Consider the following 56,445-nt stretch of genomic DNA (forward strand, 5'->3'; position numbering starts at 1 on the left):
GCCAACCTGGCCGGCATCGAGGTGGCCCGCGCCGCGCTGCCGGACGTCCCGCAGGTCGCCGTCTTCGACACCGCGTTCCACCACACCCTGCCGGAGGCCGCCGCGACGTACGCGATCGACCGGGACATCGCCGAGCGGTACGACATCCGCAGGTACGGCTTCCACGGCACCTCACACGCGTACGTGTCCCGGCGCACCGCCGAACTGCTCGGCCGCCCGTACGACCAGGTCAACACGATCACCCTGCACCTGGGCAACGGGGCCAGCGTCTGTGCGGTGGCCAACGGTCGCAGTGTCGCCACCTCGATGGGCATGTCCCCGTTGCAGGGGCTGGTGATGGGCACCCGCAGCGGCGACCTCGACCCCACCGTGATCTTCCACCTGCGCCGGGAGGCCGGGCTGTCGGTGGACGAGATCGACGACCTGCTCAACCACCGCAGCGGCCTGCTCGGGTTGACCGGCGTCAACGACATGCGCGAGGTGCTCGCGCGCCGGGCGACCGGGGACCGGGCGGCGGCGCTGGCCTTCGACGTCTACTGCCGGCGGATCACCGAGTACGTCGGGGCGTACTACGCGCTACTCGGCCGCGTCGACGCGATCGCCTTCACCGCCGGGGTGGGCGAGCACGCCGCGCCCGTCCGGGCAGCCGCCCTGGCCCGCCTGGAGCGACTCGGCATCGCCGTCGACGACGCCCGCAACGACGGCACGGGCGACCGGGTGATCTCACCCGACGACGCCGAGGTGAGCGTGTGTGTCATCCGGACCGACGAGGAACGGGAGATCGCCCGGCAGACCCGGGACGTGGTCGCCCGCCAGTGACGACCGGTCCGAGACGGCGGATCAGCGACGGGTGTTGCGCCGACGCCGGGCACTCACGGTACGGCGGACCCGGTCCCGGCCGGGGCCACGTCCGGCCCGCGTCGGGCCGGAAGCCCGGCCCGGCAGGGTGGCCGCCCAGACCGTAATCCCACCGATCACGGCGAAGGCCAGACCGAAGGGGACGCCGCCCCAGGCGTTGAGGACGAACACCGAATCATCGGTGTTGCCGTTCTCGGCGAGGAACTCCTCGGGGTGCACAGGATCGACCCACACCCGCAGCACCGTCGGCGATTCCTCGGTGCAGCCGCCGGCCGAGCCGCAGAGGATCCGCTCGGAATACCGGACACCCTCGTAGTCGTATCCGACCTGGATGGTGTCGGTGCCGCCGCCACGTCCGACGGTGTCCCCGCGGTCGCCCACGTCAGCCAGAACCGGCACGCCCTCGGCTCGTAACCGCTCAGCCTTGGTGTGCAGGTGCCACTTGTAACCGGCGATGCTTGTCGCGTACGCGAGGCTGGTGAGCAGGAGCAGGGCACCCACGACGGCCGGACCGCGGCGGATGCTCCGGAGCCTGGTCAGTAGGGACGCAGACGGGTCGTCGTCCGCCGTCCGCGAGCTGGGCGCGTCGGCCCGGCCCGGCACGCTCAGCTCGCGAGCCAGACGACGAGGGCGACGAGCACGACCACCACGACCGCCGCGCCGATGATCAGCGGCAGGCGGGACGGCGACTCCGCCGGCGCGGCGGCCTCCGGGGTCTGGTTGAACGCGCGGAACGCCTCGGTGTTGCCACTGGGGTCGGTGTAGTTCTCAGGCATGCCGGTGACCCTAGCGAAGCCGGTCGCGACGCACCGCCCCGGTAGGGTGCCCTGGTGGACGACCTCGCGCGCCGCCAGTTGGCGAGCATCGCCGAGGTGGTCGAGGTGGCCGCATCGGCCGCTGTTCCGGTGTGGTTGCGGGGCGGCTGGGCGATGGACTTCCAGCTCGGCGAGGTGTCCCGTTCCCACGTCGACGTCGACTGGTACTGCTGGCGTGCGGACGCGGACCGGCTGGCCGCCCTGCTGCTGGCCCGGGGCTGGCAGCCCGACCCCCGGATGCCGGTGTGGAACCAGCTCGACCTGTTCGCCGCCGAGGTGGAGGTGAGCTTCGCGTACCTGGGTCGGGACGACAGCGGTCGACCGACGGTGGGTGCCGGGCCCTGGGCCGGCACGCCACTGCCGGCCGGGATACTCGACGCACCGCCCGGCCGGATCGGCCCGCTCGTCGTTCCGACGATCTCGGTGCCGGCCCAGATCGAGTTCAAGCAGATGTACCCGGTGTGGATGCCGGAGCGACCCCGCCGTCCGAAGGACGCGGACGACCTGGCTCGACTGCGGGCCTGGCCTCGTCGAGCAGATCCTCGTACACCCCGACCTTGAAGGTGATCAGGTCCAGGCTCTGGGTGAGCCGGCCGATCTGGTCCGTGACGCGCACGTGGTGCTCACGCATGAGCGCGAGCCGTTCCTCCTCGTTGCCCGCGCCTTCGCGGACGAGTTCGGTGTAGCGACGAAGCGCCGGCAGCGGCATGCCGGAGGCGCGGAGGATGATGCAGACGGTCAGCCAGTCCACGTCGTCCTGGCTGTAGACGCGACGTCCGGTGGACCCCCGGCGTACGGGGCTGACGAAGACGCCCTGCTGCTCGTAGAAGCGGAGCGCGTGCACGCTCAAGCCGGTGCGCTCGGCGACCTGTCCGATGCTCAGACCCGCGGTGACCTCACCCATGCCGAGCAGGGTAACGGGGGTTGACCTAGAGCCGACTCAAGCTCCTACCGTGCCAGGTGATCACCAATCAACCACCTGGGAGAGCATCGGCATGCGCTATCGCACCCTCGGCGGCACCGGCATCGAGGTCAGCACCCACTGCCTCGGGACCATGATGTTCGGTGCCGTCGGCAACCCCGACCACGACGACTGCGCCCGCATCGTCCACACCGCCCTCGACCAGGGCATCAACGTCATCGACACCGCCGACATGTACGGCCGGGGCGAGTCCGAACAGATCGTGGGCAAGGCGCTGCGCGGGCGCCGCGACGACGTCGTGCTCGCCACCAAGGCGCACTTCCCGATGGGCGAGGGCCCCAACCAGGGTGGCAACTCGCGGCGGTGGATCCTCAAGGCGGTCGAGGGGAGCCTCCGGCGGTTGGACACCGACTGGATCGACCTCTACCAGATCCACCGTCCCGACCCCTCGACCGACATCGAGGAGACGCTCTCGGTGCTCACCGACCTCGTCCGCGAGGGCAAGATCCGCGCGTTCGGCTGCTCGACGTTCCCCGCCGAGGAGATCGTCGAGGCGCACCAGGTCTCCGAACGTCGCGGCCTCGGCCGCCTGCGCACCGAGCAGCCGCCGTACTCGATCCTGGCCCGCGGCGTCGAGGCCTCGACCCTGCCGGTCTGCCAGCGCTACGGCATGGGGGTGCTGGTCTGGAGCCCGCTGGCGTTCGGGTTTCTCAGCGGGAAGTACCGCAGGGACCAGCCCGTCGACCTGTCGACCGGGCGAGCCGCCCTGCGGCCGGCACAGTTCGATCCCACCATCGCCGAGAACGCCGCCAAGCTCGACGCCGTCGAACAGCTCGTCGACCTCGCGGCGAGCATCGGCTGCACGCTTCCGCAACTCGCCATCGCCTTCACCGTGGCCCATCCGGCCGTCACCTCGGCGATCATCGGACCGCGCACCAGGCCGCAACTGGACGATCTGCTCAAGGGCGCCACGCTCACCCTGGACGACGCGACCCTCGACCGGATCGACGAGATCGTGCCGCCCGGCACGAACCGGTACAACCCCAATGCCGCCTTCCCGGTGCGCGCACTCACGGACATCGCACGCCGACGCCGCCCGCTCGCCGACCGTGCCGCGGCCTGAGCCGGCAGCACACCCAATGACCGGAAGGACACAACGCGTCAATGCCCCCCGAGCACCCCTGCCGGTCGGGGCACAATCGGAAACATGTCGCGTCGCGTCACTCCCGCACTGCTGGCCAGCGCCGTGCTCATGGCCGGTCTGGTCGGCTGCTCCACGCAAACCCGCCCGAGCCAGCACGCGCCGGCACCACCCGTCGAGCCGAAGGCCGCCGCCACGCCGACACCGCAGGTCGCCGCCAGCAGGGCCCCGCAGCACACCTTCGCGGTCGGCGTACGCCAACTGAAGCTGAACCGGAACGGCCGTGCGCTGCCGACGACGCTCTGGTACCCGGCGGCCGGGCAGTCCGGCGGCGCGGCCAGGCGGTCGGCGGCGGCGGCCGAGGGCCGGTTTCCGGTGGTGATGTTCAGTCACGGCCTGGGCGGTCGGCCGGACGACTACGCCACGCTGCTGACCCGGTGGGCGGCGGCGGGATTCGTGGTCGCCGCGCCGGCCTTCCCGCACACCTCGGCGGGCGCGGACAACAACGTCCTCGACGTGCTCAACCAACCGGCCGACGTGTCGTACGCGTTGGACCGGGTGCTCGCGCTGGGCACCACGGCCGACGACCCGTTGCGGGGCCGGTTGGACGGCGAGCGGGTGGCCGCGGCCGGGCACTCGGCGGGCGGGGTGACCACCATCGGGCTGTTCACCATCGCCCGGGACGAGCGGCTGGACGCGGGCGTGGTGTTCGCGGGCACGGCGCTCGGCGTGGGCACCGCGTTCGCCGGCGCGGCCGCCCCGCAACTGTTCGTGCACGGTGAGCTGGACGAGGTGGTCGAGTACGCGGCGGGCAAGGCCGCGTACGACAAGGTGCCCTGGCCCAAGGCGATGCTGAGCCTGCCGAACGGCGACCACGGACGGACGATGCTCAAGGACAAGGCCGCGCTGCGGGTCGTGTCGGACACGTCGGTCGAGTTCCTGCGCTGGTCGCTCTACGGCGACGCGGCGGCCAAGAAGCGCATCCCCACCGACGCGACCCGCGGCGACATCGCCACCTTCGACGACCACCTCTGAAGCCCGGACGGCTCGCCGGCCCGCCCGGCCCCGCCCGGCCGCACCGCCCCGCCCGCTCCGCACCGCCCGCGCCGCCCGCGCCGCCCGCACCGCCCGCGTCGCCGCAAGATCGCGCAACAACGTGGAAATAGTGGCCTCCGCGGCGTGGGAGACCACTATTTCCTGGTTATAGCGTGATCTTGCGGCTGCGCGAGGCGCGGCCGGGCCGGGCCGGGCCGGGCCGGGCGGTAAAACGCGGTGACGCGTCAGGCGGTGTGGTCGATGACGACCTTGCCGAAGGCATCGCCGGAGTGCAGGCGGGCGAAGGCGTCCTCGACCCGGCTGAACGGGACGACGCTGTCCACCACCGGGCGCACCTCGTTGTCGGAGCAGAACGCCAGCAGTTCGTACAGCTCACCCGGCGTGCCCATCGAGGTGCCCAGGATCTCCAACTGCATCGCGAAGACCCGACGCAGGTTGACCGACGGCTCGTGCCCCGCGGTCGCGCCGGAGACCACGATCCGGGCCATCGGGGCGGCCGACTTCAGCGAGTGGTCGAAGGTGGCCGCGCCCACCGTCTCGATCACCACGTCGACGCGTTCCGGCAGCCGGGCACCGGGTTCCACGGCGGTGGCGCCGAGAGCCGAGATCCGGTCCCGCTTGCCGGCGTCGCGGCTCGTCGCGTACACCCGCTTGCCCATCGCGACGGCGAGCGCGACGGCCGCGGTGGCGACGCCGCCGCCCGCGCCCTGGACCAGCACGCTGTCGGCGTCCGCGACGCGGCCCTTGGTGGTCAGCATCCGCCACGCGGTCAGCCAGGCCGTGGGCAGGCACGCCGCGTCGGTCGCCGCCATGCCGTCCGGCAGCGGGATCAGGTTCGATCGGGGTACGGCGACCCGCTCGGCGAGGGTTCCCGCGAAGTGCTCGGAGAGGATGGAGACCCCGCGTGGGTCACCGGGAGTGACGACCACCGGGTACACGACCACCGGGCGGCCCTCCGGGTCCAGCCCCACCGCGTCGCAGCCGAGGATCATCGGCAGTTGGGCCTCGGTGAGCCCTACTCCGCGCAGCGACCAGAGGTCGTGGTGGTTGAGCGAGGTGGCCCGCAACCGCACGGTCACCCAGTCGTCGGCCGGGGGCGTCGGCTCGGGCCGCTCACCGACGGTGAGGGCGGCGAGCGGATCGGCGTCATTGAAGCGGGAGGCAAAGGCGGCACGCATGATCGGCACGGTAACAAGCTGAGCGCCCGTTAAGAAGGCGCGCGACGCACGCCGCGCCCGTGCGCCCCGGCCGGCACACAGGCCTGCGGCACATGCCGCGCCGGAACGCCCCGGCCCGGGTCGGCACACAGGCCTGCGGCGCATGCCGCGCCGAAACGCCCCGGCCCGGGCCGGCGCACAGGCGGGCTAGCGGCGGGCGACGCCGTCGCGGCGGGCGGCTTCGGCGACCGCCTCGGCGACGGCCGGCGCGACGCGCGGGTCGAGCGGCGAGGGGACGATCGCGTCGACGGTCAGCGACTCGGCCACCACGCCGGCGATGGCGTCCGCGGCGGCGACCTTCATCGCCTCGGTGATCCGGGTCGCGCCGGCATCGAGCGCCCCGCGGAACACCCCGGGGAAGGCCAGCACGTTGTTGATCTGGTTGGGGTAGTCACTGCGCCCGGTGGCGACCACCGCGACGTGCCGGGCGGCGACCTCGGGGTGCACCTCGGGGGTCGGGTTGGCCAGCGCGAACACGATGCCGCCGGGTGCCATTCCCGCCACCGCCGCTTCGGGGATCTGCCCGCCGGAGACCCCGATCAGCACGTCCGCGTCGCGCAGGGCCTCGGTGATGTCGCCGTGGCGGCCGTCGGCGTTCGTGGTCGCCGCCAACTCGGCCTTGGTGCCGGTCAGTTCGGTGCGGTGCCGGCCGATGATGCCCTTGGAGTCACAGACCACCACCTGGTCGGGGTTGACGCCCCCGGCGATCAGCATCTTCGTCACGGCCACGCCGGCCGCGCCCGCACCGCTCACCGCGACCCGCAGGTCGCCGAGCTTGCGGTCGAGCAGGGTGGCGGCGTTGCGCAGCGCGGCGAGCACCACGATCGCGGTGCCGTGCTGGTCGTCGTGGAAGACCGGGATGTCCAGCGCCTCGTCGAGCCGGCGCTCGATCTCGAAGCAGCGCGGCGCGCTGATGTCCTCCAGGTTGATCCCGCCGAACGAGGGGGCCAGCGCCCGGACCACGGCGACGATCTCGTCGGCGTCCTGCGTGTCCAGGCAGACCGGCACGGCGTCCACCCCGCCGAACTGCTTGAACAACACCGCCTTGCCCTCCATCACCGGCAGCGCGGCACGTGGGCCGATGTTGCCGAGCCCGAGCACCGCCGAGCCGTCGGTGACCACCGCGACGGTGTGCGACACCCAGGTGTAGTCGTCCACCAGGGCGGGGTCGGTCGCGATCGCCTCGCACACCCGGGCCACCCCCGGGGTGTACGCCAGGGAGAGGTCCTCCCGGCTGGTCAGCGGCACTGTCGACGTGACGGCCATCTTGCCGCCCCGGTGCAGCAGGAAGACGGGATCGGCGGGGTCCACGGTGGACGAAGACATGGTGGTGACTCCAGGATCTGTCGAGCAGATGTGAGGCGGCCGGGCCTGGCCGCGAGGTGGGCGGCGAGCGGTGGCACGCGGTACGGGGGGTCACCCGAGCACTTCCGAGCATAGTGTCGACACCCCCACCCTGATGTGAGCGGGGTCATAACCGGTGACGACGTACCCGACCGAGGCGCGGCCAGTAGCGGATCACCACCCGACCCCGTACGTCGGCGACCCCGTACGCCCGGGAGTCGTCGGTGACCAGCTCGTTGTCGCCGCGCAGCCACCAGCCCCCATCCTGCTGCCGGACCGCCCGCTTCACCACCAGCAGGTCGGGACGGGTCCGGAAGACCGCGACCACCACGTCTCCGGGCCGGATCCGGCGGCCGCCGGGGCGGACCAGCACCGAATCGCCGTGCCGCAACGTCGGCGCCATGGACGGGCCGACCACCAGGACAGCGGTCAACGGTCCGCGCAACGGCGACACCTCAGGCGGGTGATCGGCGCCCACGGGTTTCACCTCCGTCCGTTCGGAAAGCATCCCCAGGAGTAATGTCGCCTTTGATCATCGCAAACTTCCCATGGAGGATCCTGATGCGATTTCCGCGCATCCTCGCGCCCCGCGTAACCGCGAGCGCACACTGCGACCTGCCGTGTGGTGTCTACGACCCGGCTCAGGCTCGGATCGAGGCCGAATCGGTCAAAATGATCTGCGAGAAGTACCAGGCGAACACCGACCCGGAGTTCCGTACCCGCGCCATCATCATCAAGGAGCAGCGCGCCGAGCTGGTCAAGCACCACCTCTGGGTGCTCTGGACCGACTACTTCAAGCCGCCGCACTTCGAGAAGTACCCGAACCTGCACAGCCTGTTCAACGAGGCCACCAAGCTCGCCGGCGCCGGTGGCGTCAAGGGCAGCCTCGACCCGGCCACCGCCGACAAGCTGCTCTCGAAGATCGACGAGATCTCGAAGATCTTCTGGGAGACCAAGAAGGCGTGACCTCTCCGGTCATCCCGACGATCCGGCCGGCACGTCCCGAGGACGTGCCGGCCGTCGTCGCCATGGTGCACGAGTTGGCGGAGTACGAACGGGCCCCCGACCAGTGCCACCTCACCGTCGAGCAGCTGATCTCGGCCCTGTTCCCGACGGCTCCGGATCCCGGCGTGACGTCGGACCCGCCGAGCCGGAGTGGCCGGTCGCCCGCACCGGCGCTCTTCGGTCACGTCGCGGTCGACGAGCGGGACGAGCCGATCGGCTTCGCGCTGTGGTTCCTCAACTTCTCCACCTGGGCCGGCGTGCACGGCATCTACCTGGAGGACCTCTACGTCCGGCCGATCGCCCGGGGCTCCGGGGCGGGTCGGCTGCTGCTCGCCACCCTGGCCGAGATCTGCGTACGACGCGGCTACCGGCGGCTGGAGTGGTGGATGATCGACTGGAACCCGGCCGCCGGGTTCTACGCCTCGATCGGCGCGGAGCAGATGAGCGAGTGGGTCCCCTATCGGCTCAGTGGTGACGCGTTGCGGACGCTTGCCGGCCATGCCGCCCCCGCTGGCACGCGTGCGGACGACCGACCGGGTAGAGTCCCCGACCGGGGGGATGAGGCGTGACTCAACTGACTGGCCAGCCAGCGATCGACGACGACGTGGTGCACCTCACGGTGCCCGCCGACGGCGGTTATCTTGGCGTGCTCCGCACCGCCACCGCAGGTCTCGCGGCCCGGTTGCAGTTCGCGCTCGACGAGATCGAGGATCTGCGGATCGCGGTCGACGAGGCGTGCGCCATGTTGCTCGCCATCGCCACCCGCGATGCCGAGTTGGAGTGCCGCTTCGCGGTCACCGAGGACGCGCTGACCGTCGAGGTGACCGTGCCGACCGTGCGTGGTGCCACGCTGCCGGCCGAGTCGTCCTTCGCCTGGAAGGTGCTCACCGCGTTGACGACGTCGGCATCCGCCACGGCCGCCGACGGTCGGGCCACGATCGCGCTGCTCACCCGCCGCTCCGGCGGCTACTGACCGGCTCCGCGCGCCGGGTCGGTCACTGCAGGCCGAGTGCCCGGGTCGTCGGAGGGCTGACCAGCAGCCAGCCCACGCCCAGGCCGAGCGCCATCAACGGCACGCCCAGCCAGCCCAACCCGCCCTGGATCATGAACCATCCGATCGGCAGCAGCATCAGCTGAAGCACGATCGCGGGCGCGCGGGCGCCCGCCCTGCGGCGCGACAGGGCCCGGCCCAGCGCCCACAGCACGACCGCGGCCCCGATGGCGAACGCGGTCACCAGCAACGCCGACGCCAGATCGGTGGTGGTGGCCGTGAGGTCGGCCCAGACCAGCCATGCCGCGATCAGCCCGACGACGGCCGCCTCCGCCCACAGCAGCCGGACCGCCCAGCGGAGCGTGACGGGGAACGGGGCCGAGTCGATGGTCACGCGCGCCACGATACCCGGGCTACCGGGAGGTACAGTGCCGCCCATGCACGCCGTCCTGGTGGTCAATCCAAAGGCCACCACCACCAGCGAACGCAGCCGGGACGTGCTTGTCCGGGCGCTGCGCAGCGAAGTCGACCTCAGCGTGCGTTACACCCGGCGGCGCGGACACGCGATGGCGCTGGCTCGGGAGGCCGCGGCCGAGGGCGTCGACCTGGTCGTCACCCTGGGTGGGGACGGCACCGTCAACGAGGTGGTGAACGGCCTGATGACGGCCGACCCGCCACCCCGCGCCGGCGACGCGCCGATGGCCGAGCGGTTGCCCGCGCTGGCGACCGTGCCGGGCGGCTCGACGAACGTGTTCGCCCGTGCCTTGGGTCTGCCCCGGGAGTGGCCGGAGGCGACCAGCATGATTCTCGAAGGGCTGCGGCTGGGCCGGAGCCGGACGGTGGGGCTGGGCCGCGCGGACGACCGCTACTTCACCTTCTGCGCGGGGTTCGGCCTGGACGCCGCGGTCATCCACCGGGTGGAGCAGGCCCGCCGCAAGGGCCGGGTGTCCACGCCGACGCTCTATCTGCGCTCGATCATGAACCAGTATTTCTTCGCCTCGGACCGGCGGCATCCGGCGATCGTGCTGGAGCGCCCGGGCGAGCCGGCCGAGGAGGAGCTGGCCACCGTCATCATCCAGAACACGGCACCGTGGACGTACCTGGGCGACCGGGAGGTCAACCCGAACCCGGCGGCGTCGTTCGATCTCGGGCTGGATGTGCTGGCGTTGCGTCAGCTCCGAGTGGCTAGCACAACACGGACAGTGACTCAGTTCCTGGCTCGGCAACCGGATCCGCGCGGTCGACAGGTGTTACGACTCCATGACACGGCGGAGTTCACCCTGCTCTCCAGCCGTCCGCAGGCCTTCCAGCTGGACGGCGACTATCTCGGCGAGCGGGAGAAAGTCAGATTCACCTCCGTTCCCGCCGCACTGAGAGTAATCTGCTAGGTCTCGGGTACTGCCCTAGGTCGACACGGTGGCCGCAACCGATCGACGTGGTCACCGCCACACCGAGGGGCAGGTGCCGGAAATGTCAGCAATGTCACGCGGACTGTACTATATTGATCCTCGACTGTGGCACACCGGGTAATCGGGAAAGCTTCGAAAACCGGACAAAGGGGCTGTGGGCTTGCTCACCGCCCGGAGTTTTTCCGAGCGTCACCCTTGACATCACGACTGTTCGTGAAAGTATTCACAAGCGAACTTGAGTTACCGGGACATTGCCTGGATATGCTCGACAGGTTGAGCTGTTCCAGCAGGTCCCCGGCGCTGAACGCCTGCTCACGCACTGCCGAATGGACGGACGCTAACCGTCACCATCGGCACTGCGGATGCATATAGAAAAAGCACGACCAAGCAATTGTTCGCCACCCATCCAGAATGAGGAGTGTTGCCGCCATGGACTGGCGTCACCATAGTGTCTGCCGCGACGAGGACCCGGAGCTGTTCTTCCCGATCGGGACGTCTGGACCGGCTCTGCTGCAGGTCGAGCAGGCAAAGGCCGTCTGCAGGCGCTGCTCCGTGACCGACCAGTGCCTGCAGTGGGCGCTCGAGTCGGGTCAGGACGCCGGCGTCTGGGGCGGGATGAGCGAAGAGGAACGGCGGGCCGTCAAGCGGCGCGGCGGCCTCCGCGTGCTGCGCGCTCACTCCGCCTGAACCCAACGACACCGCTGTACGCCCCGGTGGGTCCACCCACCGGGGCGTTCCGCTTTCTGCCCCCGCCTCAGCCGGCCGCTGCCACGACGTGGCCGGACGACTCGTCATCGACCCGGCGCAGCACCACCTCGACCAGCTCCGGCGCGTCGGTCAACGGGGCGGACACCGCCACCGCGCCGGCCGCCCGAGCCGCCTCGGTCACCGCGTCATGGAACAGGCCCGGCGCCAGGAAGTACGCGGACACCGCGACCCGCCGTGCGCCGGCCGCCCGCAGCCGGGAGACCGCCACACCTGCCGCCGGCGGAGCCGCCGAGGCGTACGCCACCCGACAGGGCACCCCGAACTCCGCGCCGAGCGCGTCCGCGGCCTGACCCACCGATCGGCGGGCCCGCGCGTCCCGGGTGCCCGCCGCGGCCAACACCAGCGCGTCGAAGCGGCCCGGTCGCACCTCGGCGAGCCGTCGCCGCAGCCCGGCCAGCAGCCCCGGATCGACAGTGCCGTCCGCCGGGCCGAGCACGTCGGTCACCCGTACCGTCAGTGGTGACTCGGCCCGCACCGCGGCGCTGACGGCCGCCGGAATGTCCACCCGATGGTGGTACGCGGCGGTCAACAGCAGCGGCACCAGCACCGCCCGACGGTGACCGGCCACCGCCAGACCGCGCAGCACCTCGGTCGGCCCCGGCTCGGTGTGGTCCAGCCAACTCGCCCAGACCTGTGTGCCGGGCCGGGCCGCCGACACGGCCCGGGCGAGTGCCCGGGTGGCGTCGGCCGCTCGTGGATCCCGGCTGCCGTGTGCGACAAGCACCACCGGGGCCGCCCCGCCGGCCGCACCTGGGCCGGTCGGGGTGGTCGCCGGCGAGGTCAGACGTGCAGTCCGCACTCGGTCTTCTCGAACATGGCCCAGCGGCCGGCCCGCGCGTCCTCGCCGGCCTTGGTCCGTCGGGTGCACGGCCAGCAGCCGATCGACCCGTACCCCTGCTTGAACAGCTCGTTCACCGGCACGTTGAAGCGGGCGATGTAGGCGTCCACGTCGGCCTGCTTCCACGCCGCGATCGGGTTGACCTTCACCTTGCCGCGCCGCGCGTCGAAGGTCACCACGGGCGTGTTGGCCCGGGTCGGCGACTCGTCCCGGCGCAGGCCCGCGGCCCAGGCGTCGTACCCGGACAGCGCCCGCTCCAACGGCTCCACCTTGCGCAACTGGCAGCAGTCGTCCGGCGACTTGTTGAACAACCGGGGCCCGTACTGGCCGTCCTGCTGGCCGACGGTGAGCCGGGGCCGGATCGACCGGACGTTCACCGGGAGCGTGCGGGCCACCTCGTCGCGGACCCGTAGCGTCTCCGGGAAGTGCAGGCCGGTGTCGAGGAAGACCACGTCCACCCCGGGCGCCACCCGGGACACCAGGTGCGCCAGCACCGCGTCGGCCATCGAGCTGGTGACGCAGAACCGGTCACCGAAGGTCTGCGCCGCCCAGCGGGCGATCTCCAGCGCCGGAGCGCCCTCCAGATCCAGGGCCGCCTGCTCGGCAAGCGTCCGCAGCTCGTCGGGGCTGCGTCCGGACGGGTCGGCCGAGGTCGAGGCACCGGGCCCGACCAGGCGCAGGCTCGCGGCGGAGACGAGACTCATCGGGTCACCGCCCGCGAGAGCAGCCCGGTGAACTTCACCGAGAAGACCCGGGTGCAGGCGTGGCACTCCCAGGCGCCGTGCCCCGCCTCGTGCGGACGCAGGTCCTCCTCGCCGCAGTACGGGCAGTACAGAGGTGCCGCTCGGTTCTCGCTGCTCACCGCAGTGCCTCCTCGTCGACTCTGATCACCCAGTTGGCGAACGTCTCGCCCTCGCTCCGACCGGCCAGGTAGCGACGGGCCAGCCGTTCCACGTACTCCGGAAGCTCTTCGGCGGTGGTCTTCAGGCCGCGTAGCTTGCGGCCGAAACCGGCGGTCTGCCCCTGGGCCATGCCCAGCCCGCCGCCCAGGTGCACCTGGAAACCCTCGACCTGCCGGCCGTCCGGGCCGACCACCAGTTGGCCCTTGAGCCCGATGTCGGCCACCTGGGTGCGGGCGCAGGCGTTGGGGCAGCCGTTGATGTGGATCGAGATGTCCGCGTCGAAGTCACGCAGCCGCTGCTCCAGCCGGGCCACCAACTCCTCGCCGCGGGCCTTCGTCTCGACGATGGCCAGCTTGCAGTATTCGATGCCGGTGCACGCCATGGTGCCGCGTCGCCAGGCCGACGGCCGGGCCTCCAGGCCGATGCCCCGCAGCGCGTCGACAAGCGACTCCGTCCGCTCCGACGGCACGTCGAGCACCAGCAGCTTCTGGTACGGGGTGAGCCGCACCCGGTCGCTGCCGTGCGCCTCGACCACGTCCGCGAGCTGGGCGAGCTGCCCGCCGGAGACCCGCCCGACCACCGGGGCGGCGCCCACGTAGTGCCGCCCGTCGGCCTGCTCGTGCACGCCCACGTGGTCGACCGGCTTCGCCGGCAGGACCGGCGCCGGCCCGTCGAGCAGGGTGCGACCGAGGTAGTCCTTCTCCAGGACCTCGCGGAAGCGTTCCACTCCCCAGTCGGCCACCAGGAACTTCAACCGGGCCCGGTTGCGCAGCCGGCGGTAGCCGTAGTCGCGGAAGATGCCGACCACCCCGGCCCACACGTCCGGGATCTCGGCCATCGGCACCCAGACGCCGAGCCGCTGGGCCAGCATCGGGTTGGTGGACAGGCCACCGCCGACCCAGACGTCGAAGCCGGGGCCGTGCTCGGGGTGGTCGACACCGAGGAACGCGATGTCGTTCGACTCGTACGGGGTGTCGACGAGCCAGGAGATGGACGTCTTGAACTTGCGGGGCAGGTTGGAGAACTGCTTGTCGCCGACGTACCGGGCGACGATCTCGTCGATCGCCGGGGTCGGGTCCAGCAGCTCGTCGCGGGCCACCCCGGCGACCGGGCTGCCCAGCACGATCCGGGGGCAGTCGCCGCACGCCTCGGTGGTCTGCAGGCCGACCGACTCCAGTCGCCGCCAGATCTCCGGCATGTCCTCGACCCGGATCCAGTGGTATTGGATGTTCTGCCGGTCGGTGATGTCGGCGGTGTCCCGGGCGAACTCTCGGGAGATGTCCGCGACCACCCGCAACTGCGCCAGGCTGAGCTGGCCGCCGTCGATGCGGACCCGCAGCATGAAGAACTCGTCTTCCAGCTCGTGCGGCTCCAGCACGGCGGTGCGTCCGCCGTCGATGCCCGCCTTGCGCTGCGTGTAGAGGCCCCACCAGCGGAACCGGCCGCGCAGATCCTGCGGGTCGATCGAGGCGAAACCGCCGCGCGCGTAGATGTTCTCGATGCGGGCCCGGACGTTTAGCGGGTCGTCGTCCTTCTTGATCCGCTCGTTGGGGTTGAGGGGCTCGCGGTGGCCGAGCGCCCACTGACCCTCACCCCGGGGCCGGCGGGGCGCCCGGGCCGGGCGGGTCGTCGGGTCCTCGGAACGGGCCGGGGTGCTGCTGACCGCCATCGCGGCGTCCTCCGTTGTCTGCGGTGCCTCGAAGCAGGCGGGGCGCGACGGCCGGCCCGGCGGAAGCGGGCGGGACAACGGTGTCTTCAGACAGCCGGCGCGGAGCGCACCCGAGACAGATTGGTCGGGCGTCGTCAGGAAGCCGGACAGATCGCGCTGCGCACGCGGCCGTAATCGACGTGGCGACGGGCCACGAAGCGGCGGACGACAGCGGCGGTCATGCCGACCATGCTGCCACACGACATGAGGCCCGGCCAATGTCCACGTGCGGGATCCCACATCACGGGCCAGGGCTAGCCGACGAGTTGGTCACCGAGGATGGTTCGGGCATAGCGGACAACCCGCCCCTGCCGTACACCGGCGATCAGGCCGTTGTCCCGCAGCGTGGTGAGGTGGTGCGACGCGGTCGCCGCCGCGAGACCCAACATCGCGGCCACCTCGCCGGTGCTCAGCGGTGTGTCGAGCAGGGACAACGCCGCCGCCCGCGTACCGCCGAGCAGCGCGCCCAGCGCGGCGCTGGGCGGCGGCGACGTCCACAGCCCGCCCAACCCGACGGGCGGATAGCAGAGCGCCGGCCCGGCGTCACCCTCCATGATCGCGTGCACCGTCGGCCCGGCGAAGGAGGTGGGCAGCAGCGTCCACGGGCAACCGGCCACCTCGGCCGGCCGGGTCGTGCCGACAGCGACGCGCAGTGCCGTGCCGTCCCAACGGATCGACGGGTGCAGCTCACGGAGCAGGGTGCGACCGCCCTGCTCGGCGGCGAGGAGCGTCCGCCGCCGAATGTCGGCCAGCGCGAGCGCCCGCAGCCGTGGCCAGTCCGGCGCGATCAACAGGGCGAAGTAACGACGGAGCTGCGCGACCAGCTCGGCCGGGGCCAGCCGGGGCGCACCGGCCCGGTCCAGTTGCCGCCGTACCCTCCTCGGGTCGGTGCCGGCGACCGCCCGTAGCTCGGCCGCCAGATTCGGGGCCGCCCCGATCGGAGTGAGGAAGTCCGGCACGTACCCGTTGGACGACGTGAGCACCGCCAGCAGCGGCTCCAGGCCGGCACCGGGCAGCAGCCGCTCGGCACGCTCCCGCCAGGGCCGGTGCATCCAGTACTTGGCGGGCTTTCGCAGCGCCCAGGAACTGGCCACCAGCTCGGCGAGCGGTGAGTGCACGAACCGGACCCGACTCAGGTCGTCAGGCGTGAACCGAACCTCGATCACCGACAGATTCGACCACGTTCGAACGGTTCGGCGACAGCGCACGACCGCCGGAGGATCCGAGCCATGGAATACAGGCAACTGGGCCGGTCGGGCCTGCGCGTCAGCGCGGTCGCGTACGGCAACTGGGTCACCCACGGCAACCAGCTCGACGACGACGCGGCCGGCGCGTGCGTGGCCGCCGCCCTGGAAGCGGGCATCACCACCTTCGACACCGCGGACCGGTACGCCCAGGGGCGGGCCGAACTGGCGCTGGGCAAGGCGCTCAGTGGCGTCCGGCGCAGCTCGATCGAGCTGTGCACGAAGGTGTTCCTGCCGGTCGGGTCCGGGGCCAACGACTCCGGACTGTCCCGCAAGCACGTCATCGAGAGCTGCCACGCCTCGCTGGGCCGGCTGGGCACCGACTACGTCGACCTCTACCAGGCGCATCGGTACGACGACAGCGTGCCGCTGGAGGAGACGATGCTCGCCTTCGCCGACCTCGTCCGCCAGGGCAAGGTGCTCTACGTCGGCGCCTCCGAGTGGACCGCCCCGCAGCTGCGTGCGGGCCTGCGGCTCGCCGCCGACCTGCACGTCCCGTTCATCGCCAACCAGCCGCAGTACTCGATGCTGTGGCGGGTGGTGGAGGCGGAGGTGGTGCCCGCCAGCGCGGAACTCGGGCTGGGTCAGCTCGCCTGGGCGCCCCTCGCGATGGGCGTGCTGACCGGCAAGTACGAGCCCGGCCGGCGACCGCCCGCCGACTCCCGGGCCACCGACGGCTTCGGCGGGTCGTTCATCGCCCGCTACTCCTCGGATCTGCTGCTCTCCCGGGTCCGTCAGCTCCGGTCGATCGCCGATGCCGCCGGCTGCACGATGGCCCAGTTGGCGGTGGCGTGGGTGCTGCGCCGACCGACGGTGGCCAGCGCGATCGTCGGTGCGTCCCGACCCGAGCAGCTCGCCGAGACCGCCGGTGCGGCCGCGGTCCGGCTGGACGACGAGCTGATGGAGCGGATCGATGCCGTCCTCGGCGAACTCGTCGAGCGTGACCCGGCGAAGACGGCCCGGCCGAACGACGTCATGCCCGCCTGGCGCCCACCGCCTGCGGCCGCCTGACACCACGAACGGCAGGACCGTGGCAGGCTCGGGACGTGGGCAGATTGTCCGAGTCGACCGGCGCGGCGTGGGACCGGCTACGCCGCGTACCGGTCTGGGTCCCCCCGACGCTGCTGACCCTGGCGGTGACCCTGACCGGGTTGGGTTCGGCCCAGCTCTGGCGCGACGAGCTGGCGACCTGGAGCGCGGCCAGCCGGTCACCCGAGGACCTGGCTCGGTTGGCCGGCACCATCGACGCCGCCACCGGGCCGTACTACCTGCTGATGCACGGCTGGACCGCGATCGTCGGCGACTCCACGATCGCCCTGCGCGTGCCGGCCGTGCTGGCGATGACCGTGGCGGCCGGGTTGCTCGCCGTGCTCGGCGCGCGCCTGGTCGACAGGCGTACGGGCCTGTTCGCCGGGCTGCTGTTCGCGGTTCTTCCCGGCACGTCCCGCTACGGGCAGGAGGCCCGCCCGTACGCGTTGGCCACCATGCTCGCGGTGCTCGCCACCCTGCTGCTGGTGGCCGCGCTGCGCCGGCCGAGCTGGGCCCGCTGGGCGGGGTACGCCGCCGCCGTCGCCGCCCTCGGGCTCCTCCACCTGATCGCGCTCACCCTGCTCGCCGCGCACGGCCTGGTCGTCCTGCTCGTCTGGTGGCGCGGCCCGGCCGGAGCCGGCGTCGCCACCCGCCACCACCGCGCCGCCGAGCGGGACCGGCGGGTGTGGCGGTGGGTGGTCGCCGTGGTGCCGGCCGCGCTGCTTGTCGCTCCCCTGCTGCTCAAGGCCCGGGCCCAGCGGTCCCGACAGCTCGACTGGGTACACCTGGTCCGCCTGGACGACCTGACCGCACTGCCCGGCGGGGTGGCACAGAGCAGTGTGGTGGGTGGCCTGCTGGTCGGGGTCGCCGCGCTGGGCGCGGCCCGGCTCGGGCGGCGCGCCCTGCTGCCGGTGAGCGCGGTGCTGCTGCCCGTGCTGCTGCTCTTCGCCGCCGGCGAGGTCGTACCGCTGTGGGTGCCCCGGTACCTGGTCTTCGTGGTGCCGTTCGCCTGCCTGCTGGCGGGTGCCGCGGTGGCCGCGGTGGCCGCGGTGGCCCCGCCGGCCGCGCTCGCCGTGGTGGTCCTGGCCGGGTTGCTCGGCCTTCCGGACCAGACGGCGCTGCGGCGCACCCACGAATGGCCGCGCAGCGCGCCGGTGGACTACGCGGGCGCGGCGCGGGTGATCGCCGACGGTCAGCGGCCGGGCGACGCGGTGGTCTACTCGCCCCGGCAGAGCTGGCTCTTCCTCGACCTCGGCATCGAGTACCACCTCGACGACCCACCACGCGACGTGCTGGTCACCGAGGACGAGGTCCGCCGGGGCGACCTGTGGGCCGCCGAGTGTCCCCAGCCGACGCAGTGCCTGGCCGGTACGACACGTGTGTGGCTGGTGATCTCCGGTCGGCACGCCGAGCCGCTGGCCGCCGTGACCGGCGTCAAGGGCGACGCCCTGCGCGCCGACTTCACCGTCGCCCAGGTCTGGCCGCGCCCCGGCCTGACCGTCGCCCTGCTGACCAGCCGCCCCGGCCGCTGAGCCACGGCCGGTGACGCCGGCAGCCCGTCAGGCCGCGACCACCGGGCGGACGGCGGCCGTGCGGCGGTCAGGCCTGGGAGCGACCGTCGTGGGCGTTGCGGGCCAGCGGGACGACGAGCACGGCCTCGGTGCCGCCGGTGGCGCCGGCCCGCAGCTCGATGGTGCCGCGCAGCTCCCCGGTGACCAGTGCCCGGACGATCTGGAGGCCGAGCCGGCTGGCGCGCTCCGCGTCGAAGTCCGGCGGCAGTCCGCGCCCGTTGTCGGTCACCGAGACGTGCAGCATCTTGCGGAACCGGTGCGCCGAGACCACCACCTCCGGCCGGGTCGCGGGATCACCCTCGGGCGCCACCGGCGGCACCAGGCCCGCACCGGGGGCGGGCGCGGGGGCCTCGTCCGCCTCGTCGGCCGGCGGGAAGCCGTGCTCGACGGCGTTGAGCAGCAACTCGTTGAGGACCATCACCAGCGAGGTGGCGATCTCCGCCGGCAGCACGCCGAAGCTGCCCCGCCGACGCATGCCGACGCTCACCTCGGTCGCCGCGACCTCGGTCGCCGCGCTGGCCACCCGGTCGACGATGCCGTCGAACTCGACCGCCTCGTCGCTGGACATGGAGAGCGTCTCGTGCACCAGGGCGATCGAGGCGACCCGGCGGACCGACTCCTCCAGGGCGACCCGCGCCTCCGGCATGGCCACCCGGCGGGCCTGCAACCGCAGCAGCGCGGCAACGGTCTGGAGATTGTTCTTCACCCGGTGGTGGATCTCCCGGATGGTGGCGTCCTTGGTGATCAGTGCTCGATCCCGGCGGCGAACCTCGGTGATGTCCCGGACCAGCACGAGCGCGCCGATCGGCACCCCGGCGGGCATCAGCGGCAGTGCCCGGGTGAGCATCGTGGCACCGCGGGCGTCGATCTCCCGGCGCGGTGGCGCCTCGCCGCGCAGGGCGGCCAGGATGCCGTTCGCCGCCTCGGTGCCGTCCAGCGGATCGCCGGCAAGCCGGCGGTGCAGCGCGGCCAGATCCTCGCCCACCAGGTGGGAGGCGTAACCCAGCCGCCGGTACGCGGACTGCGCGTTCGGGCTGGCGTAGGTGACCTTGCCGCCGGCATCGAGCCGGACCAGGCCGTCGCCGACCCGGGGCGCGGAGGTGGTCTCGCCGGGATGCCGCGGCGGCGGGAACGTGCCATCCGCGATCATCTGCGCCAGGTCGTCGGCGGTGGTCAGGTAGTTGAGCTCGAGCTGGCTCGGGGTACGCGCGGTGGAGAGGTTGGTGTCCCGTCCCACCACGGCGATCACCTCGCCGGCCTCCCCCTCGGCGGTCCGCAGCCGGACCGGGATGGCCTCGTGCCGGGCCGGCACGTCGCCGTACCAGACCGGGTCGCCCTCCCGCCAGATCCGGCCCTGGGAGTACGCCACCTGAAGGTGGGCCACCTCCGGCCCGCCGACGATCCGCCCCACCTGGTCGTCCTGGTACGCGGTGGGTGCGGTGGTCGGGCGGACCTGGGCGACGCACAGGAACGTGCCGTCGGCGTCGACCGGCACCCAGAGCAGCAGGTCGGCGAAGGAGAGATCGGAGAGCAGTTGCCAGTCGCCGGCGATGCGGTGCAGGTGGTCGATGTCGGCCGGACGGAGATGGGTGTGCTCCTCGGCGAGGTCGCGCAGCGTTGACACGGTGACCAGGGTGCCACGCCGCGCCTCACATCGTCGCGGTGACCTTCTTCAACCCGCGCGGCGCGTCCGGGTCCTCGCCTCGGGCCAGCGCCAGGGCCAGCGCCAACCGCTGCAACGGCAGGATGTCCAACAGCGGGGCGTACCGCTCGTCGACCTCGGGGACGGCCAGCCGGGTGGCGCCCGGCACGTCGGCGGAGCCGACCACCACGACGTCGGCGCGGCGTTCGCCGAGGCGGGGCAACACCTCGCCCATCGCGCGTCCCCCCGGCCCGGAACCCACCACGGCGAGCACCGGGACCTCCGGGTCGGTCATCGCGAGCGGGCCGTGCAGCAGGTCGGCGCCGGAGAAGGCGAGCGCCGGCAGGTACGAGGTCTCCATCAGCTTCAGCGCGGCCTCCCGGGCGGTCGGGTAGGCGTACCCCCGGCCGGTGGCGACCAACTGGCGGGCGAACCGGTAGCGCGGCGCGAGCCGGGCGGGGGTGTCGTCGGCCAGGGTGCGTTCGGCCAACTCGGGCAGCGCGTCGAGCATCTCCCGTTCGGCCGCGGGGAGCACGCCGTCGCCGGCCCGGATGCCCTCCACGAGCATCAGCAGCGCGAGCAGTTCGGCGGTGTACGTCTTGGTGGCGGCAACCGCCCGCTCGTGCCCGGCGGCGATGTCGACGCTCAACTCGGCCACGTCCACGAGCGGCGACTCCGGCGCGTTCGTCACCGCGAGGGTCAGCGCGCCGGACGCGCGGGCGGCACGCAACACCTCGGCCAGGTCGGGTGAGCCACCGCTCTGGCTGACCCCGACGACGAGCGCGTCGGACAGGTCGGGGCGGGCCCCGAACAGGGTGACGGCGCTCGGCGAGGCGAGCCCGGCGGGCAGACCGAGCCGGATCTCGGTCAGGTACGCCCCGTAGAGGGCCGCGTGGTCGGAGGTGCCCCGGGCGGTGAAGACCACGTGCCGTGGGCGACGTTCGGCGATGACCGCCGCCACCCGCGCGATCTCGGCGGCGTTGGCGGCCGAGAGCAGGCGGGCGTAGCCAGCCGGCTGCTCGTCGATGTCGGCGGCCATTCCAGCCCCTGCATGTGACACGGAAATCCCTCCCCCTGCGCGGTTGCCGCGCGCTTCTTGCTCACTCTTGCGCTTTTAAGCGTATCTCAGCGACTGAACGAGCAGGACTGCGCAGGTGATCACCAGTTGATCTCAATATCAACTAAGCTTTTGAGTGCACCCGACCCCAGCCCAGCGACGAGAGGACGACGTGCCCGAGGGAACGGACGACCCCGCGCTCTCCGCGACGGAGGAGCTGGCGCTGGCCCGGCTGGCACTCGACGAGGGCGACCTGCACCACGCCGCCGGCCACCTCGCCGGCGCGCTGGCGCAGGCCCCCACCCTCCCGGAGGTGCACGAGACGCTGGCCCGACTCGCCGCGGCCAGCGGCGGTGGCCTCAACCTCTTCCCGATCAACCACCACACCTTCGTGGGCGCGGTCGTCGCCCGCGCCCATCTGCTCGCCACCGCCGGCCGCCCCGCCGAGGGGCTGGAGCTGCTGGCCGCGGCGACCTCGTACGCGCCCGGCACCGAGTGGGCCGGCGTGCCCTGGGTCACCGCGCCCGAACTGGCCGAACGGCTGGACCCGGAGCACATCGCCCGGGTCCTCATGCAGGTCTGCGCCGCGCTGCCGGACCCGGTGCCACGGGCCGACCGGGGCGCCCTCACGCCGTACCTCACGCTGGCCCGCAACGCCGCCACCGTCCACCCCGAGCACGGCCTGCTGCTGGGCGCGGCGTCCGCGCTGGCCCGGCGTCTCGGTGAGGCCGCGCTGGCGGTGCGCTGGGCCACCCGAGGGGTACGCGCACAGCCCTCGAAGATGGGCGAGGTCTGGCTCGGGTACGCGTACCGCAGCGCGGGCCGGACCCGCGACGGCCTCGCCGCCCTCGGTCGGGCCGTCGAGCTGGACCCCGACGACCTGGCGATCTACGCGGACATCGCCGGCACCCTGGCCGAGATCGGCCGGCTGGACGAGGCGCTGGAGTGGACCGAGCGGGCGTTGGCGCGCGACCCGTCCTTCGACTGCGCGGTGCACACCGCGCATCGGCTGCGGCACCTGCGCGACGGCGACCTGGCCCACCTGGTCGCGCTCGCCGACTTCGTCCGCGACCACCCCGACGACAGCCACGAGCATGGCGACCTGGCCCAGTGCTGCCGAGGCCGACCCTGGCTCGGCCAACTGACCCCGGCCGGCGGCCCACTCGTCGACGCGCTGCGCCAGGCGGTCGCCGATGACGACAACGGTTCCGGCAGCGCCGTACGCCTGCCCGCCGCGGCGCCGCCCAGCGCCGTCCGGACGGCGACGTCCACCGCCCCCGGGCTACGGATCGACATCGTCGGCACGCCGGAGCCGGACCCGCGCGAGCCCCGGCGGGCGTCGGCCCAACGGTTGTGGCACTACGCGGACAACATCCCCACGCCCGCACTCCCGGCGCCCTCGGCGACGGCTGTCGAGCGGATCGGTCAGCTCGCCCACCCGGCGTGGCCGCACCCACCGGCGGCGTACGACGCGGCGGTGGGCCTCGCCGGCCTCGACGTGGCGGACCTGCTCGGCCTGCTGGTGCACCCGCCGGCGGCGCCGGCCAACGCGGTGGGTCGGCTGCTGGCCGCCCACGACCCGTCGATCTGGGTGCGTGGCGTGCAGGTGTGGGCGTGCCTGGGGCTGCTGCACCACCGCACCGACGAGCCGTGGGAGAGCTCGACCCGGCGTCGCGTGCTGCTCGACCTGATCTGGGACGTCGAGGACTGGGTCACCGAGGCGGCGCTGTTCGCCCTGGTCACGGCCGCCTGGGTGGATCCCTCGGTACGGTCGGACGTGGCACGGGTGGTGGCGGAGCGGCTCGCCGACGCGGCCACCGTCGCTCGGGCCCGGCCGGTGCCGATCGCCGTCTCGCTGGCCCACCTGGCGCTCGCCGTCCCGGAGCTGGACAAGGCCACGGCGGCACTGGCCACCGAACTGCTCGACACGCGGTCCTCCCGGCTCCCCCGCCCCCGCAACCCCCTCCGTCGCCTCTGGCAACGCCTAACAACCCGCCGCCCCTAACCCACCCCACCCACCCCGCCCCGGCCCCACCCGGCCCACCCGCCCCGGCCCGCCCCGGCCCGGCCCCACCCGCCCCGGCGATCTTGCACTTTCTGTTGCCGTTTTGTCGGGAACAGGGGCTTATGTCGGAGCAGAAAGTGCAAGATCGCGGGGAGGGCAGCGTGCCGCGCGGGAGCGCGGGGAAAGCAGCGCGCCGCGCCGGCCCGTCAGGGCTGGCGCGGCGCGGCACGGGGGGTGCGGGTCAGGCGACCGGGGCCGCCTTGCCGAGGGCGATCTCGGCCTCCTCTTCCGGAGTGGCCTGCGGCGGCGCCTCGTTGGCGGTGCGCAGCGGGATCTCCTTGATGAACCAGGCGAGCACCGGGATCGCGATGGTGAACACCACCGCCCAGAGGAACACGTGCGAGATCGCGTCGGAGAGACCGCCGAGCACCAGCTCGCGCGCCTGGGCGGGCAGGTCCTTGAGCTTCTCCAGGTCCATTCCGGCGCCGCCGGACTCGCCGCCGAAGGCGCGACCGCCCTCGGAGTTGGCCAGCCGGCTGGCGAAGATCGCGCCGAACAGCGAGATGCCGAACGAGCCGCCGATCGACCGGAAGAACGTCGCCGCGCCGCTTGCCGCACCGAGGTCCTTCTGCTCGACGCTGTTCTGGGCGATCAGCATCGACGTCTGCATCAGGAAGCCCATGCCGACACCCAGCACGACCATGTACAGCGACGACATCAGCTTGCTGGTGTCGGTGTCGAGCATGGACAGCAGCGCCATGCCGGCGGTCATCACGACGCCACCGATGATCGGGTACGCCCGGTACCTGCCGTTCTTGGTGATCGCCCGGCCGATGACGAGCGAGACGACGAGCATGCCGAACATCAGGGGCAGCAGGAGCAGACCGCTGTTGGTCGCCGATGCCCCCTGCACGGTCTGCTGGTAGAGCGGCAGGAAGTTCATCGCGCCGAACATCGCGAAGCCGAGCAGGAAGCCGATCACCGAGATCAGCGCGAAGTTACGGTTCGCGAAGAGCGCCAACGGCAGGATGGGCTCCTGGACACGGCGCTCCACCAGGCCGAACGCCGCCAGCGCGACGACGGCCAGCACGGCCAGGCCGAGGATCTGCGGCGACGTCCAGTCGTACTCGTTGCCGCCCCAGGTGGTGATGAGGACGATCGCGGTGATGCCGATGGAGAGCAGCCCGGCCCCGAGCCAGTCGATCCGGTGCTCGGTGCGGTACTTCGGCAGGTGCATCGTGGTGATCAACACGAGCAGCGCGATACCGCCCAGCGGCAGGTTCACGTAGAACGCCCACCGCCAGGAGAGGTGGTCGGTGATGAAGCCACCGGCCAGCGGGCCGGCGACCATGGCGATGGCCATGATGCCGGCGATCATGCCCTGGTAGCGCCCACGCTCGCGGGGCGGGACCAGGTCACCGATGATCGCCATCACGCCGACCATGAGCCCACCGGCGCCGAGACCCTGCACGGCGCGGAAGGCGATGAGCTGGACCATGCCGTCCTGCGGGCCGCCGAGCATCCCGGAGCCGGCCATGCCACAGAGGGCGGAGCCGACGAGGAAGATGATCACCGAGGTCAGGAAGACCGACTTGCGGCCGTAGAGGTCACCGAGCTTGCCCCAGATCGGGGTGGACACGGTGGTGCCCAGGACGTACGCGGTTACCACCCAGGTGAAGTGGTTGAGGCCGCCGAACTCGCCGACGATGCGCGGTAGCGCGGTGCTGACGATCATGTTGTCGAGCATCGCGAGCATCATCGCGATCATCAGCCCGAACAGCACGACCCGGATGTTGTTGGGTCGCACGCCGGTCTGGGTTGCCTGTGTCATGGGTAAGCTCCCCCGAGTGATTGTCGCACTTACTTGCCGCCCGGCTAGTCACCTTACTAGCCGTACGGTAAGTTGGGTAGGAAGCCACGGTCAAGCCGATAGGAGTGCGTGAGTGAGGGAGAGCACAGGCGGGACGCGGGAGCGGATCAAGGCCGTCGCGCTCGAACTCTTCACCGAGCAGGGTTACGAGAAGACCTCGCTACGGGAGATCGCCGAGCGCCTCAACGTCACGAAGGCCGCGCTCTACTACCACTTCAAGAGCAAGGACGACATCGTCGCCAGCTTCGTCGAGGACCGGCTGCAGGGGATGGACGAGCTGAACGCCTGGGCCGCGACGCAGCCCGCCACGCTGGCCACCCGCCGCGAGCTGATCTCCCGGTACGCGGACACGATGTTCGACGGCACTCAGCCGTCGGTGATGCGCTTCTTCGAGCAGAACCAGACCGCGCTCAAGAGTCTCTCCGCCGGCCAACAGATGCGCGGTCGGATGTTGGAGCTGGCCGACGCGCTCTGCCGGGGCGACGAGTCCCCCGCCGCCCAACTCCGGGCCGCGCTGTCGATCTTCGCGGTACACACGAGCTGGTTCGCGGTCCGCGCGCCGCACATCAGCGACGACGAACGCCGCAAGCTCGCCCTGGAGGTGGCCGACGAGCTGCTGGCCGCCATCGGCACAGATCCCGACGCGAGCGACGACGGCCGGCCCCCCGCCGGTCTGGGCTGACCGGTCGACGGCTCAGCCGCGCGTCAGGTCCAGTCGCAGACCGAGCAGGTCCACGCCTGCCGCCGGCGCCCAGTCCTTCTCCGGTGCCCGGACGAACCCGAGCCGCGAGTAGAGCCGGTGCGCCGGATCGGCCATCCCGGCCCGCACGCAGATCACCAGCGCCGTGCAACCCAACTCGACGGCACGCGCCACGCACGCCTGCGCCAGCGCCGCGCCGACACCCCGGCCCTGAGCGCCCGGGTCGACCGCGAGCATCCGGAACTCCGCCTCGCCGGGCCCGGACAGCTCGGCGTACGGGGTGCCCGGCAGCACGAAGGTCACCGAGCCGAGCACCGCCTCGGTCGCCTCGTCGACCGCGACCAGCACCGCGCCGCTGGCGGCCCGGGTCGCCACATCGGCAAGCACCTCGCCGTACCCGTGTTCGCCCTTGAGCTGGCCGTCCGCCTCGTACGCGGCAACTGTCAGCCGGGCCACCGTCGGGAAGTCGGCTGGCTCGGCCGGACGGACCCGCACCCCGCTCAAGCAATCACCGCGATGAGATCGCCGTCCTGCACGACGTCGCCCTCGTGGACCGCGAGCTGCTCGAGCACACCGTCGGACTCGGCGACGACCGGGATCTCCATCTTCATCGACTCGAGGATCACCAGGGTGTCGCCCTCGGCCACGGTGTCACCCGCCGTGGCGACGACCTTCCAGACGTTCGCCACCATCTCGGCGCGGATCTCCTCGGCCATGTCCGGGCCCTCCCTTTTCGCGATGTGCCTGCCGACGTATCCAATCATGCGACGTCCGCCGGTGGGCGCGCAGCGGCACGGCCGGGATGGCGCACCCGCCCCGGGGAAAGGCCGCAGGTGTCGGCCGCACTACCATCAGCGGGTCGGACCCGATGCCGGGCCGCCGGTGGCCACACCGGCGCCGAGGTCGTGGGCAGCACAGGTCCGCCCCCATCACGAGGAGGTCAGCATGGCGAAGAAGTCCCGGAAGAAGAAGGCTCGTAAGAAGAGCGCCGCGAACCACGGCAAGCGTCCCAACTCCTGAACGGGTCGACGGGCCGGCGGCCCGTCACCGATCAGCTCGACCCGGCCGACGCCGGGTACACCGGTGGCCCGGGTCGACAACGACCCGGGCCACCGGTCTTGACGCTGTGCCGCGCCGACGCTCAGTCGGCCAGCTCGCGGGAATCACTCGTCTCGAAGACCACCAGCTCGGTGAGCTTGACCCGCAGTCGCTCGCGCAGCTCGTCCGGGGCGGTCTCGTTGCCACAGCACCGAGCCACCAGCGCCCGCACCTCCTGCTCCAGCCCGTACTCACGCAGGCAGGGCCCGCACTCGTCCAGGTGGTGCCGGATCAGCGAGCGCCGCTCGTCGGCGCACTCCAGGTCCAGGTAGAGGTAGACCTCCGCGAGCACCTCGCGGCAATCCGTCTCGTGCGGCTCCCCACAGCTCACGTCACACCTCCCGGCCGGCGGCGGCGGTCGAGCCCTTGGACGAGCGGGCGGCACTGAAGCCCCGCTCCCCGGCGTAGCGCTCAAGCAACTTGCGCAGATTACGACGGCCCCGGTGCAGACGCGACATCACCGTGCCGATCGGCGTGCCCATGATGTCGGCGACCTCCTTGTAGGAGAAGCCCTCGACATCGGTGAGGTAGACGGCGAGACGGAACTCCTCCGGCAACTGCTGGAGGGCCTCCTTGACGTCGCTGTCCGGCAGCCGGTCCAGTGCCTCGGTCTCGGCGGAGCGCAACCCGCTCGAGGTGTGCGACTCGGCCTCGGCGAGCTGCCAGTCGGTGATCTCCTCGGTGGGCGCCTGGATCGGCTGGCGCTGCCGCTTGCGGTAGGAGTTGATGTAGGTGTTGGTCAGGATCCGGTAGAGCCAGGCCTTCAGGTTCGTGCCCTGCTCGAACTGGTGGAAGGCCGCGTACGCCTTCAGGTACGTCTCCTGGACCAGGTCTTCGGCATCCGCCGGGTTGCGTGTCATCCGCAGCCCAGCAGCGTAGAGCTGATCGACGAATGGCATCGCGTCCCGCTCGAACCGGGCCCTGCGCTCGTCCGTCTTCTCGGTGGTCAACCGCACATCCCCTCGCGTCGGATGCTTTCCCGCCGAGGATACGCGCACGGACCTGCCCGCAGATTCACTTCCGGCCGGTGTGCCCGTGCTCACCGCACCCACCCCGCCCGGTCCCGCCGTCGCGGGCCACTCCGGGCCATCCAGCAGCCGCTTCAGCTGCCGGGCGTCCCGCTCGTCCCGTTCCAGGCTTCGTGTCTCGGTCGGCACCGGTCACCCCCCTCGCAGAAAAGTCTTCCGGGGTTTGTAACGCGAGATGACCACTGGGACATTCCGGCCGCCCTCCCGTTCCTGGTCCCGGCCCCGACGGCGGCCGGCGCTGGGACCAGGAAGGGCCTGGGAGGACTGGTGTCGCCGGTCCGGATCGGAGCCGGTGGCACCATCGGATGCAACGACCCGCGCCCGGCACCGGAAACGGTCGCCCGGGCGAGCCGGGATCAGGCGGACGCCCAGCCCCGGGCGCGCAGCCAGGTCCGGACGACGGCGGCGGTGCCCGCCGGGTCCCGCCGCAGGTCGTGCGTCTCCCCAGGACGGGTCACCACCTGCACGGTCGGCCCCGGCTCCGGTGTCCCGAACGGGTCCCGGTCACCGTTGACGACAAGCGTCGGTAGGCCGGTGTCCAGTTCAGCGGCCCGCGAGCGCTCCGGCCGCCCGGGCGGGTGCAGCGGAAAGGCCAACGCGAGCACGCCTGCCGCGCCCACCGCACGGGCCGTACGGCAGGCCACCCGGGCGCCACTGGAACGGCCACCGACCAGCAGCGTCGGCACGTCGGCGTGCCGCTCACGCAGCACGGTGAGCACCGCCGTCCAGGCCTCGTCGAGGTGACCCGCGGGTGCCGGCGCACGGCGGCCGGCGACCCGGTAGGGCTGGGTCACCCGCGCCACCACCAGGCCGGCCTCGACCGCCGCGTCCCGGACCGCGAGCAGGTCCGGGGCGTCGACGCTGCCGCCCGCGCCGTGCCCGAGCACGAGCAGAGCGCGGGCCGGGCGGGACGGCAGGTCGGTGTCGCTCCGCGCCGGACCACGCGGTGTGTTGATCTCGTCGCTGGGCAGCACCGACCCATTCTGCGCCGCCGGACCGGCGACGGGTGCGGGCCGGTGGGCCGATCAGCTCAACGGGACCAGGGTGAGCAGCCGATCCCGCACCGGCGGGCCGGCGTCGTCGACGGCGTCCGGATCCGGCTCGACCTCGCCACGCCAGGCGACAAGCATCGCCCGGCGTTCGCGAGGTGTCGTGGCACCCCACACGCCGTGGCAGTCACCGACGTCGAGGGCCCAGGCCAGGCAGGACCCCTGCACGTCGCAACTGCGACACAGCGAGACGGCGGCGTCCGCCGGTTCGTTCGGTGCCGGAAAAAATGTCTCCGGATCGACGCTCTGGCATGTGCCTCTGGTGCGCCACGCGTCGTCTTCTCGTCGTTCCCGCACGGCCCGCAGCAGTCGCGGATCTCGCCGCGCCGCAGCCACCTCGTGCGGCCTAGGCATACGCGCCCGTGTCATCCACCCACCTCCCCCGTGGGACCGGCAAAATCGGTGGACGCCATTCGCCCCGTGCGAATCGACAGCCACTACCGGCGCTGTGTTCTATCGCACTTCACAACACCGAGACAAGGGTCTGCCGGGAACATGACTGAACGGCCAGGAGACGAATCGCGCGCAACCCTGGCAAATCGGCGCTTGACGATGTGCGGCGGTCGGTCTCAGAACAGGGTCAGCTCCTGCGGTCGCACCGCTGGCTCCACCGACACCCGGGCGGTCAATTGCGGCCCGTCATTGCGGACGTCGCCCACCGCCGGACCGACCGGCCGGATTTCCAACCCGGCGAGCCGCTCCGCCGACGGCGGGAGGAGCAGCCGCTCCGGCTCGTCGGTCGGCGCCAGCCACGACGACCAGTGCTCGGGCGACAGCAGCACCGGCATCCGGTCGTGCACCTCGGCCAGCTCGCCGAGCGCCGCGGTGGTCAGCACGCTGAAGGTGAGCCGGGTGTCGGCCTCGGACTGCCAGACCGACCAGATGCCGGCCAGGGCGAGCACCGAACCGTCGCTCGGCGTCAGGTAGTAGGCCTGGCGCCCACCGTCGGGGCGACGGACCCACTCGTACCAGCCGTCCGCCGGGACCAGGCAGCGGCGTCGGGAGAACGACCCGGCGTACGCCCGACTGGTGGCCACCGTCTCCGCCCGCGCGTTGATCATGCGGGCCGCCCCGGCGGGAGACCGGGACCAGTGCGGCAGCAGACCCCAGCGACCGACACAGAGGCTGCGGTGCCCCTCGGGGCTCACCCGGACCAGCGGCACCGGGTCGGTGGGCGCGACGTTGTGATCCGGTCGGAGCAGGCCGTCGGTGTCGTCGGACGACTCGAACAGCGCGCTCAACTCACCGGAGGTCCGGGTCGTCGCGTACCTGCCGCACATGGACCACACGCTAACGCGTCCCAGCCTCGCCGGCTGTCCCGCCAACCGGGAGTACGACCACCGCTTTCCCCGCCGAGCCGCCGAAGCGGCAGAATGTAACCGTGGCGAATCTGACGGCGACCCGGCCGCCACAGCCGTGGAGCGCGCCGACCGCGTCCAACCCGGTAGCGGTGACGCTGCGCCTGCCCGGATCCAAGTCGATGACCGCGCGCGCCCTGGTGCTCAGCGCGTTGGCCGCCGGCCCGTCGACGCTTGCCGAGCCGCTGCGGGCCCGCGACACCGAGCTGATGGCCGCCGGCCTGCGCGCGATGGGCGCGTACGTGTCGATCAGCGACGACGAGCGCTGGCTGGTCCGGCCGCACCCGCTTGTCGGCCCCGCCCACGTCGACGTGGGCCTGGCCGGCACCGTGATGCGGTTCGTGCCGCCGGTGGCCGGGCTGGCCGACGGGCCGGTCACCTTCGACGGCGACCCGTACGTCCGCACCCGGCCGCTCGGCCCGCTCGTCGACGCGCTGCGCTCGTTGGGCGTCCGGATCGACGTCACCGGCACGGGCAGCCTGCCTCTCACCGTTTTCGGCTCCGGCCGGGTCACCGGGGGCGAGGTGGTGATCGACGCCTCCGCCTCCAGCCAGCTCGTCTCCGGGTTGCTGCTGGCCGGCGCACGCTTCGACCGGGGCGTCGTGGTGCGGCACGTCGGCCCCCCGGTGCCCTCCGCGCCGCACCTGCGGATGACGGTGCGGATGCTGCGGGCCGCCGGCGCGGCCGTCGACGACAGCACCCCCGACGTGTGGACCGTCGAGCCCGGGCGGCTCACCGGGCGCGGCTGGGAGATCGAACCGGACCTCTCCGGCGCGGTGCCGTTCTTCGCCGCCGCCCTGGTCACCGGCGGCGAGGTGACCCTGCGGGGCTGGCCGCACAGCAGCGCGCAGCCGGTCGACCGACTCCGCTCGCTGCTCCAGCGGATGGGCGGCGAGGTCACCCTCTCCACGGACGGGCTGACCGTCCGCGGCACCGGCGTGGTGCACGGCCTGACCGCCGACCTCTCCGACGTCAGCGAGCTGACCCCGGCGCTCACCGCGCTGGCCATGCTTGCCGACTCGCCGTCGGTGTTCACCGGCGTCGGGCACATCCGTGGCCACGAGACCGACCGGCTGACCGCGCTCGCGCGCGAGTTCACCGCTCTCGGAGCGGACATCACCGAGGCGCCGGACGGGCTGGAGATCCGACCCCGTCCACTGCGCAGCGGGCTCTTCCGCACCTACCACGACCACCGCATGGCGCACGCCGCCGCGGTGGCCGGGCTCGCCGTCCCCGGCATCGAGATGGACGACGTGGGGTGTACCTCCAAGACCATGCCCGAGTTCCCGGCACTATGGTCAGCGATGGTGACCGGAAAGTGAGCGTCCGGGCGCTCCCTAAGATCCGGGCGCTCACTAAGAGCTGACGCGAGAAGAGGACAGGTCCTGGCGACCAAACGGCGGGAGTACGACGAGGACGACGTACGGGTCCGGCCCGGGAAGTCGTCGCGCCCGCGTACGCGCACCCGCCCCCAGCACAACGACGCGGTGGACGGCTTCGTCATCGCCGTCGACCGGGGGCGCTACCAGTGCGTGCTGGCCGGGGCCGAGCGCGGCGTCGTGGGGGCCGAGCTGCCCACGGTGACCGCGATGCGGGCCCGCGAGCTGGGCCGCAAGTCGGTGGTGGTGGGCGACCGGGTCAGCCTGGTCGGCGACACGTCCGGGGCGGAGGGCGCTCTCGCCCGGATCGTCCGGATCGCCGAACGCCGCTCGGTGCTGCGCCGCACCGCCGACGACGACGACACCACCGCCGAGGGTCGGCTGGAACGGGTGGTGGTGGCCAACGCCGACCAGTTGGTGATCGTCAGCGCGCTCGCCGACCCGCCGCCGCGCACCGGGTTCATCGACCGCTGCCTGGTGGCCGCGTACGACGCGGACGTCGAGCCGCTGCTCTGCCTCACCAAGGCCGACCTGGCCGGGCCGGAGGAGGTGCTCGGTTACTACACCGAGTTGGAGCTGCCGTACGTGCTCAACCGTCCCGACTCCGACCTCGACGCGCTGCGCACGTTGCTGAGCGGCAAGGTGTCGGTGCTGGTCGGGCACTCCGGGGTGGGCAAGTCGACGCTCGTCAACCGCCTCGTCCCGGACGCGCTGCGCGCGGTCGGCGTGGTCAGCGCGATCGGCCGGGGCCGGCACACCTCCACGAGCGCGGTGGCGCTGCGGCTGCCACCGGTGCCCGGCGTCGACACCGACCCCGGCTGGATCATCGACACTCCCGGTATCCGCAGTTTCGGGCTGGCACACGTCTCCGCCGACAGCCTGTTGCACGGCTTCCCGGACCTGGTCGAGGGCACCGTCGACTGCCCGCCCAACTGCCAGCACACGGCCGACGAGGCCGCCTGCGGGCTGGACGCCTGGGTGGCCGCCGGCAAGGCCGACCCGCGCCGGCTGGCCTCGTACCGCCGGTTGCTCGCCTCCCGTGCCGGCGAGGGTGACTCGCGCGGTGAGAGCGACCAGCGCGGACCCGGCGAGGGTGACCGGCGCGGGCCCGACGAGTGAGCCGATCGGCGTCGGCTAGGTTGCCGGCATGACCGGGTACGCCGACGACCTCGCCCTCGCCCATCTGCTCGCCGACCGGGCCGACGCCGTCTCCACGGCCCGGTTTCGCGCGCTCGACCTGCGGGTGGAGTCGAAGCCCGACCTGACCCCGGTCTCCGACGCGGACACCGCCGTGGAGCGGGAGATCCGCGCCCTGCTGGCCGAGCACCGGCCGACCGACGGGCTGCTCGGCGAGGAGTACGGCGCGCGACCGGCCACCGCCCCGCACGGCCGTCGTTGGATCATCGACCCGATCGACGGCACCAAGAACTTCGTCCGGGGCGTGCCGGTCTGGGCCACCCTGATCGCGCTCTACGACGGTGACCGGCCGGCGGTCGGCGTGGTGTCCGCACCGGCGCTGGGCCGGCGCTGGTGGGCGAGCGCGGGCGCGGGCGCGTACGCCGGTCCCGGCTCCGCCGACGGCGAGCGGATCGGGGTGTCCGCGGTACGCGACATCGCGGATGCCAGCTTCTGCTACTCGTCGCTCGACGGGTGGGAGCGCGCCGGGCGGCTCGACGCGATGCTGGACCTGATGCGGGCCACGTGGCGCAGTCGGGCGTACGGCGACTTCTACGGCTACATGCTGCTGGCCGAGGGCGCACTGGAGGTGATGGTCGAACCGGAGTTGTCACTGTGGGACGTGGCGGCGCTGGTGCCGATCATCACCGAGGCGGGTGGCACGGTCACGGATCTGTCGGGTCGGCAGGCTCCGGCCGGCGCGCCGGGCACCGACAGCAGCGTGGTGGCCACCAACGGTGTGCTGCACGCCGACATCCTCGGCCGGCTCGATCGACCAGCCGAGCGCTGACCCCCGTCAACCTCTATCCTCGCCAGGTGGTCTCCTCCGGTTGGTGTTTTCTCGCGGCGATGATCGTCGCGTACGGCTTCGCCAACCTCCTCCAGTCGGTGGCCGCGGCCCGCACCACTGTCCACCACACCTTCGACCCGGGCCTGCTGCTGCGTCTCGCCGGGCACCGGACGTACCTGGTCGGCCTGGGCTGCCAGATCGGCGGATTCGTGCTCGCCTTCCTGGCCCGCCGGGACCTGCCGCTGTTCCTGGTGCAGGCGAGCGTCGCGGCCGGGCTCGGGGTGACCGCCATCCTCGGGGTGCTGGTGCTGAAGTGGCGGCTGCCGGTGGCGGAGGTGGTGCTGCTGGCCCTGCTCTTCGGCGGGATCACCGCGCTGGTGTTGTCCGCCCGGCCGGCGCCGTCGAAGCAACTCGGCACCGCTGGGTCGATCGCCCTGCTGGTGGCGCTCGGTGTGATCGCGGTGCTCGGTGTCTTCGCCGTCCGGCTGCGCGGGGCGCCCGGCTCGGTGGCTCTCGGCTCGCTGGCCGGGTTGGCGTTCAGCTCGGCGGCGGTCGCCGCCCGTCCCCTGGCGTCCGCGCCGTCCGCCGAGGCGTTCCTCTCCCACCCGCTGTTCTACCTGCTGATCGCCCACTCGATCGTCGGTCAACTGCTGCTGGGGTTGGCCATGCAGCGCGGTTCGACGACCGCGGCGGTCGCCGCGATGGACGCCGCCGGCGCGGTGCCGGCCGCGGTCGTCGGCCTGCTGCTGCTCAACGACAAGATCTGGCCGGGCCGGGAGTGGTTGGCCGCGGCCGGTTTCCTGGTCACCCTGGCCGCGGTGATCGGGCTGACCCGGTACGCCGAGCCGCAGCAGCAACGCGCGGTGGCACACCGTCGCGACCAGGCCATGGTCGTCGTCGGGCGGTCCGGCTGAGACACCGGGCCGCCCGACCGGCCCGCTCAGGCCTCGACCGGCTTGCGGCGACTCACCACCCGCTCGTAGAGCCGCTCCAACGCGCCCGCGGTGCGTTCCCAGGTGTAGCTGCTGCGGACCCGGTCCACAGCGGCGTGCCCGTAGGCGAAGCGGCCGGCGTTGTCGGCGAGCAGCCGGCGCAGCGAGACGCCGAGCGCCCGCACGTCGCCGGGGGGCACCAGGCGGCCGGTGACCTCGTCGACGACGGCGTCCGCCAGACCACCCATCGCATAACCGATCACCGGTACGCCGCAGGCCATCGCCTCCAGCGAGACCCGCCCGGCGGAGGAGTAGTGCGGCGTGCAGGCGACCACGTCCGCCGAGCGGTACCAGGTGGCCATCTGGTCGTGCGGCACCGCTCCGACGAGCCGTACCTGGTCGACGACGCCGACCTGCTCGGCCAGCTCACGCAGCCGCCGCGCCTCGGCATGGTTGGCCAGTTGGTCGGCCGGCGGCCCACCGGCGATGACCAGCTCGGCGTCGCCGACCAGTCGCATCGCCCGGATCAGGTCCTCCTGGCCGTGCCCGGGGGACAGTGAGCCGACCGAGAGGATGCGGGCCCGCTGTTCGCGGGGGGCCGCCTCGCCGTCGGGCTGGAACTGCTCGATGTCCACCCCGGCCGGCACCAGCGCGACCGAGCTACGTTGCAGACCCATCCGGGTCAGCTCGTCGACCTCGTCGTTCGACTGGGCGACGGCGATGTCGACGGCCCGGGTCAGCGCGCGTTCGAGAGTGATCCGCTCCCCCGGCCCGCCGTAGTGGCCGCCCAGGTGGCGTGCCTGCTCGACGCCGAGCGAGTGGAACGTCTGCACCACCGGGATGTCGGTCTCCCGGACGGCGTGCGCGGCGGCCAGGCCACCGACCCAGTAGTGCCCGTGCACCACCTCGGGCCGCCAGGCGCCGGACCACGAGTCGGCCAACCAGCGGCCGAACTCCGTGACGTACGGGATGAGTTTCGCGGTGGGTAGTGGGGTGGGTGGGCCGGCTGGCACCTGGAGCACCTGGTAGCCGTCGACGTCGACGGTCGCCGGCAGGCCGGGGTCGTCCCGGCGCTCGTACAGCCGTACCTCGTGGCCTCGCTCGGCCAGTTCGGCGGCGACCCGTGCGATGTGTTGCCGGGTGCCGACCGGTGGGCCATCGGCGTGGCGGTATGAGCTGGCGTGCGCGCAGACGAGGCCGACGCGCATGGGTCACCTCCCTGCGATCTTTCCTCGGCAGTGGTCCTCCCGTTCAGAGCGTCCCATTAACCTCGGGGGCGGGAGTCGAAACCTGGCAGATCGGGAACAGTGCCCGCGAGTGCCACCGACGCTTGCGCCACGGCAACCACATTGACCACACCACACGGCACTCCCCGAAGATCGACAATCAACAGGTGGCATGACCAGGCCTGGCTGGGGGTACCGCTGAGGAATGCCGCTGACCCGCAGCCTCGACGATTCGACCGTGGTGATCACCGGCGCGTCCAGCGGGATCGGCACGGCGACCGCGTACGCGTTGGCCCGCCGGGGTGCGGCAGTCGTGCTGGCCGCCCGTAGCGAGGCGGCCCTCCGCCAGGTCGCGCTTCGCTGCCTCGAGCTGGGCGGCCGGGCGCTTGTCGTACCGACCGACGTGACCGATCTGGAGTCGGTGCAGCGGCTGGCCGATCGGGCGGCGGCCGAGTTCGGCCGGATCGACGCCTGGGTGAACAACGCCGGCGTCGGCGCGGTGGGTCTGTTCGACGAGATCCCGGTCGCCGAGTTCCGCCGGGTGCTGGAGGTCAACCTGCTCGGCACGGTGCACGGCATCAAGGCCGCCCTCCCGTACCTCGGCGCGGCCGGCGGTGGCGTGCTCGTCAACAACGCCTCGGCGCTGGCCGAGGTGGCCATGCCGTACCAGTCGGCGTACAACGCCACGAAGCACGGCATCCGCGGGCTGGCCGACACGGTCCGACAGGAGCTGCGGGTCACCGGTCGCGGCCAGATCTCCGTCTGCACGGTGCTGCCGGCCACCATCGACACCCCGTTCTTCCAGCACGCGGCGAACCACAGCGGACGGGAACTGATGCCGCCGCCTCCGATATACCCGCCGGAGGTGGTCGCCGAGACCATCGTCCGGGTGCTGCGCCGACCCCGCCGCGAGGCGTACGCCGGCGGCGCGGCCCGCCTGCTCGGCCTGCAGTGGCGGCTGGCGCCCGCGCTCGTGGAGCGCGCTCTCGGCTGGTACGCCCACCGCGCACAGTTCGGTCCGGGCGCACGGGTGGACAGCAGCGGCAACGTCTTCGACGCCGACGGGCAGGCCCACCGCGACGGCGGCTGGCACGGTCGACGGCGTCAGTTGGTGCGGATGACCGCCGCGTTCGGTCTCGCCGCCGCCGGCACCGCCGTCGGGACGATGGCGGCGATCAACCGCCGATCACGGTTGGCGCCCTGATGACCGGCATCGACCGCCCGAATGCGCGAACCGTCACCGACGCGCACAATGGTGCGATCATGTCGAGCTGTCTGGTGGAGATCGACGATTCGTCGGCGGTGGTCCGGCTGACCGGAACGCTTGACGCCGCCGGAGCCGAAACGGTACGCGGCGTCCTGCTGGCCTACCTCTGGGACCGGCCGGGCCCGGTGGTGGCCGACGTGAGCGGCCTGCGGGTCGCGGACCCGGCCGGACGGGCCGTCTTCGCCGAGGTGCGCCGCGAGGTCGCCGACTGGCCCGCCGTGGATCTGCTGCTGTGCGACCCGGCGGTCGACCGGCCCGGGCAGGCGGACGCGGGAGCACCGAGCCGGCCGAGCATGGTGGCCGGCGTGCCGGCCTGGCCGACGGTGGACGGCGCGTTGGCCTCGGTCGCGGTGGCGCCGCTGGCGGCGGTGCTCAGCGCCGACCTGACCCCGGCGGTGGGAGCCGCCCGGCAGGCCCGTGACCTGGTCACCACCGGCTGCCGACGCTGGGGCATGTCGATGCTTGTCGACCCGGCCACCATCGCGATCACCGAAATGGTGAACAACGTGGTGGCGCACGCACGCACCCCGATGACCGTACGGCTGGCGCCCCAGGGCGACACCCTGCACCTGGCGGTGCGCGACTACTCCGCGCGTCGGCCGACGTTCGCCGGGCTGTCCCCGCCGAACCGGGTCGGCGGCCGGGGCCTGCTGCTGATCGACACGGTGGCCCGACGCTGGGGCAGCAGCGCCCTGCCGGACGGCAAGGTCGTGTGGTGCGTGCTGCACCCGGAGGACGAGGCCGCGCACCTCAGCTGACGCGGCGTTTCGCCTCCGGTGCCGGTTTTGCCAATGGCACAGCCTGCGGTGCTCCGGTTATGGCGGGAGGGCAGCGGGTAGTGATCAGACATGCGCGACAACGAGTACCCGACCCCCGTGTCCGACACCGAGGCGCAAGGTCTGCCCGACACCGCCGATGACGACTCGACCGCCAACGACGACGTCCTCACCGGGCGCGAGGCGGACGGCCCGGATCCGGCCCAACTCCCCGGCGACCGGACGCCGGTGGCGGTGGACCGCTTCGGGACGACCGCCGAGGAGCAGCTCGACGGTGAGTCGTTGGACTACAAGCTCGACCGCGAGGTCTACGAGCGCCCGGCGGACGACCCGCTGGCCGGAACGATCGACCCGAAGATCGCCTTCGAGGCGGACAACCTGGAAGCCGCCGCGGAGGCACAGCTCGACGCCGACGTGATGGACCCGGGGCCCACCTCGGATCCGAACTCGCCGGTCTCCCTCTACGACCACGGTCAGCTCGGCACGGTCGCCGACGCCACAGTGGGTCGGCTGGTCGAGCCGGACGAGGGGTCGCACACCGACCAGGAGACCGACTCGGTGGCGTACGACGCCGGTTCCGCCGGCGGCGGGGCGACCGCCGAGGAGCTGGCCATCCACGAGACGGAGCCGCCGCGCTCGGTCTGACCCCGGTCAGTCGTCTCTGACCCGGTCAGTCGTCCAGGCCGCGTTCGATGGCGTACCGGGTCAGCTCCACGCGGTTGTGCAGTTGCAGCTTGCCCAGGGTGTTCTGCACGTGGTTCTGCACCGTGCGGTGCGACAGCCCGAGGCGCTGGGCGATCTGCTTGTACGACATCCCCTTCGCCACCAGCCGCAGCACCTCGGTCTCCCGGTCGGTGAGCCGGGGCGTCGCCGGTTCCGCTCCGCCGGCCGGGTCGGGGCCCTGCCCAGGCCCGGCGGCCAGCCGGCGGTACTCGCCCAGGACGAGCCCGGCGAGGCCGGGGGTGAAGACCGCGTTGCCGGCCGCGGTCCGGCGGACCGCGTCGAGGAACTCCGCGGGCGCTGTCGACTTCACCAGGTAACCGGTGGCCCCCGCCTTGACCGCGTCCAGCACGCTCTGCTGTTCGCCACTGGCGCTGAGCATCAGCACCCGCACGTCGGGCAACGCCGCGCGCAGACCCTGGATCACCTCGACGCCGGAGATGTCCGGCAGTTGCAGGTCGAGAACGACGACGTCGGGCCGGGCGGCGGCGGCCACCCGGATGGCCTGGAGGCCCTCACCGCTCGTCGCCACCACGAGGAACCCGGCCTCGGTCAGGTCGCGGGCCACGCCCTCCCGCCACATCGGATGGTCGTCGACCACCATCACCCGGGTGGGGTTCACCGGCGTGCCCTCGGCACGGTCAGCTCGATCTCGGTGCCGGCGTCGGGTGCGGACGCGATCCGCACCGTCCCGCCCAGCTCGACCACCCGGCCCCGGATCGACTGGGTCACGCCGAGCCGGCCCTGAGCGGCGGCCTCGGCCAGCCGGCCGTCCGGGATGCCCGGCCCTTCGTCGCGGATCGACACCGTCACCGTCTCCCCCTCGTCCTCGATCAGCACCCAGGCCCGTCCGCCGGCGTGCCGCCCCACGTTGTCCAGGGCCGCGCCGGTCGCGGCGGCCAACTCTCCGGCCACCAGGCGGGGCAGCGGCACCGGGGTGGCCGGGGCGGAGAGCGCCACCGCCGATGAGGCGTACCGGCCGAGCAGGGTCCGCAGGTCCACGGCGGCGTCGGGCCCGTCCAGGGGCACGGCGGCGGCCGGGCCGGTGCCGGCGATCAGCGCCCGCAACGCGGCCTCCTGCTCGCCGGCCAGCCGGGCCAGCTCGCCGGCTTCGCCGGGCAGGTCAGCGCCCCGCCGCTGGACAAGCGCCAGCACCTGGAGCACCGAGTCGTGGATCCCCCGGGCCAGTCGTTCCCGCTCGCGGGTGGCGGCCTCCAGCTCCACCGCGCGTTGCAGTCGTGCCTCGGCGCCCGCCGCGAGTCGGGCCACGTGCCCGACCACCACCCCGGCGAGCAGCATGAGGATGACCCCGGTGAACGAGGACTGGCCGATCCGCTCCCGGGTGGCCAGGTCCGCGCCGGCAACCAGCAGCGCGGCGACCGTGCCCCGCCGCCGGCCGCCGGAGACGGCCCAGGCCAGCACCGGGCCGGCCATCCAGGCCACCCCCATCGTGGGTACGCCGTGGGTGAGCGCCGTCCGCCCGACCACCCACGGGGTGGCGAGCACGACGGCCAGCACCACTCCGAGATCGGCCAGCAGCAGCGGCCAGCGCCGCCAGGCCGGTCGGGCGTACGCGAAGGCGGTCACCCCGGTCCAGGTCATCATCACGAGGACCAGGGCCCCGACGGCGTACGGGTGGGCGTACCGGTCGGCGTCGCGCACCGCGAGCACGCAGACGTACGCCAGCGACGCCAGCCTGAACACCGCGAGCGCACGCCACAGCGGCACCTCGAATCCACCCGGCGGCGACGGCATGGCCGTCACGATGCCATATGCGGCCGGTAGCACGGCGACCAGCGAGTGCGCTTCGGGAAACCCTGACGTACGGTGGAAAAGCCGCGAAATACTCCGAGATGCGCCGCCGGGACGGGCCCATGACGAACGCAGATCCGCACGCACCGCGTACGGTTGTGCCCATCGAACCTGCCCTCCTGATCGCCGACGCCTTCGACCAGGCCCAGGTGACCGAGATTCGACACTCGGTCACCTCCTGCGCGCACGCCTCCGGGCTCGCCGGCCAACGGCTTGACGATTTCGTGCTCGCGATCAACGAGTTGATCACCAACGCGGTGCGGCACGGCGGCGGGCGGGGATGGCTCCGGCTCTGGCACGAGTCGGAGCTGCTGGTCTGCGAGGTCGCCGATCACGGGCACGGGATCAGCCCGCAGCGGCTGGGCGATCGCAGCCGGCCGACCACGGACACCGCCGGCGGCTGGGGCCTGTGGCTGGCCCGCGAGCTGACCGACGCCATGGAGGTCGTCACCAGCACCGCCGGCACCACTGTCCGCGTCACCACAAGCCTCACCCAGCACAACCACACCCCGCGCTGAACCCGCGCCCGCCCCGCGATCTTGCACTTACTGTCCCGACGAATCTCTCGAAACCACTCATTGCGACGACACAAACTGCAAGATCGCGCCGGTGAGGGGCGGGGCCGGGTCAGGCGAACAGGGCGGAGACGGATTCTCCGTTGTGGATCCGGCGCATCGCCTCGGCCAGGGCCGGGGCCACCGACAACACCTCCAACACGGGGACCCGCTTCACGGCCGGGATGGGCACCGTGTTGGTGCAGACGATCTCCAGGACGCCGTCCTGGTCGCCGAGCCGCCGCAACGCGTCACCGGAGAAGAGCCCGTGCGTGCAGGCGAGCCGGATCGAGCGGACCTTCAGGCCGCGTAGGTGCTCCATCAGCTCGATCACCGTGCTGCCCTTGGCGATCTCGTCGTCCAGCACGATGACGTCCCGATCGGTCACCTCGCCGATCACCGCGCTGATCGTGACCAGGTCGTCGCTGAACCGCTGCTTCGCCCCGGCCGCGACAGGCGTGCCGAGCAGTCGGGCGAAGGCCGCCGCCTCCTTGGCGTTGCCCAGGTCGGGCGAGACCACCACGGTGTTGCTCAGGTCGTAGCGCCGGAAGTGGTTGGCCAACTCCCGCAACGCGTGCAGGTGATCGACGGGAACGCTGAAGAAGCCGTGCACCTGCGGCGAGTGCAGCGTCATCGCGAGCACCCGATCCGCACCGGCCGACGTGAGCAGGTCGGCGACGAGCCGGGCGCCGATCGAGATCCGCGGCGCGTCCTTCTTGTCGGAACGGGCGTACGCGTAGTGCGGCAACACCACGGTGATCCGGCCGGCCGACGCACCCCGGGCGGCGTCGATCATCAACAGCAGCTCGACCAGGTTTTCCTGCACGGGCGGCACCAGCGGCTGGATCAGGAAGACGTCCCGCTCCCGGCAGTTGGCCTGCAACTGCACTTCCAGACAGTCGTTCGCGAATCGGGACACCCGTACCGGATGCAGCGGCACACCGAGGTGGGCACAGATCTCGGCGGCCAGGTCGGGATGGGCGGTTCCACTGAAAACTGCGATGTCGCGCACGTTCGCACATCGTAGGCGACGTGGTGGGCGGCGGACGGCGGCGGGCCGTAACCGGACGTGACGCCTGTCGCACCACACCGCCGTGTTGGGTACGGTGCTGCGGTGACCCCCCAGTACGTCGCCGCCATCGACCAGGGCACCACCTCCTCGCGGTGCATCGTCTTCGACCGGGCCGGGGACATCGTCGCCGTCGCCCAGCGCGAGCACCGGCAGATCTTCCCCCGCCCCGGCTGGGTGGAACACGACGCCGAGGAGATCTGGGCCAACGTCGAGCAGGTCGTCGCCGAGGCACTGCGGGCCGCCGACACCGACGCGACCGGGTTGGCCGCCGTCGGCATCACCAACCAGCGGGAGACCACGGTCGTCTGGGACCGGGCCACCGGCCGCCCGGTGGCGAACGCCATCGTCTGGCAGGACACCCGGACCGGGCCGCTGCTGCGCGAGCTGGCCTCGGCGTACGGCGAGGAGCGGTTCCGGGCCCGCACGGGCCTGCCGTTGGCCACCTACTTCGCCGGGCCGAAGCTGCGCTGGCTGCTCGACGAGGTCGACGGCCTGCGCGAGCGCGCGGAGCGCGGCGAGGTGCTCTTCGGCACCATGGACAGCTGGCTGATCTGGAAGTTGACCGGTGAGCACGTCACCGACGTGACGAACGCCAGCCGGACCATGCTGATGGACCTCACCACGCTGGACTGGGCGCCGGAGTTGCTCGACGCGATGGGTGTGCCGGCGGCGATGCTGCCGGAGATCCGCTGCTCCGCCGAGGTGTACGGCACCGCCACCGGCGTGCTCGCCGGGGTGCCGGTGGCCAGCGCACTCGGCGACCAGCAGGCCGCCCTGTTCGGGCAGACCTGCTTCCAGCCGGGCGAGGCGAAGTGCACCTACGGCACCGGCAGCTTCCTGCTGCTCAACACCGGCGCCAGCCCGGTCCCGTCGACACACGGCCTGCTCACCACGGTCGCCTACCGGATCAAGGACCAACCCCCGGCGTACGCCCTGGAGGGCGCGATCGCGGTCACCGGCTCGCTGGTGCAGTGGTTGCGGGACAACCTCGGGTTGATCTCCACGGCGGCCGAGGTGGAGGACCTGGCCCGGACCGTCGACGACAACGGCGGCTGCTACGTGGTGCCGGCGTTCTCCGGGCTGTTCGCCCCGCACTGGCGCAGCGACGCGCGGGGTGTGATCGCCGGCCTGACCGGCTACATCACCAAGGGGCACCTGGCGCGGGCGGTGCTGGAGGCGTCGGCGTGGCAGACCCGTGAGGTGGTCGACGCGATGGACGCCGACTCCGACGTGGCGCTGCGCCGACTCCGGGTGGACGGCGGGATGACGGCCAACGGCCTGCTGATGCAGTTCCTCGCGGACGTGCTCGACGTGCCGGTGATCAGGTCCCGGATCACCGAGACCACCTGCCTGGGCGCCGCGTACGCGGCCGGTCTGGCGGTCGGCTTCTGGCCGGATCTGGCCACCCTGCGGGCGCAGTGGCGCTCCGACGCGCAGTGGGAGCCCGCGATGGCCCCGGAGCTGCGCGAGCAGGAGCTGGGCCAGTGGCGCAAGGCCGTGCAGCGCACCCTCGACTGGGTGGACTGAACGGGTCAGCGGGCGCGTCGCAGCCGCTGTATCCCCGCCCGCAGGAAGACGACGGCGAGCGCCACCATCGTCGCCAACAGGGCCGAGCCCACCAGCAGTGGGGCGATGAGCCAGGCCATCAGGCTGACGGTGGCCCGCGTCCCGTTGGCCCAGCCGTCGACCCGCTCGCCGGCACGCGGTGAGCCGCCGCCCACCGGGCCGGTGACCACGCGCCCGTCGGCCATCTTCCAGGTGCCGCGGCACCGCTGGGTGGCCTTCGGACCGCCGAAGTCACAGGACTCGACCCGGATGCTCACCCGCTCGGCGCCGATCATGTTGCGGCCGAGGCCGACGGGCAGCACCAGGAGACCCAGGACCATGAGGATCGGCACCAGAACCCGTTGCCAGCGCGGCCGGCCGGCCATCCTGGTCACGTAGCTCTCGGGGGGCGGCGGCACGGTCCGTCGGGGCGCCATAGGCCGCAGGCTATCAACGTGCGGCAACCCGCTCACTCCCAGCGGTTGCCGGTCAGCTTCTCGTAGACCTCGACGTAACGGGCGCGGGTCGCCTCGACCACCTCGTCCGGCACGTCCGGCGCCGGGGGCTGCTTGTCCCAGCCGCCGCCGGTGGCCCAGTCCCGCACGTACTGCTTGTCGTAGGAGAACTGCACGCGGCCGGGCTGGTACGACTCGGCCGGCCAGAACCGCGACGAGTCGGAGGTGAGCAGCTCGTCGGCGAGGACCAGGGTGCCGTCCGGCGCCCAGCCCAACTCGATCTTGGTGTCGGCGATCAGGATGCCCCGGTCGGCGGCCAGCTCCGCGCCACGCCGGTAGACGTCGATGGTGATCTGCCGCAGTCGCTCGGCGGTGGCCTCGCCCACCTTGTCCACCACGTCGTCGTACGTGATGGGTTCGTCGTGTTCGCCCATCGGCGCCTTGCTGGACGGCGTGAAGATCGGCTCGGGCAGGATCGACGCCTCGCCCAGCCCTCGGGGCAGCGGTATGCCGGAGACGGCCCCGGTCTGCTCGTACTCCCGCAGGCCGCCACCGGTGAGGTAGCCGCGAGCGACGCACTCGACCGGGAGCATGTCCAGCCGCTGGCAGCGGATCGCGCGCCCGGCGAACTCGGCGGGCACGTCGGTGGCCGAGATGACGTGGTTCGGCACCAGGTCGGCGAGCTGCTCGAACCACCACAGCGAGAGTGCGGTGAGCAGGCGACCCTTGTCCGGGATCGGCGTCGGCAGCGCCACGTCGTAGATCGAGATGCGGTCCGAGGCGACCAGGATCAGGTCGTCGCCGTCGGCGTACAGGTCCCGAACCTTGCCCGAGTGCAGAAGTTCCACGCGCCCTAGTACACCACGCGACATCGGGGGGACTGATTCGACCACCCGCGCCGGGGGGTGACCGGACGGACGTTGACACCTTCGTGCGCTCCCTGCGTGAATGGTCCGACCGCCGCCCTCGCAGGTCCAGGAGACCCCCCGTGCCCGTTGTTCCACAGCCGATCGACCGCCTCGGCGCCGACCCGGGCCGGCGCCGACTGCTCACCGCGTTGCTCGGTGCGCCCCTGCTCACGTCCGGCGCGCTGGCCGGATGCAGCGACGGCGCCGCCACGTCGAGCCAGGACGGGCCCGTCGAGCTGTCGGTCTTCTGGTGGGGTGGCACCAAGCGTGCCGAGCTCACCGAGAAGGTGCTGCGGCTCTACTCGGATCGCAACCCGCGGGTCACCTTCCGGGTCACCTGGCAGGGCGCCGACGGCTACTACGAGCGACTGGCCACCCAGGCGGCCGGCGGGAACGTGCCGGACCTGATCCAGATCGACGACACAATGCTCACCGAGTACGCGCAGCGCCAGATCATCCTCGACCTCACCGACCAGGTCCGCGACCATCACCTCGACCTGCGGGGCCTGCCGGAGGGCCTGATCCGCTACGGCACGGTGGAGGGGCGGACGATGGCGGTGGCCGCCGGGCAGACCCACGTGGGTGTGGTCTTCAACCGGGACCTGCTGCGGGAGCTCCGGGTGCCGGAGCCGCGCGCCGGAATGAGCTGGGCCGAGTACATCTTCTGGGCGGAACAGGTCACCGAGGCCAGCGAGGGCAGGGTGGCCGGCACCATGGACGGGTCCGGCGACTACCGGGCGTTCTGGCTCTGGCTGCGGTCGCAGGGCGGCGAGCTGTACCGGGGCAAGCAGCTCGGTTTCGGCGTGGAGCAGTTGATCGCCTGGTTCGAGCTGTGGCAGCGGGCCCGCAGGGGGCGGGCCACCCCGGGTGCGGCGCTTGTCGAGCAGGCCGACAGCCGCGAGCCGTCCCGGCAACTGGTGGTGACCGGTTTGACCGCCGCGTCGTTCGCGTGGTCTCACCAACTCCCGGAGTTGCAGCGTCTCACCGAGGCCGAGCTGGGCATGGTCGGCCTGCCGGGGCCGACCGGCGCGCAGTGGGCGCGCGCGTCGATGTACTGGGCCGCGTTCCGGGGCACCCGCCATCCGGACACCGTCGCCGACGTGATCAATTTCCTGACCACGAACGGCGAGGCCGGCACCGTCCTCGGCCACGAACGTGGCCTGAACGTCAGTCTCGCCGTCCGCCGCTATGCCGAGGGCAGCATCACCGACCCGGCCCAGCAACGGGCCGCCGCGTTCGGCGCGGCCATCACTGACCAACTCGGGCCGGCCCCGGCGCCACCGCCGAAGGGGCACGCCACGGTGCGGACCCTGTTGGTCGCCACCGCGGAGAGCATCCGCGCCAAGCGGGCCGGCACCCGGGAGGCCGCCTCACGTTTCATCGCCCAGGCCAACGCCGCACTCGTGGCGTAACGAACATCGGCCGGCCGACGGACCGCCGTCGACCGACCGATGGGGACGGGCCGCTGGGTCAGCGCGGCGGACCGTTGCGACGATTACGGGTCAGACGCAGCACCAGGAACACGATGACGCCGACCACCACCAGGCAGCAGAGCAGGCTGAGGATGCCGAAGCCGCCGCCGCCGCGGGACCGCCGGCGGGCGGCCTCCACCACCACCTCGCCGGTGCCCGTGGACGCCCAGGCCGCGACGGGCACGAAGACCGCCAGTACGGCCCCACCGAGGACCGCGCTGAGCCGGCCCCACCACTTACCGAATGAAGACATGTGCCCATCCTCGCCGACTGACGCAACCTCGGCACGTCGGTCCGCGCCGAACCACGGGACCGAACCGTCCGTCCGCGACGACACGCCGTGCGGCGCGCCCTCACCTCACCGGCTGTCGAAGAGGAACACCTGACCACGCGCCGCCGGATCACAGGCGAGCTGGAGCAGTTGGGCGCCCGCCTGGGCGGAGTTGTCCCGGAAGCCGACGCACAGATTGCTGTGCACCGGTCGCAACCGATAGCCCCACAGTGGCGCGGCCACCGGCTCGACGCGGAACAGTTGCCCACGCCCGGAGGCGCAGTAGTCGTCGTAGAGCGGCGCCCCCACACTCACCGACCCCTTCTCCACCCCCGTGCAGCCGGGCCCGTACACGTCGTGGTCGGTCGCGATCCGGTACGCGCCGCCCTCGGCCGCCACCAGACTCATCCTCGGGAACTGGGTGCCGCACGACGGCTGCTGGTAGAGGTAGCCGCTGTCGCCACCCTGCTCGGTCAGGCACATGCCGCTGTGGACGGCGCGGATCCGCACCGGCCCCGGGGTGACGGCCGGCGGCAGGCCAACGAGACCGGGCACCTCCTGCGCGGTGACGGCACGCGGGAGCACCCGCACCTCGTCGACGTCACCCGGCCAGAAATCCGCCGCCGCGCCGTCGCGCAGCCCCCGCCCCAGCACCAGGGCGCCGGTGGCCGGCCAACTCGCCACGTGGCTCGCCGTGCCGGCCAGCGTCCCGTTGACGTACAGCCGTAGTTGGCCGGCGGCGGCGTCGAAGACACCGGTCAGGTGCGTCCAGGTGTTGACGCTTGCCGACGAGGACACCGCCGCGTCGGTGGCCGCACTCCCGCCCGGCTCGTCGACCCGGTCCATCCGGAAGACCCACCGGCCGGTCGCGGCCTCGTAGCGCAGCCGGAACCGGCTGTTGTGCTGCCCGTCCTGGCCGACCGCGACGGCGTCCCGACCGGCTCCGGCGAGTCGCACCCAGGCCGACACGGTGAAGCTGGCGTCCCCCGCCACCACCGGCCCCGCCGTGTACGCCGCTCCGGACGTCCCGTCCAGGCGCACTCCCCCGTCGCGCACATCCTGGTGGAATGCCGCGCCGGGTGCCAGGTAGAGCGAGTGCCCGTTCCCGCTGGAATCGGCGCCGACCACACCTGTCGGCTCGTTCAGGTGCCACCACGCCTCCGGGCCAAACGGCTCGCCGGCCAACTCCTCGATGATCTTCTTGGGCGCCGTCGGGTAGTCGTAGAGCTGGACCTCGTCGAGCGAACCGGTCCAGGCGCCACGCGCGCCGGACACACCGTTCCCCTGGCCGAGCAGGAGGGGGCCGGAGGCGTTCCAGGTGCTGCGGTACGGCGTACTGCCGGCCAGCCGACCGTTGAGGTAGATCCGCACCTCGCCCGCGTCGTGGTCGTACACGCCGGCGAGGTGGGTCCAGACGCCGAGTTGGGGAGCCGTGTTCGCCACCGCGACCCGCTCCGCCGCCGCCTCGCCGTCCGCCTCCCGAAGCGCGAACGCCCACCGCCTGCGGGCGTGGTCGTAGCGCAACACGAAACCGTTTCCGGCGACCCCGGCCTGGGCCACCGCGACCCGGTCCTGGCCGACCTGGTCCAGGCGGACCCAGGCCAGCACCGAGAAGCTCTGGCCGGTGTTCACCGCCGGCCCGGCCGACCGACCGTAACTGCCCTCGATGCCGTTCAGCAGCACCGCGCTGCCGTGCCGCCCGGACGCCTGCCACGACGCCCCGCCGCTGAACGTGACACTGCCATCGGGAACGCGTGTCGCCACGTCCCGGCCGATGACGCCCTGCCCCTCGTCGAGCGGCAACTCGACGAGTGGCGCCGGCACGGATCGCAGCTTGAAGCGGTACGACTGCGGCCAGCCGAGGTTGTCGGCCCGGTCCACGGCGAGCACCTTGAGTTCGTATTCGCCGGGCGTCTCGGCGGTCCAGCGCAGCACACCGGTGCCACCCGGCCGGTCCGCGCTCACCCGCCCGGTGACGTAGCCGCTCTGGCCGCCGAGCTGGTATTCGAAGCTCACCACGTCCTGGTCGCCGTCCGCGTCGAACCGGAACACGCCCGTGCGGTCGACCCGGGCGCCCGGACCGGACGAGGGGAAGTCGACCGAGGTGACCGTCGGCACGGTGGTGGGACCGGTCATGTCCACGGTGAACTCGCACCAGGGCCCCGGCGGCCCGGTGTCGACCTGGTCGTTGACCGTCGCCCGCCACCGGTACGTGCCGCCGTCGGCGAGCACCCAGTCCGGCACCTGGTACGTCTTGATGTGCTCGGGCAGCGTCTCGCTGGTGTGCACCGGGGTGCCGTCCGGCGTCTGCACCTCGAAGGTGACCTGCTGAGCACCGCCCTCGCTGCCCGTCCCGGCGTCCTCGGACACCTCCACGGCCAGCACCGGCCCGAGGGTCCGTACCCAGGTCGTCGCCCCGCCACCGGAACAGCCGGGCATGGTGTCGGTCGGCGTCATCACCGGCGTTTCCGGCACGATGTTGAACCGCACCGCGAGCACCGGCTTGTTGTCGAAGGTCATCGCCCCGGAGATGCTCTGGTCGTCACCGGTCAGGCCCAGCGTGAGCTGTCGCCAACTGTTCGCCGCCGCCTCGCGCATCAGGGCCAGCGCGTCCACCTCCACACTGCCGCCCGGACATTCGGGGCCGCCGCCCTTGGCGGTCCGCACGGTGCCCAGCAGCCGCTGCTCGGTGGGCGGATTCGACCAACTCGTCGACGGGCTGATCGGGCCGGTGAGGTGCAGTTGCAGGGCCTGCGGATAGCACGAGTAGGAGAACAGCTGGTTAAGGCTGAAGGCGGTGTGCTCCAGGATGGTCTTGCCGACGAAGAACGCCGTGTCCATCTGGAAGTACGAGTGGTACATGTTGTACGAGGACTCCTCCGGGTCGTGCCCGACCCGGGCGTGGTAGTCGTCCCTGTCCCACCACACCTGGGAGGGCAGCTCCCGGGATGTCATCGCCCAGTGCTGGCGCTGGCCCGTCGGCGGTGCGTCGGCGCTGGAGGTGCCGGCCCGTAGCTCCGCCGTGAAGGTGCGGTCCGGGTTGGCGAAGACGGTCCGGTCCGGCGTCCGTAGTGCGGGCATCTCGACCCGGCGGCCGAGCCGGACGGCCGACGCCGTTGCCGCCGACGCCGTTGCCGCCGGCCAGGGCGCCCGGGCCGCGAGGTCCGGTCGGGCCGCGGGGGCCGCGGGGGCCGGTCGCGACGGCCGGGCCGCGGGGGCCGGTCGAGCCGCCGACCGGTCCGGTCCCGGCGGGGCGGCCAGCGGATTTGCCGCCAACCGGCCCTGCGGAGCGGGGGAGGGCACGGTCGTGCCGCCGGCCACCAGGACGAGCACCGCCACTGTCGCGACAGCTCGCCCGATCGAGCCGAGCCGGATACTCTTCGACACCTGCCCTCCCCCGTCCCGCGTCAGCCGACGATCACGACGCCGCGTGGCGACCCGGCCGTCCGGGGGATCACCAGGCCACCCGACGAGCTTCCGGACCCGCCACCGACCGGGCGCAGCGGCGACGACGAGCCCTTCGGCACCCCGTACGGCCCGCCGTACACCTGTGCCGGTCCCGGGCACGGCAACGGGTACCCGCAGGACGGCGCCTCCGCCCGCTGCTCCAGCCAGCCAGACACGACCCCGATGCCCGACTTGCCGGGACGCCCCGAATGCCCCTTGCTCGGCCCGGACTTCCTGGGCGACGAGGCGCCGCTCGCGCTGTTCGACGCCGCACCCGCCCAGACCCCACCCGCCGACGTCCCGCCCGCGCTCTTCGCCGGGTGGGCCAGTGTCGCCGCCAGCGACAGACCGCCACCAGCGGTGGAGGAGCCGGTCGATTCCACCTCGTCCGCCGGTTGCCACTCCACCGGACGCGGCGAGATGCACTGGTCCCAGCCACGGCAGGGACGCTCGGCCAGGACGTACGCGCTCTGACTCGGACTGCGCTGCTGGCAGGCGACGGCCGGCCCGGGGTTGTCGTACGAGCAGCCGTAGACCGGCGACTTCGACGCGTCCCGGGTGGAGTTCGGGGTGTAGACCTCGTGGATCATCTCCCAGCCGAGGTCACCGTTCGGGTCGACAGTGCCGCTGCACATCGACCCGAAGTTGGCGCAGGCCCACGGGTCGTAGAGGCCGTCCGCGGCCGGCGCCGGAATGCCCCGGTAGACCTTCAACCCGTTGGCGTCGCTGAACGAGACCGGGTTGCCACTGGCGTACGAGTAGCCCTGCACCTGCTGGGGGTCGTCGTGGTCCACGATCGGGTCGCCCGAGACGAACCCGCCGGTGTCCGGGTCGTACTCCCGAGCGCCGAGGTGGGTGAGACCGGTCGGGTCACCGCTCCCGCCGACGAAGTCCCGCTCGCCGGGCCAGGCGGCCGAGCCCACGCCGCGCTGTCCACCGAACGGCAGCCGGTAGCGCCGGGTGACGCCCAGGTCGTCGGCGTCGACGCTGACCCCGGCCGTGCCGTGCAGGTCGGTCACCAGCCAACTCAGCTCCGCGCCGACGCGCACCGCCACCGGGTCGCCGCCGAACCGGTAGTACCGGGTGCCGGTCACCGAGCCGGTCCCGGACGCGCGTAGTTCGGTGTCGCCCAGGTACAGCGTCGTACCGCCCGCGTCCCGGCGCAGCAACCGGGTGCCGTCGGCGTCGTACACGTAGCTGGTGCCGCCGGCCTCCGTCGTGACCGACCCGAGGTGGCCTTCGGCATCCCAGTCGAGCTGCTGGGAGGTGCCGTCGACGCGACGACTCGTCTGGTTGCCACTCGCGTCGTACCCGTAGGTGTCGGTCCCGGATACGCCGGGGCCGCTGCTGGTCACCGACCGCAGGGTGTGCGGCTGGGCCGTCCCGGCGGCCGGGTGGTCGAACGTGCGGGTGACGTCCCCGCCGGCGAGGTGTCGCACCTCGGCCCGGCGGTTCCCGGTCGGGTCGTAGCCGTACGAGTGCCAGTACGGCGCCGCGCCGCCGAGACCGCTCACCGCGGGTGTGGCGCAGCCACCGGTCGGCGTCCAGGCGTCGGTGAGCCGACGCAGGTGGTCGTAGCCGAAACACTGGGTGTCCGCCGCGCTTCCGTCGTCCGGTGCGTCCACGACGGATCGGACGTTGCCGGCGGCATCGTAGGTGTAGCCGAGCGCGGTCACCCGAGAGGTCGACTCGTCCTCCACGGTCGTCGACGTGCCGGTCAGCCGCCCGCTCGCGGCGTCCCACTGCTGTGCCTGCCAGAGCTGCCGGCCGGATTCACCGGAGGTCCGCGAGATCGGTCGACCGACGCCGTCCCTGATGGTCGCCAGGACGTAGCGCCCGGCGCCGCTGGTCATGGTCGTCGGCAGGCCGAGCCCGTCGAAGCCGTAGGCGAGGGTTTCCGCCGGCAGGCCGCCACCACCGAAGATCGTGGTGGACGTGACCTGGTCGGTCTCGTCGTACTGGTAGCCGGTCGCGTAGGTGCCGCCCAAGCCGGTCTCCGCCGCCGGGATCGTCACCGCGGTCCCGGTACGCCGACCACGCACGTCGTAGCCGGTCACCGCGCTCACGTACGCGTTCGCCCCGACGTGGCGGGTGGAGGAGGCGAGCAGCCCCCTGCCGTTGGGCGCGGTGTCGTACGCCCACCCGGCGAGCCGGGTCGCACCCTCGTCGGTGCTCGTCCGCCGCCCGAGCGCGTCGTAGGTGTGGCTGAGTGTGCGCCCCCGGGCGTCCGTCGTGGAGAGCACGTGCCCCTCGGCGTCGAACGTCCGCGTCGTCGCGCCGGTGTCGGGCGTCTCGGCCCGGACCTGGCGGCCACGCATGTCGTACGCGTACCGCCAGGTGTTGCCGGCCGGGTCGACCACGGTGGCCAACTGCCCACCCCGGGTGTAGCCGTACCGGGTGGCGTCGTAGTCACCGCTCGGCGTGTCACCCACGTACTGCCGGCGCTCCACCACCCGGCCGGCCGCGTCCGCCAGGGTCATCGTCGCGGTGCCACCCTCGGGCGGGTCCACCGCCGTCCAGTTGCCGCCGTACGTGGTGCTGGTGCGCCACTTCTCCACGCCCCGGGACAGGAGGATCTCCGCCGTCGGCCGGCCCGCCCCGTCGTACACGGTGCGGGTCTGCGACTCGGCCGCGCTGTCGGGCAGGCCGAGCAGCGTGGTGCCGGGCGACCCGCTGCGGTCGTACTGCGGTCCGGATCTGCGGTCCACCCGGCCCACCGGGTCGTACTGGACGTCGGTGAGCACCCGCCCACCTGCTGGCGAGGGGTTCTGGGTCTGCCGCAGCCGCAGCAGCCCGTCGTACAGCTCGTAGCTGGTCCGGTAACCACCGCCGGCCAGCAGGCTGCGCGTGGTCACCGCCGCGCCGCTGGACCGCAGCAGGTACTCGTAGCGCAGGTTTGCCGGATCCGTCGTGGCCCGGCCGGGCAGCCAGACCGAGGTCGCCCGGCCAAGTGCGTCGTACGCCCGGCTGGTCCGACCGCCGTTGGCGTCCACCTCCGCGGTGACCGCCCCGCGCAGCGGCTCCAGGGTCGTCGTGGTGGTGTGGCCGAGCGGGTTGGTCCGGACCAACTGGGTGACCGGGCCACCCACGGCCGGGGTGTAGGAGATGCCGGTCCGGTTGTCGCGGGCGTCGAACTCCTCGATCGGCCGTCCGTGCTGGTCCGTGACGACCCGGGACAGGGTCTGGTAGACCGGCGCCCCGGAGGCCCAGGTCGCAGCCTCCTCCGTGCGGGTCAGGTCACCCTTCGTCGGCGCGGTGCCCCAGGCGTTCTGGTCGTAGTGGTAGCGCTGGTCGGAGATGAGGTCAGCGGGGTACGAGACGGCACCGCCGCACCGCACGCCGACCTTCTGCACCCGGGAGACCTTGTCCACGATCCAGTCCGTGGTGTTGCGGGCATAGGTGTACGTGGTGCAGGTGTCGTCCCCGTCGAGCGACACGTCGCCCTGGTCGTCGACCTCGGTCAGCGTGCCGTGGTCCGGCTCGTGCGTGTAGACCACCTTGGTCCGGCGTACCCCACCGTCGGCCAGCGCGGTGTAGGTCTCCTCGGCCCGCTCGGCGACCAGGTGCGACTCCAGCGGCGTACTCGTCGGCCGGTCGCGGCTCGCGGTCTCCCTGAGCTGCGTCGGCTCGGAGATCACCGTGGACACCCACCCGCCGCCCGCTCCCCGGTAGGTGGTCGTCTCGCGGGCGAAGCCGCGCCAGTAGGCCCGGTCGGGAATGCTGCCACCGCGGGAGTCGACCACCGACGCGGTACGGGTTCCGCCGGCCGTCCGGTCGCCGTCCAGGCCGCGCAGGAACAGGTGCTCGGTCACCGTACGCAGATCAGGCGCCCCGGCCGCCGGTGGGGCTCCGGTCAGCACCCGCACCCGCTGGTAGCCGCGCCACTGCCCCCAACTCTTGCGGCTGGCGGGCACCAACTCGGCGTCGTCGTACGCCCAGGCGGCCTCCCCGGCGCCGAGGTACTGGTACTGGGTGATCCGGTCCGGTCCGGTCGTCGCGTCGTCCTCGACGACCTGGGTGACAGCGGTCTTGACGAACCAGTCCGGGACGAGCGACCCGCCGTCCGGCGTCCACTTCACCGGGAAACATCTTGTCGTGTTGGTGTCCGGGACGGGCAGCGCGGAACGGTCACACGGCTCCCGGCCGTAGGAGACCGCGATCCGGCCGCCCGTCTCGTTGGTGATCGTCGTGATCCGCCACTTGTTCATGGGCGAGATGTTCTCCAGCCCGTCGACCCGGTTGGCCGACCGCGCGCCGCCGAACGTCACTGCGGGCAGGCTGGTGTTGCCGCCCACCTGCCCGGTGCGGACGACGGACTGCAACCACAGCCCCGGGCTGGTGCCGTCGCCGGTGTCCAGGTAGCCGTGGGTGAGCGTCCAGGAGTCGGCGTTCTGGTAGGCGCCGCCGACGCGCACCTGTGCGGTCACCGTCGCCAGCCGCCTGGTGCTCCAGAAGGTCGGCGTGGTGATCGCGCAGGACGTCGCCGAGCAGGCGGTGTCCCACGGCACGTCCGGCCAGTTCTGCGGCTGGGCCTGGGTGCAGGTGGTGCCCGGCAGGCACCGGTCGGCCGCGGTGAGCACCACCCGCGCTCCGGCGGGGGCGCTGGATCCGGCACGCAGCCCGTACTCGATGCGCGCGAGGTTGCCGCCCCGGACGTACGCGGTCGGGGTGGTGTCGTTGCGCGCGTAGTAGTTGATCTCCTGGTCGTAGTGGTAGGCCACCGCGTCACCGTGCCGGTCGAGCACGTAGTCGAGATTCCAGCGGTACGCCTGCTGGCACCACGATGTCGCGAACGTCGACTGGTGGCAGGGCTCACCCGTCCCGTTGCCGAAGACCGGAACGGTGAACGCCGAGTTCGCCGCCGTGGCCCGGCCGAAGAAATACTGTGTCCCGTCCGGCGCGATCACCCGCCAGTGCTCGCCGTTGTCGTCGCCGTTGGACGCCCCGGTCAGCAGGGTGACCTGCCAGCCCCGGTCGTCGGCGAGGTGCCAGTTCTTGTTGTCGGTCGCCGCCGTCTCCGGCACCAGCTCACCAGCGGCGAGGCCGGGCAGCACCAGCGTGGCGTTGGGGGCCTCCCAGCACAGGTCGCCACCGCTGCCCGTCCCGCCGTCGTCGCGGCAGGCCCGGTACGACCGTTCGACGAACCCGCTGGGCAGGTCGAAGCCCTCGCCGACCCAGGACGGTTGGTTGTTCGTCGCCACCACCCGGCCGTCCACGCTGCCGGAGGAATAGGCCAGGGAGACCTCCGGCGCACGGCCGGGCATGGGCGGCAGCGCCATCGGGTACGACCAGTTGAAGTCGCCGGACTGGAGCCCCACCTGCCAGGTGGCCGAGGGGGCGAGCGACGTCGGCTGGAAGGTGCCCGCACTGCCGCCCGGCGCGGCGGCCACGGCGTACAACCCGTCGCTCACCTTCGCCCGCACCCGCCCGGTGACCGCGTCGTTGGTGCTGGCCACCGGCGTGGGCGCGCAGTTGCCCGCGGTGGAATTGGCGGTGGTCAGTGCGCACTCCGGCAATCGGAGCAGCCGCAGCCGTGAGCCGTAGTCACCGCCGTAGGCGTGCCGGAAGCCCGAGTAGTCGACCTCCACCGACGCCGGGCCGACGGGATCGCCGACGTGTGCCAGCCGCAGCAGCACCCCCCGTACGCCGGCCGCGGCGGCGGCGCTGCGGTCCAGCACCTCGACTCGGACTGTCGCCTCCGCCCGAGCACCGGACACCCGGGCTGTCGACGGACCGGCGGCATCCGGGTGGCCCACCCGGATCGGCAGGTCACCGGCCCGCTGCCAGGACGGTGTGGCGTCCGACTTGGCAGCCGCCGCGCTCACCGCGGGCAACCGCACGTCGGCGGTGCCCGCGGCGGGCCAACTGACCGCCGGCGCCTTTCGCAGTGTGCTGGCGGCGCTGGGATCAGCGGCCGGCACGGGTGCCGGACGGGCCGCCGAGAGCGCCGGGCCGGACGGTATCGAGGGTGATGTCGGGGCTGCGGCGCGGGCGGCCAGCGCCGACCCGCTCCACAGC

General features: G+C 72.5%; 54 protein-coding genes and 1 pseudogene (2 of these 55 only partly in view). 24 read left to right on the forward strand and 31 right to left on the reverse strand.

Annotated features, from left to right (window positions below):
* Positions 1-819, forward strand: partial view of an acetate/propionate family kinase gene (locus ACGFH8_RS26195; RefSeq protein ID WP_393371910.1) — the 3' portion only. It extends 297 nt beyond the left edge of the window; 819 of the gene's 1,116 nt are visible here — the last part of the coding sequence; the start codon falls outside the window, past its left edge; its stop codon occupies positions 817-819.
* A 21-nt stretch (positions 820-840) separates the two neighbouring features.
* Here ACGFH8_RS26195 and ACGFH8_RS26200 read toward each other — a convergent pair whose 3' ends face one another.
* A complete protein-coding gene (locus ACGFH8_RS26200) occupies positions 841-1,359 on the reverse strand; it encodes a hypothetical protein (protein WP_393371912.1) in 519 nt (172 codons plus the stop codon).
* Positions 1,360-1,463: 104 nt separating this feature from the next.
* A complete protein-coding gene (locus ACGFH8_RS26205; protein WP_393371915.1) occupies positions 1,464-1,634 on the reverse strand; it encodes a hypothetical protein in 171 nt (56 codons plus the stop codon).
* Positions 1,635-1,688: 54 nt separating this feature from the next.
* Here ACGFH8_RS26205 and ACGFH8_RS26210 point away from each other — a divergent pair, with 54 nt between their 5' ends.
* The gene (locus ACGFH8_RS26210) at positions 1,689-2,234 is read left to right on the forward strand and encodes a nucleotidyltransferase domain-containing protein (RefSeq protein WP_393371918.1); all 546 of its coding nucleotides are present in this window, start codon (positions 1,689-1,691) and stop codon (positions 2,232-2,234) included.
* On the opposite strand, the gene ACGFH8_RS26215 is transcribed toward ACGFH8_RS26210, so the two are convergent.
* On the reverse strand, positions 2,116-2,577 hold the full coding sequence (locus ACGFH8_RS26215; protein WP_393371920.1) for a MerR family transcriptional regulator: 462 nt from the start codon (positions 2,575-2,577) through the stop codon (positions 2,116-2,118). The two genes, ACGFH8_RS26210 and ACGFH8_RS26215, sit on opposite strands and share 119 nt — an antisense overlap.
* Positions 2,578-2,668: 91 nt before the next feature.
* Between ACGFH8_RS26215 and ACGFH8_RS26220 the strand changes: the two genes are divergently transcribed.
* Both ACGFH8_RS26220 and ACGFH8_RS26225 read left to right on the forward strand, forming a co-directional pair.
* On the forward strand, positions 2,669-3,718 hold the full coding sequence (locus ACGFH8_RS26220; RefSeq protein ID WP_393372427.1) for an aldo/keto reductase: 1,050 nt from the start codon (positions 2,669-2,671) through the stop codon (positions 3,716-3,718).
* Positions 3,719-3,802: 84 nt separating this feature from the next.
* Positions 3,803-4,771 (forward strand): alpha/beta hydrolase family protein, encoded by a 969-nt coding sequence (locus ACGFH8_RS26225; protein ID WP_393371923.1) that lies wholly within the window; start codon positions 3,803-3,805, stop codon positions 4,769-4,771.
* 245 nt (positions 4,772-5,016) lie between these two features.
* On the opposite strand, the gene ACGFH8_RS26230 is transcribed toward ACGFH8_RS26225, so the two are convergent.
* The 3 genes from ACGFH8_RS26230 to ACGFH8_RS26240 form a co-directional block, all read right to left on the reverse strand.
* Positions 5,017-5,979: a zinc-binding dehydrogenase gene (locus tag ACGFH8_RS26230; protein WP_393371926.1), complete on the reverse strand. Its 963-nt coding sequence runs from the start codon at positions 5,977-5,979 to the stop codon at positions 5,017-5,019.
* 177 nt (positions 5,980-6,156) lie between these two features.
* Complete coding sequence (locus ACGFH8_RS26235) at positions 6,157-7,335, reverse strand: NADP-dependent malic enzyme (protein ID WP_393371928.1); 1,179 nt, start codon at positions 7,333-7,335, stop codon at positions 6,157-6,159.
* 145 nt (positions 7,336-7,480) lie between these two features.
* Positions 7,481-7,861: a S24 family peptidase gene (locus ACGFH8_RS26240; protein WP_393371931.1), complete on the reverse strand. Its 381-nt coding sequence runs from the start codon at positions 7,859-7,861 to the stop codon at positions 7,481-7,483.
* 53 nt (positions 7,862-7,914) lie between these two features.
* Here ACGFH8_RS26240 and sodN point away from each other — a divergent pair, with 53 nt between their 5' ends.
* The 3 genes from sodN to ACGFH8_RS26255 are packed head-to-tail and all read left to right on the forward strand — an operon-like array spanning position 7,915 to position 9,331.
* Positions 7,915-8,319 carry a superoxide dismutase, Ni gene (sodN, locus tag ACGFH8_RS26245; RefSeq protein WP_357377472.1) on the forward strand — a complete coding sequence of 135 codons (405 nt, stop codon included), beginning with the start codon at positions 7,915-7,917 and terminating at the stop codon, positions 8,317-8,319.
* Positions 8,316-8,927, forward strand: coding sequence for a GNAT family N-acetyltransferase (locus ACGFH8_RS26250; protein ID WP_393371933.1), 612 nt, complete (start codon positions 8,316-8,318; stop codon positions 8,925-8,927). The genes sodN and ACGFH8_RS26250 overlap by 4 nt, the downstream gene beginning before the upstream one ends.
* The gene (locus ACGFH8_RS26255) at positions 8,924-9,331 is read left to right on the forward strand and encodes an ATP-binding protein (RefSeq protein ID WP_393371936.1); all 408 of its coding nucleotides are present in this window, start codon (positions 8,924-8,926) and stop codon (positions 9,329-9,331) included. Before ACGFH8_RS26250 ends, ACGFH8_RS26255 begins: the two co-directional genes overlap by 4 nt.
* Before the next feature lie 22 nt (positions 9,332-9,353).
* Here the strand turns inward: ACGFH8_RS26255 and ACGFH8_RS26260 are convergent, their stop codons facing one another.
* Positions 9,354-9,788 (reverse strand): hypothetical protein, encoded by a 435-nt coding sequence (locus tag ACGFH8_RS26260; protein WP_393371939.1) that lies wholly within the window; start codon positions 9,786-9,788, stop codon positions 9,354-9,356.
* Between ACGFH8_RS26260 and ACGFH8_RS26265 the strand changes: the two genes are divergently transcribed.
* Positions 9,787-10,737, forward strand: a complete 951-nt coding sequence (locus ACGFH8_RS26265; RefSeq protein WP_393371942.1) for a diacylglycerol/lipid kinase family protein — start codon at positions 9,787-9,789, stop codon at positions 10,735-10,737. The genes ACGFH8_RS26260 and ACGFH8_RS26265 overlap by 2 nt on opposite strands.
* A gap of 450 nt (positions 10,738-11,187) precedes the next feature.
* On the forward strand, positions 11,188-11,445 hold the full coding sequence (locus ACGFH8_RS26270; protein ID WP_088950012.1) for a WhiB family transcriptional regulator: 258 nt from the start codon (positions 11,188-11,190) through the stop codon (positions 11,443-11,445).
* 67 nt (positions 11,446-11,512) lie between these two features.
* Here the strand turns inward: ACGFH8_RS26270 and ACGFH8_RS26275 are convergent, their stop codons facing one another.
* The 5 genes from ACGFH8_RS26275 to ACGFH8_RS26295 form a co-directional block, all read right to left on the reverse strand.
* Positions 11,513-12,325: a sirohydrochlorin chelatase gene (locus tag ACGFH8_RS26275; protein ID WP_393371944.1), complete on the reverse strand. Its 813-nt coding sequence runs from the start codon at positions 12,323-12,325 to the stop codon at positions 11,513-11,515.
* On the reverse strand, positions 12,307-13,068 hold the full coding sequence (locus ACGFH8_RS26280) for a phosphoadenylyl-sulfate reductase (RefSeq protein ID WP_393371946.1): 762 nt from the start codon (positions 13,066-13,068) through the stop codon (positions 12,307-12,309). Before ACGFH8_RS26280 ends, ACGFH8_RS26275 begins: the two co-directional genes overlap by 19 nt.
* Positions 13,065-13,226: a hypothetical protein gene (locus ACGFH8_RS26285; protein ID WP_167393614.1), complete on the reverse strand. Its 162-nt coding sequence runs from the start codon at positions 13,224-13,226 to the stop codon at positions 13,065-13,067. Before ACGFH8_RS26285 ends, ACGFH8_RS26280 begins: the two co-directional genes overlap by 4 nt.
* Positions 13,223-14,935 (reverse strand): nitrite/sulfite reductase, encoded by a 1,713-nt coding sequence (locus ACGFH8_RS26290; RefSeq protein WP_393371948.1) that lies wholly within the window; start codon positions 14,933-14,935, stop codon positions 13,223-13,225. The genes ACGFH8_RS26285 and ACGFH8_RS26290 overlap by 4 nt, the downstream gene beginning before the upstream one ends.
* Positions 14,936-15,228: 293 nt before the next feature.
* Positions 15,229-16,140 (reverse strand): helix-turn-helix domain-containing protein, encoded by a 912-nt coding sequence (locus ACGFH8_RS26295; RefSeq protein ID WP_393371951.1) that lies wholly within the window; start codon positions 16,138-16,140, stop codon positions 15,229-15,231.
* A gap of 63 nt (positions 16,141-16,203) precedes the next feature.
* Between ACGFH8_RS26295 and ACGFH8_RS26300 the strand changes: the two genes are divergently transcribed.
* Together ACGFH8_RS26300 and ACGFH8_RS26305 are read left to right on the forward strand one after the other, a co-directional pair.
* The gene (locus ACGFH8_RS26300) at positions 16,204-17,229 is read left to right on the forward strand and encodes an aldo/keto reductase family protein (protein WP_393371954.1); all 1,026 of its coding nucleotides are present in this window, start codon (positions 16,204-16,206) and stop codon (positions 17,227-17,229) included.
* Between the two features lie 35 nt (positions 17,230-17,264).
* On the forward strand, positions 17,265-18,779 hold the full coding sequence (locus ACGFH8_RS26305; protein WP_393371956.1) for a glycosyltransferase family 39 protein: 1,515 nt from the start codon (positions 17,265-17,267) through the stop codon (positions 18,777-18,779).
* 67 nt (positions 18,780-18,846) lie between these two features.
* Here ACGFH8_RS26305 and ACGFH8_RS26310 read toward each other — a convergent pair whose 3' ends face one another.
* Both ACGFH8_RS26310 and ACGFH8_RS26315 read right to left on the reverse strand, forming a co-directional pair.
* Positions 18,847-20,442: a histidine kinase N-terminal domain-containing protein gene (locus tag ACGFH8_RS26310; protein ID WP_393371958.1), complete on the reverse strand. Its 1,596-nt coding sequence runs from the start codon at positions 20,440-20,442 to the stop codon at positions 18,847-18,849.
* A 25-nt stretch (positions 20,443-20,467) separates the two neighbouring features.
* Positions 20,468-21,499, reverse strand: a complete 1,032-nt coding sequence (locus ACGFH8_RS26315) for an SIS domain-containing protein (protein WP_393371961.1) — start codon at positions 21,497-21,499, stop codon at positions 20,468-20,470.
* Positions 21,500-21,689: 190 nt separating this feature from the next.
* Between ACGFH8_RS26315 and ACGFH8_RS26320 the strand changes: the two genes are divergently transcribed.
* Positions 21,690-23,522 (forward strand): tetratricopeptide repeat protein, encoded by a 1,833-nt coding sequence (locus ACGFH8_RS26320; RefSeq protein ID WP_393371963.1) that lies wholly within the window; start codon positions 21,690-21,692, stop codon positions 23,520-23,522.
* A 241-nt stretch (positions 23,523-23,763) separates the two neighbouring features.
* On the opposite strand, the gene ACGFH8_RS26325 is transcribed toward ACGFH8_RS26320, so the two are convergent.
* Positions 23,764-25,353: an MDR family MFS transporter gene (locus tag ACGFH8_RS26325; RefSeq protein ID WP_393371966.1), complete on the reverse strand. Its 1,590-nt coding sequence runs from the start codon at positions 25,351-25,353 to the stop codon at positions 23,764-23,766.
* 112 nt (positions 25,354-25,465) lie between these two features.
* Between ACGFH8_RS26325 and ACGFH8_RS26330 the strand changes: the two genes are divergently transcribed.
* A complete protein-coding gene (locus ACGFH8_RS26330; RefSeq protein WP_393371968.1) occupies positions 25,466-26,074 on the forward strand; it encodes a TetR/AcrR family transcriptional regulator in 609 nt (202 codons plus the stop codon).
* Positions 26,075-26,086: 12 nt separating this feature from the next.
* On the opposite strand, the gene ACGFH8_RS26335 is transcribed toward ACGFH8_RS26330, so the two are convergent.
* Both ACGFH8_RS26335 and ACGFH8_RS26340 read right to left on the reverse strand, forming a co-directional pair.
* On the reverse strand, positions 26,087-26,596 hold the full coding sequence (locus ACGFH8_RS26335) for a GNAT family N-acetyltransferase (RefSeq protein ID WP_393371971.1): 510 nt from the start codon (positions 26,594-26,596) through the stop codon (positions 26,087-26,089).
* Positions 26,593-26,808: a biotin/lipoyl-binding carrier protein gene (locus ACGFH8_RS26340; protein WP_357403262.1), complete on the reverse strand. Its 216-nt coding sequence runs from the start codon at positions 26,806-26,808 to the stop codon at positions 26,593-26,595. Before ACGFH8_RS26340 ends, ACGFH8_RS26335 begins: the two co-directional genes overlap by 4 nt.
* 229 nt (positions 26,809-27,037) lie before the next feature.
* Here ACGFH8_RS26340 and ACGFH8_RS26345 point away from each other — a divergent pair, with 229 nt between their 5' ends.
* Entirely contained in the window at positions 27,038-27,112 is a 75-nt protein-coding gene (locus ACGFH8_RS26345; RefSeq protein ID WP_369814844.1) for a 50S ribosomal protein bL37, read from the forward strand.
* Positions 27,113-27,233: 121 nt separating this feature from the next.
* Here the strand turns inward: ACGFH8_RS26345 and rsrA are convergent, their stop codons facing one another.
* From rsrA to ACGFH8_RS26370, 5 genes are all read right to left on the reverse strand, one after another.
* Positions 27,234-27,521, reverse strand: a complete 288-nt coding sequence (gene rsrA / locus ACGFH8_RS26350) for a mycothiol system anti-sigma-R factor (protein ID WP_030336658.1) — start codon at positions 27,519-27,521, stop codon at positions 27,234-27,236.
* A 1-nt stretch (position 27,522) separates the two neighbouring features.
* Positions 27,523-28,347, reverse strand: coding sequence for a sigma-70 family RNA polymerase sigma factor (locus ACGFH8_RS26355; RefSeq protein WP_357348978.1), 825 nt, complete (start codon positions 28,345-28,347; stop codon positions 27,523-27,525).
* Between the two features lie 227 nt (positions 28,348-28,574).
* Entirely contained in the window at positions 28,575-29,192 is a 618-nt protein-coding gene (locus ACGFH8_RS26360) for an alpha/beta family hydrolase (protein ID WP_393371974.1), read from the reverse strand.
* Positions 29,193-29,243: 51 nt separating this feature from the next.
* The gene (locus ACGFH8_RS26365; RefSeq protein ID WP_393371977.1) at positions 29,244-29,636 is read right to left on the reverse strand and encodes a WhiB family transcriptional regulator; all 393 of its coding nucleotides are present in this window, start codon (positions 29,634-29,636) and stop codon (positions 29,244-29,246) included.
* Between the two features lie 200 nt (positions 29,637-29,836).
* On the reverse strand, positions 29,837-30,547 hold the full coding sequence (locus ACGFH8_RS26370; protein WP_393371980.1) for an SOS response-associated peptidase: 711 nt from the start codon (positions 30,545-30,547) through the stop codon (positions 29,837-29,839).
* Between the two features lie 101 nt (positions 30,548-30,648).
* On the opposite strand from ACGFH8_RS26370, the gene aroA reads away from it, so the two are divergent.
* From aroA to ACGFH8_RS26390, 4 genes and pseudogenes are all read left to right on the forward strand, one after another.
* The gene (gene aroA / locus ACGFH8_RS26375; RefSeq protein ID WP_393371983.1) at positions 30,649-31,947 is read left to right on the forward strand and encodes a 3-phosphoshikimate 1-carboxyvinyltransferase; all 1,299 of its coding nucleotides are present in this window, start codon (positions 30,649-30,651) and stop codon (positions 31,945-31,947) included.
* 165 nt (positions 31,948-32,112) lie between these two features.
* Complete coding sequence (gene rsgA, locus ACGFH8_RS26380; protein WP_393371986.1) at positions 32,113-33,123, forward strand: ribosome small subunit-dependent GTPase A; 1,011 nt, start codon at positions 32,113-32,115, stop codon at positions 33,121-33,123.
* A 28-nt stretch (positions 33,124-33,151) separates the two neighbouring features.
* Positions 33,152-33,970: a histidinol-phosphatase gene (hisN, locus tag ACGFH8_RS26385; protein ID WP_393371989.1), complete on the forward strand. Its 819-nt coding sequence runs from the start codon at positions 33,152-33,154 to the stop codon at positions 33,968-33,970.
* Positions 33,971-34,029: 59 nt separating this feature from the next.
* A pseudogene (locus ACGFH8_RS26390) lies at positions 34,030-34,953 on the forward strand (hypothetical protein).
* Here ACGFH8_RS26390 and ACGFH8_RS26395 read toward each other — a convergent pair.
* Positions 34,911-36,110, reverse strand: coding sequence for a glycosyltransferase (locus tag ACGFH8_RS26395; protein WP_393371990.1), 1,200 nt, complete (start codon positions 36,108-36,110; stop codon positions 34,911-34,913). The pseudogene ACGFH8_RS26390 and the gene ACGFH8_RS26395 overlap by 43 nt on opposite strands.
* Positions 36,111-36,333: 223 nt before the next feature.
* On the opposite strand from ACGFH8_RS26395, the gene ACGFH8_RS26400 reads away from it, so the two are divergent.
* The 3 genes from ACGFH8_RS26400 (at position 36,334) to ACGFH8_RS26410 (ending at position 38,816) form a co-directional block, all read left to right on the forward strand.
* Positions 36,334-37,332, forward strand: a complete 999-nt coding sequence (locus ACGFH8_RS26400; RefSeq protein WP_393371993.1) for an SDR family oxidoreductase — start codon at positions 36,334-36,336, stop codon at positions 37,330-37,332.
* A 59-nt stretch (positions 37,333-37,391) separates the two neighbouring features.
* A complete protein-coding gene (locus ACGFH8_RS26405; RefSeq protein WP_393371995.1) occupies positions 37,392-38,153 on the forward strand; it encodes an ATP-binding protein in 762 nt (253 codons plus the stop codon).
* A gap of 90 nt (positions 38,154-38,243) precedes the next feature.
* A complete protein-coding gene (locus ACGFH8_RS26410; RefSeq protein WP_112583682.1) occupies positions 38,244-38,816 on the forward strand; it encodes a DUF5709 domain-containing protein in 573 nt (190 codons plus the stop codon).
* Positions 38,817-38,841: 25 nt separating this feature from the next.
* Here the strand turns inward: ACGFH8_RS26410 and ACGFH8_RS26415 are convergent, their stop codons facing one another.
* Together ACGFH8_RS26415 and macS are read right to left on the reverse strand one after the other, a co-directional pair.
* On the reverse strand, positions 38,842-39,495 hold the full coding sequence (locus ACGFH8_RS26415; RefSeq protein ID WP_393372430.1) for a response regulator: 654 nt from the start codon (positions 39,493-39,495) through the stop codon (positions 38,842-38,844).
* Between the two features lie 14 nt (positions 39,496-39,509).
* Entirely contained in the window at positions 39,510-40,646 is a 1,137-nt protein-coding gene (macS, locus tag ACGFH8_RS26420) for a MacS family sensor histidine kinase (protein ID WP_393371998.1), read from the reverse strand.
* Positions 40,647-40,765: 119 nt separating this feature from the next.
* On the opposite strand from macS, the gene ACGFH8_RS26425 reads away from it, so the two are divergent.
* On the forward strand, positions 40,766-41,221 hold the full coding sequence (locus ACGFH8_RS26425) for an ATP-binding protein (RefSeq protein ID WP_393372001.1): 456 nt from the start codon (positions 40,766-40,768) through the stop codon (positions 41,219-41,221).
* A gap of 109 nt (positions 41,222-41,330) precedes the next feature.
* Here ACGFH8_RS26425 and ACGFH8_RS26430 read toward each other — a convergent pair whose 3' ends face one another.
* Positions 41,331-42,269 carry a ribose-phosphate diphosphokinase gene (locus tag ACGFH8_RS26430; protein WP_393372004.1) on the reverse strand — a complete coding sequence of 313 codons (939 nt, stop codon included), beginning with the start codon at positions 42,267-42,269 and terminating at the stop codon, positions 41,331-41,333.
* Between the two features lie 102 nt (positions 42,270-42,371).
* Here ACGFH8_RS26430 and glpK point away from each other — a divergent pair, with 102 nt between their 5' ends.
* Positions 42,372-43,856 carry a glycerol kinase GlpK gene (glpK, locus tag ACGFH8_RS26435; protein WP_393372006.1) on the forward strand — a complete coding sequence of 495 codons (1,485 nt, stop codon included), beginning with the start codon at positions 42,372-42,374 and terminating at the stop codon, positions 43,854-43,856.
* 5 nt (positions 43,857-43,861) lie between these two features.
* On the opposite strand, the gene ACGFH8_RS26440 is transcribed toward glpK, so the two are convergent.
* The gene (locus ACGFH8_RS26440) at positions 43,862-44,311 is read right to left on the reverse strand and encodes a hypothetical protein (RefSeq protein ID WP_393372009.1); all 450 of its coding nucleotides are present in this window, start codon (positions 44,309-44,311) and stop codon (positions 43,862-43,864) included.
* A 32-nt stretch (positions 44,312-44,343) separates the two neighbouring features.
* The gene (locus ACGFH8_RS26445; protein WP_393372010.1) at positions 44,344-45,177 is read right to left on the reverse strand and encodes a phosphoribosylaminoimidazolesuccinocarboxamide synthase; all 834 of its coding nucleotides are present in this window, start codon (positions 45,175-45,177) and stop codon (positions 44,344-44,346) included.
* Between the two features lie 140 nt (positions 45,178-45,317).
* On the opposite strand from ACGFH8_RS26445, the gene ACGFH8_RS26450 reads away from it, so the two are divergent.
* Positions 45,318-46,649 (forward strand): ABC transporter substrate-binding protein, encoded by a 1,332-nt coding sequence (locus ACGFH8_RS26450; protein ID WP_393372013.1) that lies wholly within the window; start codon positions 45,318-45,320, stop codon positions 46,647-46,649.
* A 58-nt stretch (positions 46,650-46,707) separates the two neighbouring features.
* Here ACGFH8_RS26450 and ACGFH8_RS26455 read toward each other — a convergent pair whose 3' ends face one another.
* The 3 genes from ACGFH8_RS26455 to ACGFH8_RS26465 form a co-directional block, all read right to left on the reverse strand.
* Positions 46,708-46,962, reverse strand: coding sequence for a hypothetical protein (locus tag ACGFH8_RS26455; RefSeq protein WP_393372016.1), 255 nt, complete (start codon positions 46,960-46,962; stop codon positions 46,708-46,710).
* A 105-nt stretch (positions 46,963-47,067) separates the two neighbouring features.
* Positions 47,068-50,367 (reverse strand): LamG-like jellyroll fold domain-containing protein, encoded by a 3,300-nt coding sequence (locus ACGFH8_RS26460; protein ID WP_393372019.1) that lies wholly within the window; start codon positions 50,365-50,367, stop codon positions 47,068-47,070.
* A 20-nt stretch (positions 50,368-50,387) separates the two neighbouring features.
* A protein-coding gene (locus ACGFH8_RS26465) for an RHS repeat-associated core domain-containing protein (RefSeq protein ID WP_393372021.1) crosses the window boundary here: on the reverse strand, positions 50,388-56,445 show its 3' portion. It continues 68 nt past the right edge of the window; the window shows 6,058 of its 6,126 coding nt (coding positions 69-6,126); its start codon lies beyond the right edge, outside the window; the stop codon is at positions 50,388-50,390.

Origin of the sequence: Micromonospora sp. NPDC049175 (assembly GCF_043197345.1) — a bacterium.
GTDB lineage: Bacteria > Actinomycetota > Actinomycetes > Mycobacteriales > Micromonosporaceae > Micromonospora.

Bases quoted from the DNA above. Each gene is read 5' to 3' on its own strand.
- ACGFH8_RS26205 (WP_393371915.1), bottom strand. From the start codon at position 1,634: ATGCCTGAGAACTACACCGACCCCAGTGGCAACACCGAGGCGTTCCGC.
- ACGFH8_RS26215 (WP_393371920.1), bottom strand. From the start codon at position 2,577: ATGGGTGAGGTCACCGCGGGTCTGAGCATCGGACAGGTCGCCGAGCGC.
- ACGFH8_RS26220 (WP_393372427.1), top strand. From the start codon at position 2,669: ATGCGCTATCGCACCCTCGGCGGCACCGGCATCGAGGTCAGCACCCAC.
- ACGFH8_RS26225 (WP_393371923.1), top strand. From the start codon at position 3,803: ATGTCGCGTCGCGTCACTCCCGCACTGCTGGCCAGCGCCGTGCTCATG.
- ACGFH8_RS26235 (WP_393371928.1), bottom strand. From the start codon at position 7,335: ATGTCTTCGTCCACCGTGGACCCCGCCGATCCCGTCTTCCTGCTGCAC.
- ACGFH8_RS26240 (WP_393371931.1), bottom strand. From the start codon at position 7,861: ATGCTTTCCGAACGGACGGAGGTGAAACCCGTGGGCGCCGATCACCCG.
- sodN (WP_357377472.1), top strand. From the start codon at position 7,915: ATGCGATTTCCGCGCATCCTCGCGCCCCGCGTAACCGCGAGCGCACAC.
- ACGFH8_RS26265 (WP_393371942.1), top strand. From the start codon at position 9,787: ATGCACGCCGTCCTGGTGGTCAATCCAAAGGCCACCACCACCAGCGAA.
- ACGFH8_RS26260 (WP_393371939.1), bottom strand. From the start codon at position 9,788: ATGGGCGGCACTGTACCTCCCGGTAGCCCGGGTATCGTGGCGCGCGTG.
- ACGFH8_RS26270 (WP_088950012.1), top strand. From the start codon at position 11,188: ATGGACTGGCGTCACCATAGTGTCTGCCGCGACGAGGACCCGGAGCTG.
- ACGFH8_RS26280 (WP_393371946.1), bottom strand. From the start codon at position 13,068: ATGAGTCTCGTCTCCGCCGCGAGCCTGCGCCTGGTCGGGCCCGGTGCC.
- ACGFH8_RS26290 (WP_393371948.1), bottom strand. From the start codon at position 14,935: ATGGCGGTCAGCAGCACCCCGGCCCGTTCCGAGGACCCGACGACCCGC.
- ACGFH8_RS26300 (WP_393371954.1), top strand. From the start codon at position 16,204: ATGGAATACAGGCAACTGGGCCGGTCGGGCCTGCGCGTCAGCGCGGTC.
- ACGFH8_RS26315 (WP_393371961.1), bottom strand. From the start codon at position 21,499: ATGGCCGCCGACATCGACGAGCAGCCGGCTGGCTACGCCCGCCTGCTC.
- ACGFH8_RS26325 (WP_393371966.1), bottom strand. From the start codon at position 25,353: ATGACACAGGCAACCCAGACCGGCGTGCGACCCAACAACATCCGGGTC.
- ACGFH8_RS26340 (WP_357403262.1), bottom strand. From the start codon at position 26,808: ATGGCCGAGGAGATCCGCGCCGAGATGGTGGCGAACGTCTGGAAGGTC.
- ACGFH8_RS26365 (WP_393371977.1), bottom strand. From the start codon at position 29,636: ATGACACGGGCGCGTATGCCTAGGCCGCACGAGGTGGCTGCGGCGCGG.
- ACGFH8_RS26370 (WP_393371980.1), bottom strand. From the start codon at position 30,547: ATGTGCGGCAGGTACGCGACGACCCGGACCTCCGGTGAGTTGAGCGCG.
- hisN (WP_393371989.1), top strand. From the start codon at position 33,152: ATGACCGGGTACGCCGACGACCTCGCCCTCGCCCATCTGCTCGCCGAC.
- ACGFH8_RS26395 (WP_393371990.1), bottom strand. From the start codon at position 36,110: ATGCGCGTCGGCCTCGTCTGCGCGCACGCCAGCTCATACCGCCACGCC.
- ACGFH8_RS26400 (WP_393371993.1), top strand. From the start codon at position 36,334: ATGCCGCTGACCCGCAGCCTCGACGATTCGACCGTGGTGATCACCGGC.
- ACGFH8_RS26405 (WP_393371995.1), top strand. From the start codon at position 37,392: ATGTCGAGCTGTCTGGTGGAGATCGACGATTCGTCGGCGGTGGTCCGG.
- ACGFH8_RS26410 (WP_112583682.1), top strand. From the start codon at position 38,244: ATGCGCGACAACGAGTACCCGACCCCCGTGTCCGACACCGAGGCGCAA.
- ACGFH8_RS26415 (WP_393372430.1), bottom strand. From the start codon at position 39,495: ATGGTGGTCGACGACCATCCGATGTGGCGGGAGGGCGTGGCCCGCGAC.
- macS (WP_393371998.1), bottom strand. From the start codon at position 40,646: ATGCCGTCGCCGCCGGGTGGATTCGAGGTGCCGCTGTGGCGTGCGCTC.
- ACGFH8_RS26425 (WP_393372001.1), top strand. From the start codon at position 40,766: ATGACGAACGCAGATCCGCACGCACCGCGTACGGTTGTGCCCATCGAA.
- ACGFH8_RS26440 (WP_393372009.1), bottom strand. From the start codon at position 44,311: ATGGCGCCCCGACGGACCGTGCCGCCGCCCCCCGAGAGCTACGTGACC.
- ACGFH8_RS26455 (WP_393372016.1), bottom strand. From the start codon at position 46,962: ATGTCTTCATTCGGTAAGTGGTGGGGCCGGCTCAGCGCGGTCCTCGGT.